This window comes from Bacillus sp. MD-5, assembly GCF_002201875.1.
Lineage (GTDB): Bacteria > Bacillota > Bacilli > Bacillales > Bacillaceae > Bacillus > Bacillus stercoris.
Map to the genome: position 1 here is coordinate 173,014 of NZ_CP021911.1, position 57,671 is coordinate 230,684.

Here is a 57,671-nt window from a genome sequence, read left to right on the forward strand (position 1 = left end):
GCGGAGGATTAACCATTGCCGCCGCAGCTCTGTCAGACATTCCAAAAGCCGCCGTTGCCGATTATCCTTATTTAAGCAATTTCGAACGGGCCATTGATGTGGCGCTTGAACAGCCGTACCTTGAAATCAATTCCTTCTTTAGAAGAAATGGCAGCCCGGAAACAGAACTGCAGGCGATGAAGACACTTTCATATTTCGATATTATGAATCTTGCTGACCGAGTGAAAGTGCCTGTCCTGATGTCGATCGGTCTGATTGACAAGGTTACGCCGCCCTCCACCGTATTTGCCGCCTACAATCATTTGGAAACAGAGAAAGAGCTGAAGGTGTACCGTTACTTCGGACATGAGTATATCCCTGCTTTTCAAACGGAAAAACTCGCTTTCTTTAAGCAGCATCTTAAAGGCTGATAAATGTGAAAAGCCGCCAAATATTTTCCGGCGGTTTTTTTCTGCAAACTGCCGGAATGAGAACAGACTGGAGACGAATAGATATGAAACAAAGAATCATTGATGAATTAAAACGAATCGAGCAGTCATACGGGGTCAAAATCGTGTATGCCGTCGAGTCAGGAAGCCGCGCATGGGGATTCCCGTCGCAGGATAGTGATTACGATGTCCGCTTTATTTATGTGCCGAAAAAGGAGTGGTATTTTTCAATTGAGCAGGAGCGCGATGTCATTGAAGAACCGATTCACGATTTGCTGGATATCAGCGGCTGGGAGCTGAGAAAGACGCTTCGGCTTTTCAAAAAGTCAAACCCTCCGCTCCTCGAATGGCTGTCCTCAGACATTGTGTATTACGAAGCGTTTACGACCGCAGAGCAGTTAAGAAAACTGCGAACGGAGGCATTTAAGCCTGAAGCAAGCGTGTATCACTATATCAATATGGCGAGAAGGAACGTCAAGGATTACCTTCAAGGACAAGAGGTCAAAATCAAAAAGTATTTCTACGTGCTTCGGCCTATCTTGGCCTGCCAATGGATTGAAAAGCACGGAACCATTCCGCCAATGGACTTTACTGTTTTGATGGAGGAACTTGTTGCTGAACCTGAGCTGAAGGCTGAAATGGAGACCTTGCTTGAACGGAAAAAAAGAGGTGAAGAGCTTGACCTCGAAGCAAGAATCGATGTTATTCACCAATTCATTGAAACGGAAATCGAAAGAATCATGGAAGCGGCAAAAGAACTGAAGGCAGAGAAAAAAGATATGACACCTGAATTGAACCGTTTGCTTTTGAATACGGTTGAAGAAGTGTGGAAGGATGGAGGAAGCTGATGTTTTTTGTCGCTTCCTTTTCTCCTTTATTCGACAGAATTCCCCGACTTTCTAACTATCTGATTGTGGAAAAACCACAAAAATAATCAGAATCTTTGTATTTTGAGAATATTGTGAACGTCGGTTTTGTCCATTTACAATAAACTCATACAAATACTTCTTAGATTGCGGGGTGTTGAGGTTGGAAGTGATCACAAGAGATTTTTTCTTATTTTTATCCAAAAGCGGCTTTCTCAATAAAATGGCAAAGAACTGGGGAAGCAGAGTAGCAGCGGGTAAAATTATCGGCGGGAATGACTTTAACAGTTCAATCCCGACCATTCGACAGCTTAACAGCCAAGGTTTGTCAGTTACTGTCGATCATTTAGGAGAGTTTGTGAACAGCGCCGAGGTCGCACGGGAGCGTACGGAAGAGTGCATTCAAACCATTGCGACCATTGCGGATCAGGAGCTGAACTCACACGTTTCTTTAAAAATGACGTCTTTAGGTCTGGATATAGATATGGATCTGGTGTATGAAAATATGACGAAAATCCTTCAGACGGCTGAGAAGCATAAAATCATGGTCACCATCGACATGGAAGATGAAGTCAGATGCCAGAAAACGCTTGATATTTTCAAAGATTTCAGAAGGAAATACGAGTATGTAAGCACAGTGCTGCAAGCCTATCTGTACCGGACGGAAAAAGACATTGACGATTTAGATTCTTTAAACCCGTTCCTTCGCCTTGTAAAAGGAGCTTATAAAGAATCAGAAAAAGTAGCTTACCCGGAGAAAAGCGACGTCGATGAAAATTACAAAAAAATCATCCGAAAGCAGCTCTTAAACGGTCACTATACAGCGATTGCCACACATGACGACAAAATGATCGACTTTACAAAGCAGCTTGCCAAGGAACATGGCATTGCCAATGACAAGTTTGAATTTCAGATGCTGTACGGCATGCGGTCGCAAACCCAGCTCAGCCTCGTAAAAGAAGGTTATAACATGAGAGTCTACCTGCCATACGGCGAGGATTGGTACGGCTACTTTATGAGACGCCTTGCAGAACGTCCGTCAAACATTGCCTTCGCTTTCAAAGGAATGACAAAGAAGTAAAAAAGGAGAGATTATCATGACAACACCTTATAAACACGAGCCATTCACAAATTTCCAAGACCAAAACAACGTGGAAGCGTTTAAAAAAGCGCTTGCGACAGTAAGCGAATATTTAGGAAAAGACTATCCGCTTGTCATTAACGGCGAGAGGGTAGAAACAGAAGCGAAAATCGTTTCAATCAACCCGGCTGATAAAGAAGAAGTCGTCGGCCGAGTGTCAAAAGCTTCTCAAGAGCACGCTGAGCAAGCGATTCAAGCGGCTGCGACAGCATTCGAAGAGTGGAGATACACATCTCCTGAAGAGAGAGCGGCTGTCCTGTTCCGCGCTGCTGCCAAAGTCCGCAGAAGAAAACATGAATTTTCCGCTTTGCTTGTAAAAGAAGCAGGAAAGCCTTGGAATGAGGCGGATGCAGATACGGCTGAAGCTATTGACTTCATGGAGTATTATGCACGCCAAATGATCGAACTGGCAAAAGGAAAACCGGTCAACAGCCGTGAAGGCGAGAAAAACCAATATGTATACACGCCGACTGGAGTGACAGTTGTTATTCCGCCGTGGAACTTCTTGTTTGCGATCATGGCAGGAACAACAGTGGCGCCGATCGTTACTGGGAACACAGTGGTTCTAAAACCTGCGAGTGCTACACCTGTTATTGCAGCAAAATTTGTTGAGGTGCTTGAAGAGTCCGGATTGCCAAAAGGCGTAGTCAACTTTGTTCCTGGAAGCGGAGCAGAAGTAGGCGATTATCTTGTTGACCATCCGAAAACAAGCCTTATCACATTTACGGGATCAAGAGAAGTTGGCACGAGAATTTTCGAACGCGCGGCGAAGGTTCAGCCGGGCCAGCAGCATTTAAAACGTGTCATCGCTGAAATGGGCGGTAAAGATACGGTTGTTGTCGACGAGGATGCGGACATTGAATTAGCGGCTCAATCGATCTTCACATCTGCATTCGGCTTTGCCGGACAAAAATGTTCTGCAGGTTCACGTGCAGTTGTCCATGAAAAAGTGTATGATCAAGTATTAGAGCGTGTCATTGAAATTACGGAATCAAAAGTAACTGCTAAACCTGACAGTGCAGATGTTTATATGGGACCTGTCATTGACCAAGGTTCTTATGATAAAATTATGAGCTATATTGAGATCGGAAAACAGGAAGGGCGTTTAGTAAGCGGCGGCACTGGTGATGATTCGAAAGGATACTTCATCAAACCGACGATCTTCGCTGACCTTGATCCGAAAGCAAGACTCATGCAGGAAGAAATTTTCGGACCTGTCGTTGCATTTTGTAAAGTGTCAGACTTTGATGAAGCTTTAGAAGTGGCAAACAATACTGAATATGGTTTGACAGGCGCGGTGATTACAAACAACCGCAAGCACATCGAGCGTGCGAAACAGGAATTCCATGTTGGAAACCTATACTTCAACCGCAACTGTACAGGTGCTATCGTCGGCTACCATCCGTTTGGCGGCTTCAAAATGTCCGGAACGGATTCAAAAGCAGGCGGTCCGGATTACTTGGCACTGCATATGCAAGCAAAAACAATCAGTGAAATGTTCTAAAGCGGGACTAAATGGGCATCCTCCCTGCGGGGATGTCCATTTCATCCATATACCATAAAAAAGAGGAGGAAGTGCCATAGAAAACATACAGCTGATTATTTCGATTTGTATTTATATGGCGGGGATGATGCTGATCGGCTACTTTGCTTACAAGCGCACGTCGAATCTGACGGATTACATGCTTGGAGGACGCTCTTTGGGTCCGGCCGTAACCGCTCTCAGTGCCGGTGCTGCCGATATGAGCGGCTGGCTGCTGATGGGTCTCCCGGGCGCCATGTTTTCAACAGGTCTGAGCGGTATTTGGATTGTGTTCGGACTTTGCCTTGGGGCATGGGCGAACTGGCTCTATGTTGCGCCTCGGCTGAGAACCTATACTGAACAAGCGGGGAATTCCATCACAATTCCCGGGTTCCTTGAAAATCGCTTCGGAGACCATTCGAAGCTGCTGAGACTATTTTCAGGGATTGTGATTTTAGTTTTCTTCACATTTTATGTTTCGTCTGGAATGGTATCCGGCGGCGTTTTATTCAACAGTATTTTGGGGATGGATTATCACACCGGCCTGTGGGTTGTGACTGGTGTTGTTGTGGCGTATACCCTGTTTGGCGGCTTTTTGGCAGTCAGCTGGACAGATTTTGTTCAGGGGATCATTATGTTTGCCGCACTCATCCTTGTTCCGATCGTTACGTTTTTCCATACGGGAGGAGCAAGTGAAACAGTTACTGAAATCCGCTCTGTTGATCCAGATATGTTTAATATTTTCAAAGGAACAAGCGTCCTTGGCATTATTTCTTTGTTTGCCTGGGGTTTGGGCTACTTTGGCCAGCCGCATATCATTGTGCGTTTTATGGCGATAACGTCCGTAAAAGAGATCAAAAGAGCGCGCAGAATCGGAATGGGCTGGATGATTTTGTCGGCAGTCGGCGCTGTGCTGACCGGTTTGGGCGGAATCGCTTATTACCATCAGAATGGCATGACACTGAAGGATCCTGAGACGATTTTTATTCAATTAGGGAATATTTTGTTCCATCCGATTATCACAGGTTTTCTGATTTCAGCTATTTTGGCCGCAATTATGAGCACAATTTCTTCCCAGCTGCTTGTGACATCAAGCTCTCTGGTAGAAGATTTGTATAAGTCGATGTTCAGACGCTCAGCTTCTGATAAAGAGCTGGTGTTTTTGGGCCGTATGGCTGTGCTTGTGATTTCTGTCATCGCATTATTCCTGGCTTGGGAGAAAAATAATACAATCCTTGGATTGGTAAGCTATGCGTGGGCGGGCTTCGGTGCATCATTCGGGCCGGTTGTGCTGCTCAGTCTGTTTTGGAAACGAATGACCAAATGGGGGGCACTCGCCGGCATGATTGTGGGAGCAGCAACTGTAATCATTTGGGCGAATGCCGGTCTTTCGGACTTTCTGTATGAAATCATACCTGGTTTTGCTGCGAGTCTATTAACTGTCTTTATCGTCAGTGTATTGACGCAGGCTCCGTCACAAGCTGTCGAAGACCAGTTTAAAGACTACCAAGATACAATGTCACAATAAAGATCGAAAGGAGGAGGAAGGGGCTATCCCTTTTTCCTCTTTTCTCCTTTTAAGCGGCCATTTTTTCTTTTGGAAACAAACGTATTTTTTTCTATACAAAAAGCCCCCGTATGGATATGATTAAAGTAAAAAAAGTATAGGAGAAAAAGGTATGGAAGAGCTTTTAGAGAGAGTTTTTTCATTTTCAGATGTTGATAAGCTGATTGATTTTATCAGTTATGAACTGCAAAAACCAGTCATCCTGGAAAGCGCGGATTTCTTTTTGTTAGCCTATAATTCTTACTATATTAACCATTTTGACTCTGCCAACCAGCAGACTATTTTCTCAAAAAAATGTCCGGTTCAGATTTTTGAGAGGTTTTTGAAGGACGGAATCATTGAAAAACTGAAAACAGAACCTGAGCCTTTTCGCGTCAATAAAATTGAAAGCATTGGGTTAAACCAGAGGGTGGTCGTGAGTGCAAAGCACAAAGGGGAAGTCATGGGCTACATCTGGGTTCAGGAGCTGGACCAAAATCTGACGGAAGAAGAGCTCGATTTTTTGTATGAGACCTCTTTTCATGTCGGGAAAATCATTTATAAAACGAACAAATTGAAACAGGAAAAGGAAGAAAAAGCAGAGGATCTCATCAAACGGGCGATCTATCAGCAATTCACCTCTGAGAAGGACCTCAGACGAGAAGCTGAAAAGATCAACACCGTGCTGCCTTCCATGTTTTCAGTTGTTATCCTGCACGCCGCGAATGGGGATGGGGAAGCGGTTGAGGATTTAAAGGAAAATATCAGGTCGTACCTGAATTTACGGGATAAAGTCAGTCATGTCTTAACGATCGAATCAAATATTGTCATCGTCGTAGCGAGTTTTTCCCAAAAAAGCTCCGTCTCCTCAGCAGCTTCTGAATTTATTAACAAGCTGTTAACACATTTTCACTTTCAAAAAATACCTACCCCTATTTATATCGGTATCGGAAACGAATATAATCACCTTCTCAAGCTTGGCAAGAGCTACACAGAAGCACTCGAAGTCATCAAAGCCGCAGAAATCACCGGCAATCAGGAAAACATTCCATATGAATATGCCAAACTCGGCATTTATCGCTATTTAGAAAGCATTGAACAGAAAAACGAACTTTTAGAATACGAGAATAAGGATTTGGCTTTATTAAAAGCGAAAGACGAAGAAAGCAGCACTGAGCTGCTCAAAACCTTGGAAATCTATCTCCTCAACAACTGCAAAACAAAACCAGCGGCTGAACAGCTGTTCATTCACCAAAATACATTGAATTACCGCATCAAACAGATTACTGAGATGACATCAATCGATTTAAGCGATTTCAGAACGCGATGCCAGCTCTATCTTGATTTGATGCTGATGAAAAAGAAATAAAAAAGAAACCAGTACTTGTACTGGTTTCGTCTTCATTTAAAATCCTCTGTAAACGTACGGATCATCAGGCTTTTTAATGGTGTTCCAGTCGGTTACTTTCACAACAGGGAGAGTTGATTTGAATGGCTGATAATATTCTGAGGCCAGAGTGCCTTTAATCTGAATCCATTCATCATCCTTGATGTTCATGTCCTTCGGAAACTCCACAAGCATCCCGTACACGCCGGAATCAGCGATACAGTGAATGACGCCAAACCTCAACACGAACAGCTGATTTTTGTTAATCGCGTTTCCTTTGTACGCAAATCCATGAAATTCAATCGTCCGTCCGAGAAATTCACCCGGATAGTTATAGATGGTTTCCATTCCTTTTAGGAAATCATCATCGGTCAGAGAAATCTCTTTTTTGCCGGAATACTTATTAAACAGCTGTTTCATCTGTTTGTCATAGCTGTCTTGCGCGTAATAAAGGCTGGCATCAGGCCGCAAATACTGTGTTTGGGAGTAATGATCTCCGCTCTCCATCGCCTTAAACGAGAACCCTTTTGTTTTGACAATCGATGAGTCAAGCGTTGCAATCGGGAAGAAAATGCCTGACACCAAAGGAAAAAGAAAAACAACATAAATCAAATAACGCTGATAAAATGGCTTGTTTTGCTCATGATCATGCTCGTGATCATGGCCGCACCCGCAATCATGGTCATGGTGATGCCCGCCTTTTTCAGGCGACTTGATAAATAGATATGCTTGGACGGCGGTCAGAATGGCCAGCAGGAAGATCGCAATAAAGGAAAGATAGGCATATTTCATATTGATATATTTTGTTAGATTTCCTGAGGCATGCAGATGATAAAAGAAAAACGTAAATCCCATCAGCACCAATAGACGAAACACCCAATCACCCCTTTACCAGTAGTGATCCCGCTAAAACAATCACGACAATGTATGTAATCAGCAGGAAAACAAATCGTTTTTTGAAGGCCGCAAGCATCATCAATAGATTCTTAATATCCACCATTGCCCCAAAGACGAGAAAGGCGATTAACGATCCTAATGAAAATGTGCTGCTGAAGGAAGACGCGATGAATGCATCAACTTCTGAACAAAGCGACAAGACAAATGCCAGACCCATCATCACGAGGGAAGAGGATACATCATTCTGCCCTATCGCAAGCAGAGTGGATGTTTTGACATACGTCTGCATGGCGGCTGCGATAAAGGCGCCGATGATTAAATATTTCCCCACGGAGAAAAATTCATCAATGGCATGACGCAAGGTCCCGCCCAGCTTTTGGAGCAAGGTGCCGTGATGATGATGGTGCCCGGGTTCGTCAGGCTTTAAAAGCTGGTTATCCTTAAATTGATAGGATAAGATGACCCCGATGATCAGCGAAACGGCGAGAGCCAGTCCGCCTCTGTAAAAGACAACGCTCCATCTATTCCCGAACGCAATATAAGTAGAAAATAAAACGATAGGATTAATGATAGGCGCGGTCAGCATGAAAGCTACGCCCGCATGCAGAGGAACTCCCTTTAACAGAAGCCGCCTCGTAATCGGGATGATGCCGCATTCGCAGGCGGGAAATAAAACGCCGGCCAGCGCACCGAATAAAACGGCGAGAAAACGGTTTTTCGGCATGATTCTTGCAATCATTTCTTCAGAAACAAACATTTGAATGATTCCGGAAAGTATGACGCCAATCAGAATAAACGGAATGGCTTCTATTAAAATGCTGATAAAAATAGAATTCAGCTGAAGAAAAGATGATGGTGCTGTCACAATAAAACCTCCGCTCATGGTAAGCTGCCTCTCTTATGATACCAGAAAAAAAGGCACTGCTTGTTTGACGGAGGAGGGGAAAGGATCGTTTCACTTTGGTGGGGATTCTAAAAAGCCGAGTAGGATACTGTCTGTTTCAGCAGCTTCTTTTCCGAGCCAAATCAGGTGCCCCCATGAGTGAAGCAAACAGAGGGTGGCGTCACGAATGTGCTCTTTTGCATGATGTGCATGTGACAAGTCAACCAATCCATCATAAACACTTTGCATAATCAGCACAGGACATGAGATAGCCTGCAGTTCTTTCGAAGAGACAGCGGTTGTTTGTGACAAGTCAAGAAGAAATCCTTCACCCGAGCGCTGGCGGCTGTTCATTTTTCGAAAAGCTTCTATGTCGCTTTCATCCATCAAGGACTTGATTCGCTGAAACGGAAGCGTGCTGAATTGCGGGCTCATAGCACGAAATATCCAACGTGGAAAGGCGTTATTCAAAGAAGAAATCAGCTTCCATATCCACTTTTCCAGCGGTGGACGGAAGAGAATCCTCCCCAATTTATATTCAGTATCTTTTGGGGTGAGCCATTCTTTGGTGACCGCGGATTGCAAGGTCAATGTATTTACTCTTTCCGGATAATGTGAGGCAAAGCATATGCCGCTCGGCCCTCCTGCTGAGATGGCGATCACATGGACGCGTTCGAGTTGTAAATGATCTAATATATTCACATAAAAACGGCAGGCATCAGCAAGGATTTTTCCAATCTCTTTTGACGTTCGTCCGTAGCCGGGCCTTGAAGGCGTAATGATGGAATACCCCTGCTCAATCAGTGCTGTGTACCCGAATTCCTCGTAACAATTTGAATGGCCGCCATGCATGACAAGGATTGGGGTGCCCTTGCCTGTCACAGAATATTCTAGTGTACGGCCTTCGATAGTGATTGTTTCGACTCGTCTTTTCATTTGTTTCACCCAATTGTTTTTTGCCTATTATAGAGTTTTCAGCAATTGACCACAAGGAGAAGAAATGAATAAACAAAGGACCTTGAAATATGATATACTTTGTATTGATATTCATTCTCAATTAAAGTTGTTGATATAGATGTGAACGGGAGGCAGGACGGATGGCTGAGAATCAAGAGGTATATGACGTTACGATTATAGGCGGGGGGCCGATTGGGCTGTTTACTGCTTTTTACTGCGGGATGCGGGAGCTGAAAACAAAGGTAATCGAATTTTTGCCGAAGCTCGGAGGGAAAGTGTCTTTATTTTTTCCTGAGAAAATCATTCGCGATATCGGCGGCATACCGGGGATTGCGGGAAAGCAGCTGATCGAGCAGCTGAAGGAGCAGGCGGCGACGTTTGATCCTGATATCGTGCTGAATCAGCGTGTGACCGGGTTAGAACGCCTGAATGACGGCACCATTGTATTGACAGGTTCTGAAGGGGAAAAGCACTATACAAGAACTGTGATTTTGGCTTGCGGCATGGGCACGCTTGAGGTCAATGAGTTTGACAGCGAGGATGCAACTCGGTACGCGGGCAAAAATCTTCATTATGGAGTGGAGAAGCTTGATGCGTTTAAAGGGAAGCGCGTGGTGATATCAGGCGGCGGAGATACTGCCGTCGATTGGGCCAATGAGCTGGAACCGATTGCGGCGTCTGTGACTGTCGTTCATCGCCGCGAGGCATTCGGAGGAATGGAAAGCAGTGTGACGAAAATGAAGCAATCATCGGTGCGAGTGCTGACGCCTTATCGTCTGGAGCAGCTGAGCGGCAATGAGGAGCGCATCCAAAAAGTGACGATTTGCCATACGGAGTCTGGCCAGAGGGAAGAGATAGAGGTTGATGAACTGATCATTAATCATGGCTTCAAAATTGATCTCGGGCCGATGAAGGAGTGGGGGCTGGAGATTGAAGAAGGCAGGGTGAAAGCAGACAGACATATGCGGACGAATCTTCCGGGCGTGTTTGTGGCAGGGGACGCGGCTTTTTATGAAAGCAAGCTGAGATTGATTGCCGGAGGCTTTACCGAAGGCCCGACAGCGGTCAACAGCGCTAAGGCTTATTTGGACCCTAAGGCTGAGAATATGGCGATGTATTCAACCCATCATAAAAAATTGGTGCATAAATAAAACAGCCCTTGAGGAAAAGGGCTGCTTGCCATCAGCTGTGAAGGAGTTTTTTTTCCGCTTGTTGATTGTGGATGAAAGCAAACAATTCATCCTGTGCTTGGACGGCTGCGAATCCATAAGCGCCGGCAGCCGAATCATCGCCTATGCAGACGATAGGGGGGCGGCTTGCTGATGGTTCCGGTGAAATGCCAATTTGTTGTCCATTACTGATCAATTGCTGAACGGACAGCTTGTTCGGGCAAATGACCATGTGCAACGGGGATTCACTGATGGTGCGCTGAATCATGTGGGTGAACCGGTCGTCTATGACATTTTCATGAGTGATATAAAACGAACTGGACTCATGCGTCTGGACATTTTCCACTGCAGGGCGGCTCCCGACAACAAGGCGTTTTTCTGAATCAGGCTGAATGGCGGTGACAAGAAAACCCCGTTTTTCAAGCTCCGCCTTTGCTTGCTCAGTTGCTGCACTCAGTCGGGCTGTCAACTGGCGGATGTCGATTTTCTTAGAAGCCAGTGCTTTGAAAAATTCACAAACCGCACGGCGCGATGTGAAAAGTATGTCTTCAAAGCTGCCGATCTTTCGAAGAATGTCTTCATTGACGGGCATATTTTCAGTCCGCCACTTGGGCCATTCGATGACATCGGCGCCGGAATCACGCAGCCTGTCTGCAAGCGGGTCTTCATCCTCGCCATGAGTGACTATCATCATATGCCGGCCGATAAGTGGTTTGCTTTCAAACCAGCTGTGTGTTTGAAAGTTAACGATATCTCCGATGACGATAATCGCAGGGTTTGTTATCTGGTGCTCATGAACTTTTTGCTGAATGTTCTCAAGCGTTCCTTTCACACTTCGCTGGCGGCCCCACGTTCCCCATTGGATGACAATGACAGGGACAGAAGGCGATTTTCCGTATGAAATGAGCTGCTGGCAAATATAAGACAAGTTCTTGACACCCATGTAAAAAACAAGGGTTTGAACGCTTCGGGCAAGCCCTTCCCAGTCAAGGTTCGGCGTGCCTTTTAATGATTTATCATGCGCTGTAATCATGGCAAAAGACGATGCGAAATCCCGATGCGTGACGGGGATGCCTGCATATAGCGGCGCTGCAATTCCAGAGGTGATTCCAGGCACCATTTCATAGCGAATGCCGTGCTCATGAAGAGCATCCGCTTCCTCGCCGACTCTGCCGAATACGCTCGGATCTCCGCCCTTCAAGCGAACGACGGTTGACCCATTTAATGCTTTTTCAACCAGCAGGGCGTTAATTTCTTTTTGTTTCATAAAATGGCGGTCTGGCAGTTTTCCGCAATAAATAAACTGGCAGTCCGGTGATGCAAATTCGAGCAGCCTCGGGTTGGCGAGCCGGTCATATAAAATCACATCTGCTTCCTCGAGCGCCTGTTTTCCTTTGATGGTGAGCAGCCCTGGGTCACCGGGTCCGGCTCCCACGAAATATACGATTCCGTTCTTCATGATCATGTCATCCTTCCGTCACTGTAAAAAATGAAGGACCACTAGAAAAGTGATCCGGTCTTTTGATCAATATACGAGATAAACATGTTCTCCTTCGATCAGTGTTTCGTATGTTTTGACGCATCCGTGGTCAGGTTCTTGAACGATCCCGTCTTCTAGGGAGATTTTCCAGTCGTGCATCGGGCAAAAAACATATTCGCCGCTGACGATGCCTTCTGCCAGAACGCCGCCCTTATGCGGACAGCGGTTTTCGATGGCGCGGATGCTTCCGTTTGAAAGCTTGAAGACTGCAAGCTCCTTATCTTCAATATACACTGTTTTGCCTAATTGTTCAGGCAATTCTCCAATTTTTCCGATACATACTTTTGTTACGTCTTTGTTTACCATGTCCATTCCTCCTTAATGTTTGTTTTTGTCATTATGATGTGGTGACGACATTTTCAAATAATTCTTTAGAAGTTTGTTTATCCTCTAAAAAGTCTTTCCACGGATCCTTGTGGACAGAGAGTGTTTCATTCATTCTGTCGTTCAGCTCCTGTCGCTTTTTAGGATCGTTTAACACGGACTGGACATGGGATAAACCGACGCGCTCAAGCCATGCGGATGTACGCTCCAGATAGTTTGCAGTTTCCCGGTAATATTGCAGGTAAGCGCCTGCGTATTCTAACACTTCTTCATTTGTTTTTACCTTCATCAGCAAATCGCCGGCACGCAAATGGGTTCCGCCGTTTCCGCCGACATAAAGCTCCCAGCCTCCGTCGATGCCGACTACGCCAAGGTCCTTAATGCCGGATTCCGCACAGTTTCGCGGGCAGGCAGACACGGCCATTTTGACTTTATGAGGCGTGTGCAGCCCTTCGAATTTTTTCTCAAGTGCAATGCCCAGTGCCATGGAGTCTTGTGTGCCGAAGCGGCAGAATTGCTCGCCTACGCATGTTTTGACTGTCCGAAGTGTCTTTCCGTACGCGTAGCCTGATGGCATATCAAGATCTTCCCATACCTTCGGAAGGTCTTCTTTTTTCACACCGATAAGATCAATTCGCTGGCCGCCTGTCATTTTCACGAGCGGGATCTCATATTTGTCGACGACATCAGCGATTTTGCGCAAATCTGTAGAGTTGGTCACGCCGCCGTACATCCGAGGAACGACTGAGTATGTTCCGTCTTTTTGAATATTGGCGTGCATTCGTTCATTAACAAAGCGGGATGTCCGTTCATCCTCGTATTTGGTTGGATTGATCATGCCTAAGTAGTAGTTCAGAGCCGGACGGCATTTGGAACAGCCTTCTGGCGTTTTCCAGCCGAGCACATTCATGACTTCTCTTGTATGTGACAGCCCTTTGGCTTTGATTTCTTCTACGACCTCATCTCTCGACAATGTGGTGCAGCTGCAAATGGCTTCTTTTTGCGCTGACGCATCAAAGTCTGATCCGAGCGTATGCTGGAGGATTTCTTCTACGAGCGGCTTACAGCCTCCGCATGAACGGGATGCACCGGTGCATGCTTTGATCTCGTCCGTTGACGAGCAGCCCTTTTCCTGTATGGCTTGAATAATCGCACCTTTTGACACGCCGTTGCAGCCGCAGATGATTTCATCGTCGCTCATCGCTGCGGTAATGCTTGTGCCTGCTTCTTGGTCGAGAGGCTGTAAGATTGATATTTTTGAGGTTTCAGAGATATCGGCTTCTTTTTGAATCATAGAAAACAGGCGGTTGCCCTCGCTGCTGTCGCCGAATAAAACAGCACCGACAATTTGGTTGCCTCTCAGGACGATTTTTTTATAGATGCCGTCCTGCTCATCAAAGACTTTAATCGCTTTTTTCTCCTCTGATTCGTTAAAGTCACCGGCAGAGAAGACTTCGACGCCTGATACCTTTAACTGTGTAGAGAGAACAGAACCTTCATACGGTTTTGTGTCGATGCCGCAAATATGCTTCGCCAGCACTTTTGCTTGTTCATAGAGCGGCGCCACAAGCCCGTAGGCGATTCCGCGGTGCTCAGCACATTCGCCAACCGCGTAAATGTGCGGGATTTCCGTCTGCATATAATCGTTGACGATGATACCGCGGTTAACCGGAATGCCGCTCTCGGCCCCGAGCGTTGTATTTGGGCGGATGCCGACAGCCATGACGACCAAATCAGCTTCAATGCTTGTGCCATCCTTGAAGCGGAGGCCTTCGACACGATCGTCACCAACAATTTCTTCGGTTTGCTTTTCAAGTAAAAAGGTCATCCCTTGTTTTTCTAACTCGTTTTGCAGCAGGCGTCCTGCCGTTGCATCAAGCTGGCGCTCCATCAGGAATGGGGCGAGGTGGATGACGGATACTTCCATGCCGAGATTCAGCAGTCCGCGAGCGGCTTCCAAACCAAGAAGTCCTCCGCCGATGACGGCTGCTTTTTTATATTGTTTTGACGCGGCGAGCATTGTGTCTGTATCTTTTATATCCCGGAAAGCTGTGACGCCTTTTTTGTCTGCTCCCGGAATCGGAAGGATAAAAGGGACAGAGCCTGTCGCCAGGATTAATTCGTCGTAAGGCTGGATTCTGTCTGAGTCTGTGATGACTGTTTTGTTTTCCGTATCTACTTTGATGACCGTTTCATTTGTATACAATTGAATGTTGTTTTCTTCGTACCAGTCCCAATCGTTTAACGTAATATCTTTAATATCTGTATCGCCTTGAAGCACTTTTGACAAAAGGATTCGATTATAGTTGGGATGCGGTTCGGCACCAAAAATTGTGATCTGAAACTCGTCTTTAGCAACACTCAGTATCTCTTCAATGGCCCTTACCCCGGCCATTCCATTACCAACAAGAACTAGCTGTTTTTTTCCCATCAGATGATCCGCTCCTTATCAATGTTTTTTCCAGCGTAGCACAGCAAAAAGGAATATTTAAGATACATGTTATAAAATGTAACAAAATATACGAAAAGTTCTAAAAATTTTATGAAAAATTTAAATAGGTCTGATTCGGACGGCGCATACCTTAAAACCGGGCATTTTACAGGCTGGATCTAAGGCCTCCCCGATTAAATCATTCACATTTTGAGCGTCTGCCCAATGAATGGGAACAAAAACGGTATCCTTTCTGATTTGTTCTGATAATTTGCTGCGGACGGTGATGCTTCCCCGCGGAGATTCTATTTTTACCAGTACACGGTCCTCGATATTGTAGGTCGCTGCTGTTTGCGGATGGATTTCCATAAACGATTCAAAATGTCTCGCGGCCAGGGCGGCGCTTTTTCTTGTTTGAACGCCTGTTAAGTAGTGAGACATGACGCGGCCTGTCGTTAAATAAAGCGGATAATCGGCTGTCGGCTTCTCTTTTGGCACAGGCGGTTCATTTGGAATTACACTTAATGCCGCTTTTTGATCCGGATGAGCAAATGATTCTGTAAACAAGCGCCCGGTTCCGGGATGATCAGGTTCCGGACATGGCCAGTGAATGCCGCCTTCACGTCTTAGCCTCTCATATGTGATGCCTGAATAATCGGCGATCCCTCCTCGGCTCGCTTCTCTTAATTCATTAAAAATATCCTCCGCTGACGTGTAAGAAAAGTAGCGGCCTTTGCCGAGAACGGATGCGAGATCACAAATGATCTGCCAATCATGCTTTGCTTCGCCGGGACATGGCCGGCTTGCTTCTCTTAATGTCACGCGTCCTTCTACATTTGTCATGGTGCCCTCATCTTCTAAATAAGAGGAGGCTGGCAAAATCACATCTGCGTATTCCGCAGTCTCTGAAATAAACAAATCGATTGCGACAAAGAATGTTAGTTTTCTTAGGGCTTTTTTCACGAGATTCGCATTTGGGCTGGAGACAGCAGGATTGGAGCACGTGAGGAACAGTCCTTTAATGTCGCCGTCATGGATTTTTTCCATCATTTCATAGGCTGAGACACCTTTTCGCGGCAGATCATCCTGATGAATTCCCCACACTTTCGCAATATGTGCCCGGTGTTGCTCATTTTCGATAGATCGGTAGCCCGGAAGCTGATCGGCTTTCTGGCCATGCTCTCTTGCACCTTGCCCGTTGCCTTGTCCGGTGATCGCTCCGTAACCTGAGTAAGGCTTGCCGATTTTTCCTGTGATCAGCACCATGTTTAAGAAGCCTTTCACAGCCGCTGTTCCATCGGTTTGCTGTTCAATCCCGCGGGCTGTAAACAGCATGCCGGACGTTTCCTTTGCAAACTTTACAGCAGCTTTTCTTATATGCGCCAGCGGGACACTCGTCTGTTCAGCGATGTTATTCAGGTTCAACGAGTCAGTATGCTGCTTCAGCTCCTTGAATCCATTTGTTCGTGATTGAATGAAATCCTCGTTTATGAGCTGCTCGTCAATGATGATTTTGACGAGACCGTTGGCAAGGGCGGCGTCTGTGCCGGGTTTTATTTTCAGATGAAGATCGGCGATTTTTGTTGTCGCTGTTTCACGCGGATCAATGGCAATGATGTAAGCTCCGTTTTCTTTCGCTTTTTCAAAATACGGCATCATTGTAGGCTGGCATTCCGCAATATTGGTGCCGGCCAGAATGATCACACGGGTGTGGGGAATGTCTGATAAGGGATTCGTTAGGCCTCTGTCCGCGCCGAATGTTTGGTTGGCTGCGGTTGCGGCGGCGGACATACAAAGCCGCCCGTTGTAGTCAATGTATTTGGTCTGTAAGCCCACTCGTGCGAATTTCCCCAACAAATACGCCTCTTCATTTGTTATCGAGGCGCTTCCGTATACAGCCATGGCGTCATGGCCGTGTTCTGTTTGGATCGTTGTCACTTGTTCTTTGATGTAATTCAGTGCTTCTTCCCAAGAAACAGGCATAAACTCGCCGTTTTTTTTTAGCAGCGGGTGGGTGATGCGAGAGGAGTTCAACGCATGCTGGTGAGCATTCATGCCCTTCATGCAGAGACGGCCCTTTGTCGTAGGATTGTCAATCCCAATCGCTGTGTACTTTTTCCGTGTGACGATGGTTTGTTCCACGAGCTGCATTTTGCACTGCATGCTGCAAAACGGGCATTGGGTGTCATACGTTTTTTCTGATTGGATGTCTTGCTGTTTATCGCGGAAATATCTAAGCAGTCGTTCGGTCAAAATGCCTCATCCTTTCTTATGTGCGCCAGCCTCTATAGGCGGATTTTGAATCAGTGACAGGTCTGTATGAAGGCTTTCCAGCAGCTGTGTCCTTAGGTCTTCTTCAAATAGCACTTCTCTGATATGAACGATTCCGAGACGGTCCATCCACTGATGAACGGCTTCTAAGTAATGAGCTGTTTCACGATAATACTGGATCATTCCTTTGATCATGCCGACAGTTTTTTCTGCGTTGTCTGTCACGCAAAACAGGGCTCCGGAACGGGCATGAGTTCCGCGGATGCCGCCGATGTATATGTCCCAGCCAGCTTGTGTCCGAACCGCGCCGACATCCTGCAGGGCGGCATCGGTGCAGTCTGTTTCACATGATAAGCTGATAGAAATGGGAGCGGGGAAGGAAAGCGTCTCAAGGTGTCTTTCGATTTGGGCTGCCAGCTGCTGAATGAATCGATTTTGCCCGCATGTACATGCTTTGATGCTTTGCAGCGTGTGCCGGAATTCATTGGTGGAAACGGGCATCTTCAGGTCTTTTTTTATGTTCGGGAGATCCGCAGATTTGATCCCCGAAAGCTTCAGTCTTTGGCTGTGAGTGATGGATACGTCAGGGATGCTGTATGCCTCAATGATGTTGGCGATGTTTCTTAACTGCTCCGCGTTTGTCCGCCCGCCGTACATTTGCGGAATCAGAATGCATGTGTCCTCAGCGGCTGGCTCAGGCTGAACAAAACCTGGGTACAGCATTTCCAGGTAGTATTGAATCGCAGGAACACAAGTACTGCATCCGTTTTTCGTTTTCCACCCAAGCTTGTTCATTGCTTCTGCCGGATCAGTGAATGGCCTGCGTTGAAGCTCAGCGATGATGTCGTCTTCCGTAAAATCGGTGCAGCCGCAAAATGAAGGTGTGCCTGCGGGCTCCGTATAATATTCGCTGCTTGCCATATATCTCAAGAGTTCTTCAACAAGCGGTTTGCACCCTCCGCAGGAGCCTGATGCTTTGGTACAGTGCTTGATTTCCTCAAGAGTTGTTAAGTTTTTCGTGTGCACCGCTCCTTCAATCGCGCCTTTTGTCACTGAGTTGCATTGGCAAATCGTTTCACTGGAAGGCATGGATTCAAATAAAGTGCCGCTTTTCTGCGGTTCGATGATCTGCTTTTTGACAATGGAGATGTCTCGTTGTTTCAGTAAGCTGTCGAGAAGCCGCTGCTTATCACGGGTGTCTCCGAATAAAATAACGCCGGCCAGCTTGTCATCCTCAAAAAGTGCTTTTTTGTAAATGCCAGCTTGTTCGTCGTAAATATTGATGCTCGTCGTGTGTTCATCCTCTTGAATTTTTCCTGCTGACCACACATCGATTCCAGCTATTTTTAATGCCGCAGCTGAGGCTGAGCCTTGATATCCCTCACATGGAACGCCGCAAATATGTTTGGCGAGAACGTTTCCCTGCTCATAAAGCGGTGCCACCAATCCGTACACCGTTCCGTTATGCTCGGCGCATTCGCCAACGGCGTAGACATTCGGTTCGCTTGTCTGCATGCAGTCATTCACGATGATCCCGCGGTTCACTTCGATTCCAGCGGATACAGCCAATTCAATATTCGGTCTAACGCCAGCCGCCATCACAATCAGGTCTGCTTTTAGTGAAGCGCCATCTTTAAAATGGATTCCGTCTGCCCGCGTGGTGCCGGAAATGGAGACGGTGTCTTTCTCCAAAAGAAAGGTTAAGCCTTTTTGTTCCAGCTTCGTTTGCAGCAGCCGCGCTGCAGTTTGATCGAGCTGTTTTTGCATAATGCCGGCGGAGTGGTGAATGACGCTGACATCCATGCCGAGCCGCTGTAAACCGATTGCAGCTTCCAGTCCTAATAAGCCGGCTCCGATCACCGCCGCCTTTTGATAGCGCTCGGCCATCTCCATCAGCGCTTGGCAGTCTTCTATTGTCCGAAATCCATAGACGCCTTCTTTGTCTGCCCCGGGGATAGGGAGAATATAAGGGGAGGAGCCTGTTGCAACAATGAGTTTGTCATACGACAGGATGCGCTTGCGATCCGTTATGATGCGCTGCTGATCTTTATCAATTTGAATAACCGTTTCGCCTGTGTAAAGCGTAATCCCGTGCTTGTCATACCAAGCCTTGCTGTTCAGTGTAATGTCATCGAGTGACGCTTCACCCTGCAATACAGAGGATAAGAGAATGCGATTGTAGTTGGGATGCGTTTCGCTTCCGAAAATGACAATCTCAAACATGTGGCGATTCAGCTTTACTATTTCTTCAATACAGCGAATACCGGCCATGCCGTTTCCTGCTAACACCAACCTTTGTTTCTTCATGTATCAGACCTCCTTTGACGCGGCTCGTAAGTTTTCTCCTATTAAAAATTATGTCACAATGCATTGTTAACGCATTAAACGTGTCATAAAAACTAACACATGTCTTTTCCAGAAAATAATGGTCCTATATCCTTGATTCAGAAAATGTAAAATAATGAGGGTCAAGAAAGGGGAATCTTATGAAGCTGTCGGAACTGAAAACTAGCGGTCATCCACTCACTTTGCTCTGTTCCTTTTTATATTTTGATGTCAGTTTTATGATATGGGTGATGCTTGGGGCGCTGGGTGTTTATATTTCTCAGGATTTTGGCCTGTCTCCTTTTGAGAAAGGGCTTGTCGTGGCTGTGCCGATTTTATCTGGATCTGTGTTTCGTATCATTCTGGGTATTTTAACGGACAGAATCGGACCGAAAAAAACGGCAGTGATCGGGATGCTGGTGACAATGATTCCGCTGCTGTGGGGGACATTTGGCGGCCGTTCACTTACTGAGCTGTATGCCATCGGGATTCTGCTTGGCGTAGCTGGGGCAAGCTTTGCCGTTGCGCTGCCAATGGCAAGCCGCTGGTATCCGCCTCATTTGCAGGGGCTTGCGATGGGGATTGCCGGCGCGGGAAACAGCGGCACGTTGTTTGCAACCCTGTTTGGCCCTCGTCTGGCAGAGCAGTTCGGCTGGCACATTGTTATGGGAATTGCGCTTATTCCATTATTGATCGTCTTTATTCTTTTTGTCTCCTTGGCTAAAGATTCTCCTGCACAGCCGGCTCCGCAGCCGCTCAAAAGCTATCTTCATGTGTTCGGGCAAAAGGAAACATGGTTTTTCTGCCTGCTGTATAGCGTCACATTTGGCGGATTTGTCGGGCTCTCAAGCTTTTTATCCATTTTCTTTGTTGATCAATACCAGCTGTCAAAAATTCACGCAGGGGACTTCGTTACATTATGTGTGGCGGCAGGGAGCTTTTTCAGGCCTGTCGGGGGTTTGATTTCGGATCGCGTCGGCGGCACGAAAGTTCTTTCTGTATTGTTTGTCATCGTGGCACTGTGTATGGCCGGAGTCAGCAGCCTGCCGTCCCTCTCAATGGTCATTGTTCTATTGTTTGTCGGAATGATGGGGCTCGGAATGGGCAACGGCGCAGTATTCCAGCTCGTGCCGCAGTGTTTTCGCAAAGAAATTGGCATGGTGACGGGAATCGTCGGTGCGGCCGGAGGTATCGGAGGTTTTTTCCTGCCGAACATCCTAGGATCTCTCAAACAGATGACAGGCACATATGCTATCGGTTTTATCACGTTTTCCTGTATCGCGCTGCTGGCGTTTGCACTCGTGCTTGCCGCAGGCTATTACTGGCGGAAAAGCTGGAGCGCGGAAAGCAGCCCGGCGGATGTGTAGGTTTTTGACGGACACGCGTTTGTGCGTGTCTTTTTTATTTTCTCTTGATTTTCATCAGTGAACCGATCAGAATAAATAGTAATTATTACGATTTGTTAGCGAGAGGAGTTTTCTGAATGAATCAACACATGCTGCTCCCGAAAAAAACGGAGCGTCTTCAATACTTTGGGTCGGTCAGTCCGGCCAAGGGTGAGAAACCAGTGGAAAAAGAGAAAATGAAGGACCTGCAAAATATCAGGAAGGATTATTTTTTTGACATTCAGCATGTAGGTGTCGCGAATGTGTCCCATCCAGTCACAATCACTTCTGCCATGGCGCCTGCCGAGCAAACAACGGCCGCGAACTTTATTATGACTTGTGATTTGCCGAGAAATCAAAAGGGGATAAACATGAGCCGGTTAACAGAGCTGCTCCAAGTCTATCATCAAAACGGCTGGATTCTCTCATTTTCCTCCCTTCAGCAATTTACGAAAGAGCTTGCAGAAAACATGGACGCATCCTCTGCTTCAGTTGAAGTGAGGTTTCCATGGTTTTTCGAACGAGAAAGTCCGAAGCTTGAGAAAACGGGTCTGATGCATGCTGACATATTCATGTCTGTTACGTATCGTGAAGATCAGCCGTTTAAACAGCGTGCCGGCATCTCAGCTAAAGTAACGACTCTGTGCCCTTGTTCCAAGGAAATCAGTGAATACAGTGCCCATAATCAGCGGGGAACGGTCAATATTTGGACTGATATTCACCCGGCTGCATCGCTGCCAAGTGATGTTAAAGCTGATTTGCTTCACGCCGCAGAATCAAATGCCTCTGCGAGACTGCATCCGGTATTGAAGCGCCCTGATGAAAAAGCGGTGACGGAAACGGCCTATGAGAATCCGAGGTTTGTTGAGGATCTCGCCCGGCTGATTGCTGCGGATTTGTTTGAGCTTGAATGGGTGTCAGCCTTTGAGATTGAATGCCGGAATGAAGAATCAATCCATCTCCACGACGCCTATGCGAAGCTGTGTTTTTCGAAGGAAGTGGATAGAATATGAAACTCTCATTATTCATTGTTGCCGTTTTTATGCCAGCATGCCTGCTGTCTGCCTGCTCCGATCATGCGGAAGAACACGCAAGTGCCGATAAAAAGAAAACGGAAGAACATGCAAGCGCTGATACAAAGAAAACGGCAGAGCACGTAACATCCGACCAAAAGACAGAAAAAACTAGCATCGATTGGACAAAACCATCGGGCGGTAAATACCCGGATATCAAGCAGAAACATGTCTGGATTGATGTGGACGTGAAAGAACAGAAGACTTACATCAAAGAAGGAAGTAAAACTTTATATACAATGATTGTCTCGTCAGGACTGGATCAAACAAAAGATGATGCTACGCCAAAGGGCACCTTTCATATAGAGCCTGAACGGGGAGAATGGTTTTTCTCCGAAGGATATCAGGAAGGCGCGGAATACTGGGTCTCATGGAAAAACCATGGCGAGTTTCTATTTCACAGTGTGCCGATGACAAAGGATCAAAAAGTCATCAAAGCTGAAGCAGCAAAACTAGAAACGAAAGCATCTCACGGGTGCATCAGGCTGACCATCCCGGATGCGAAATGGATATATGAAAATATCCCTGAACATACAAAAGTGGTGATCAACTGAATTGAAAGCTGTTGACAAAAAGGAAAAAAGACCATACAATTCAAATCGTAACAATTACGTTTTGTGATAAATGGGTTATCATTGGCTGATGCATCCGTGAGAAACAGAAAGACATTGATTAAGGATCTTGCTGTCATTCTCCCCACGAAGGGCCACTTGAAAGCTGGAAATGAAATACGAGCCTCAGATGAAATTGCGTGCTCCATCGGTTCATCATGTGGACACAGAGCCGTTTAGCAGCGCAAATCAAGCAATTGTTCTATGCAAACTGCGGCTTTTACAGTGGTGAAAAGGATGATATGTGATGGGAGCCTTTGCTGAATGAGAAATCGGGCCGATAGCGAAATACTTCTTACACCACTGCGCATACAGCGAAGCATATAATTTAAATCGTAATCGTTCTATTTTAAGAGGAGGATATCATGATGAAAAAAATTCCGGTTACCGTACTGAGCGGTTATCTCGGTGCGGGAAAAACAACATTGTTGAACAGCATTCTGCAGAATCGCGAAGGCTTAAAAATAGCGGTAATTGTAAACGATATGAGCGAGGTGAACATTGACGCGGGCTTGGTTAAGCAGGAAGGGGGCCTTTCCAGAACAGATGAAAAGCTTGTGGAAATGTCAAACGGCTGCATTTGCTGCACGCTTCGCGAAGACTTATTAATAGAGGTTGAGAAGCTGGCAAAGGACGGACGGTTTGATTATATCGTCATCGAATCAACAGGAATCAGCGAACCGATCCCGGTGGCCCAGACTTTCTCTTATATCGATGAAGAGATGGGAATCGACCTGACAAAATTCTGTCAGCTGGATACGATGGTGACAGTGGTGGATGCCAACCGTTTTTGGCATGATTATCAGTCAGGCGAAAGCCTTCTGGACCGCAAAGAGGCATTGGGGGAAGAGGATGAAAGAGAAATCGCCGACCTCTTGATCGATCAAATTGAGTTTTGTGATGTACTGATCTTAAATAAATGTGATTTGGTCAGCGAGCAAGAGCTCGAACAGCTTGAAAACGTTCTACGCAAACTGCAGCCTAGGGCCAAATTCATCCGTTCTGTCAAAGGAAATGTAAAACCGCAGGAGATTTTACATACAGGGCTATTTAACTTCGAGGAAGCGAGCGGATCGGCCGGCTGGATTCAAGAGCTGACGGCAGGCCATGCGGAACATACCCCGGAAACAGAAGAATACGGTATCTCTTCATTTGTGTATAAGAGACGTTTGCCGTTTCATTCTACACGATTTTACCGTTGGCTGGATCAAATGCCAAAGAACGTGGTACGTGCCAAAGGAATCGTCTGGTGCGCATCTCATAACAACCTTGCTTTACTGATGTCGCAAGCAGGTCCGTCGGTTACGATTGAGCCTGTATCATATTGGGTGGCGGCGCTGCCGAAGCTTGAGCAGGAGCAAGTCAAACAGCAAGAGCCGGAAATGTTGGCGGAGTGGGACCCTGAATTTGGCGACCGCCTAACGCAGTTAGTGTTTATTGGAACTGATCTGGATGAAGAAGCGATCACGAAAGAGCTTGATCAATGCCTGCTGACTGAGTATGAATTTGATTCCGACTGGTCGCTGTTTGAAGACCCATTTAAATGGAAACTGAATCAATAGAAAAAAAGCCGTCCCCTGGGGGAGCGGCTTTTTTAATGAAACGTTTGTTTAAACATAATGAGCGTATTTTTTCTCAAGGATATTCTGAAAGGTTGCGGCAATTGAGCAGATGGCCCAATAAATGAGAGCGGTCAGAATATACATGGTCATGTAATCAAATTCTCTGCCTCCGATGATTTTCGCATGCTGGAGCAATTCCGGCACTGTAATCATTGCAGCGAGAGATGACGCTTTGATTAAGTCGAGCAATACATTGGCAAGCGGAGGCAGCGCAATACGTATCGATTGCGGCAAAATGATGCCCCTCATCGTCTGCCAATAGGAAAGGCCCAGCGAGGATGCCGCTTCCCATTGTCCTTTATCAACGGATGAAATGGCTGAACGGTTAATTTCGGCAATGTAGGCGGCACTGTTAAGGCTAAAGCCGATTAAAGCAGCCGTGACAGCAGAAAATTCAATGCCGATGTATGGGAACCCAAAATAAAGGATAAACAAAATCACCAAAATCGGAACGCCCCGCATAAATGAGATATAGAGCTTCGCCGGCCATCTTAACAAAGCAAGCGTAGACATTCTGGCGAGTGATATGAACAGGCCGATCACAGTTCCCGCAAACATGCTTACAAAAGAGATGAGCAGTGTATACCCAATGCCTTTTATGACATAAGGAAACGATTCAATGGCCAGCTTCGTGTTGAAAATATATTCCCACTGAATGCTATTGATCATGGCGTCCGATTACAAATCAACGTCCTGAACGTCGACATTCAGTTTCTTTGATACATCTGCTTTATTGAAGAATTGCTTCGACAGCTTAGTCAAAGTGCCATCCTTGCTCATTTCCTTCAATGTTTCGTTCATCTTTTTCTGAAGTGCCGCATTGCTTTTTTTCATGACAAGCGCCTGTTTGTTCGGCATGTACTTGATGTCAGGATGGATCGTAATGTTGAGATCCGGGAATGCTGCGAGCGCGAGTGTCTGCAGGTAATAGTCGTTTAAAATGACATCAGTGCGTCCGTTGGCGACATCTTTTAAATATTGCTCATTCGTCGCATTATCATAAATCACTTCTTTGGCGCCGTATTTTCTCGCGACATCCATGTAGACGGTGGTAGCAGCGCCAGCCGCTTTCTTCCCTTTCAAATCCTTAAGCGTTTTAATCCCTGATAAATCGTCTTTACGGACGATTGCCGTGCCGTATGAATATTTATATGGAGTAGAAAATGCGAACTTCTTCTCGCGGTCCTTCGTCACATCGATGTCATTCGCGGCTGCGTCAACCTGTCCGCTGTTCACCGCTGTCAGCATCCCGTCAATACCCATCTCCTTGAACTCAACCTTCAGCCCCAATCGTTTTGCAGCTTCGCGAACGACTTCAACCTCGTAGCCCGTCAGCTTATCGGAGCCAGAGTCGGTATCGTGATAAGAAGTAGGATAGAGCGTACCTGATGTAGCGACTACGATTTTCCCTTTATCCTTAATCTGCTCCCAGCCTGTATCCTTGGAATCGGCTTCATTTTTGCCGGAACAGGCTGCCAATATAAGAAAGAAAGCCATTGTGAAACTGAATATAACGGCTTTGGATTGCTTGAATGATTTCACCTATAGTTCCCCCAATCTGTTAATCAACTAAAAAGATAGCATTGAACATAAGGGGTTGCAATATGTTGATGACGTTTTCAAAAAGTTCGAATTGTGTATACAAAAGGCATGGGTGGGTGTTTAAAAGCGGCTATGAAGGGAAGAGGTGATGAAAAAAGGAGTTGTTCAAGGATGAATGCCAGACGTATCAAGGAAACGCATGTTAAAGGAAGGATGCAGCAGATCCGTCATTCATCTATGCCAATACCGTAAGAAATGGTCAAGAGGCATGAAAGCGATCTTCAGAATAAATTAAGTCTTGCTGATGCCCCTAAGACATATGACATATTCGATAAGAAAAAAGATGGAAACATTTAAACCATAATGGGGGGCAAATGAATATTTACAAACCAGCCGGATTTTGGATCAGACTGGGAGCTGCATTGTTAGATTACATTATAGTCTCGGTACCTCTTTTGTTGATCTATTGGCTGATTACAGGAAAAGACCCGAACGACAGCCTGTTCATCAGCTTGGTTGTTCTGCTGTACTCTATGCTGCTGCCGGTGTTTTGGCGCGGCTACCTTATCGGAAAAAGAATCTGCGGAATCAGAATCGTAAAAAAAGACGGATCACAAGTCAGCCTGTTAACAATGTTTTTACGAGTTATTGTTGGAGGCCTTGTTTACGGTATAACCTTCGGACTTGGCTTGATCGCTAGCCTGATTCTGATTGCCGTACGAGAAGACAAACGAACCCTGCATGATTTAATCGCGGGAACGTATGTCACGTACGCGTCACCCGGTGAAGAAGAACTTTATACTGACGAAGAGATTAGAAAGAGCGAATAATGTTCGCTCTTTTTATTTTTATGCATAAAAAATACAATGCAGCAAAACATATGAAAAATAGGATTGGAGGAATAAACTGGATGAAACGAATAACCATCAACGTGATCACAATGTTCATTGCCGCGGCTGTCATTTCTCTGACCGGTATAGCTGAAGCCGCTGAAAAACAGCAGCAGCCTCCCGCAAATGTCACACTGACAGATCAGCAAAAGAAAGAGATTGAAAAAATGGAAGCAGAGATTCTAAAAAAACGCAAAGACGTGATCTCAAAGTATGTACAATACGGCGTACTGCCTAAAGAAAGAGGAGAATATATTAAAAATCACATGGACAAACACTTTGAAATGATGAAACAAAACGGTTTTGTTCCAAAGCCCCATCCCCATCCGCATAAATTTGAAAAAAGACATTAAGACGGTAAGCATCCAATGGGAATTGGGTGCTTTTGTGTTATTTACAAGTAGGCAATATTAGCTGAACTGTTCCGCGACTAAGATCGAGTTGATCTGAAACGCGTTTCATAGCCTATGATAGATTTATCAAATCATTCAGGAGTGATAAACACTATGATTCACCAGCATCCAGAAGCTTTTCCGAAACATTTTTTGTGGGGCTCTGCTTCTGCAGCGTACCAGATTGAAGGCGCTTGGAATGAAGATGGCAAAGGCCCCTCTGTTTGGGATATGTTTACGAAAATACCGGGCAAAACGTTTAAAGGAACCAATGGAGATATTGCGGTTGACCATTATCACCGATATAAAGAAGATGTCGCCCTGATGGCTGAGATGGGATTAAAAGCGTATCGATTTTCCGTCAGCTGGCCGCGGATTTTTCCAAAAGGAAGAGGGGAGATCAATGAAGCAGGTCTAGCGTTTTACGACAACCTGATTGATGAATTGCTTTCTCATCACATCGAGCCGGTTTTGACTTTATATCACTGGGATTTGCCTCAAGCGCTTATGGACGAGTACGGCGGTTTTGAGTCAAGAAAAATCATAGAGGATTTTAATCATTACTGTATTACTCTTTATAAACGTTTTGGAGATAGAGTGAAATATTGGGTTACGTTAAACGAACAGAACTACAATTTTAATCACGGCTTTATTACAGCCATGCATCCGCCTGGAGTGAAAGACAGAAAACGATTTTATGAAGCAAACCATATTGCATTTCTGGCTAATGCAAAAGCCATTGAATCCTTTAGAGATTATGTGCCTGAAGGCAAAATCGGTCCAAGCTTTGCTTATTCTCCGGCTTATCCTTTATCAAGCCATCCAGAGGATATCCTGGCATTTGAAAACGCAGAAGAATTTATGAACAATTGGTGGCTTGACATGTATTGCTGGGGAACCTACCCGCAAATCCCTTTCCGTTACTTGGAAAAACAGGGATGGGCGCCGACTATCGAAGCGGGAGATATGGAGCTCCTTGCCAAAGGGAAGCCTGATTTTGTAGGTGTCAATTATTATCAGACGATCACCTACGAACGAAATCCGCTTGATGGTGTATCGGAAGGGAAAATGAATACGACAGGTCAAAAGGGAACCAATCAAGAGACGGGGATACCGGGAGTGTTCAAAACGAAAAAAAATCCTCACCTGACAACGAGCAACTGGGATTGGACAATTGACCCAACTGGGCTGCGTATCGGCCTTCGCCGAATTACAAGCCGCTATCAGCTTCCAGTGTTTATAACAGAGAACGGTTTAGGTGAATTTGATAAAGTTGAGGACGGCACTGTACAGGATGATTATCGAATTGATTATTTGCGTTCGCATCTTGAGCAATGCAGACAAGCCATCAGTGACGGTGTCGATTTAATCGGCTATTGCAGCTGGTCGTTTACTGATCTGTTAAGCTGGCTGAACGGCTACCAAAAAAGATACGGATTTGTATATGTCAATCGTGATGAAGAAAGCACATACGATTTAAAACGCTTGAAGAAAAAAAGCTTTTATTGGTATCAAGATGTCATCAAGACGAACGGAGAAAGTTTATAAAGAGTCCCTGAGAGTTATTCTCTCAGGGGTTTTTCATTACACAGAAACAGCATCAATAATATAAGTGTCAGCGTGCAAATCTGACATTTCAGCCGGCACAGTCCAGCATGTCAATTGATAGTCTCCTTTGGGGAGATCAAAGGACAGTCTTTTAGACATGATGCTTTCAATTTGAATTCCGTTTTCTGTGAGATGAAAAGGAACAGTCACTTTTTTCTCGTAGGAGTTTACTGTTTCTGAACTGTTCAGGCGCAAAAGAATAAAGGCCTTTGTATTTCGCTGCGCCTCAAAGGAAATGGCCCCGTCTGCCGCAGTATAACCTTTTTCAATCGCTTCGTCAGTCCAATCCATTACAGGAGGTGCAGAATCCTTTTGAAATACAGTAAATTGATGATATGAAATCGAAAGTTCTTGCGGCTTCCATGATTTGATCAATGTGCTGTTCCTCCTCTATGTATTGTTTACTGAATTGTGAATAAAACCTTTGTGCCGTCTGGATAATCGGTAAGCTGATGCCCGACCCAAGAGCCTGCTCCGCGATTGTCAGCGGGAGAAATGTATTCTACAGAAGCTCCCTCACCGCCTTCTTTGCACATGGCCATTGGCCATTCATCTCTGTCATACCCCGTTTTGGAAGGTACGTCCTTTAATGATTGCTCGCGGCGTTCCTCAGCTCCGTCTCTGTCGATGGTGCACACATCTGAGTGCCCCTCATTTATCGCATCCTTAATATGTTTGGCCGTTTCGGGATAACGGTCAGAAGGGAGGGCGATTGTTTCATCATATTCTTTCGTTTGAGACGTTTTTTGATCAGCTGAGAAAAAGTCTCCTTTTATCAGGCCGACAGCTGCAGCTGCTATGATGACGATGACGAGAAGTATCGTTTTTATGATGTCCGTCGTGATGTTCACCTCCCGCTTTTAAAACTGACACAAGAGTAATCCAGAAAGCATGTGGTGTAAAGGTTTAAATTTTAGATTTTCTGCTCAGTTTATTGCAGAAATCGTAATTTTAGCAGGTCGAAATATTAGCTTTCAGCAAAATACGATTGCCAATTTACAATAATGATAGTAAGTCATCAGCCGTTTTCAGCTTGATTAATCATTTTAAATTGGCTTATGATACCGGTAAGCTCCTCAGCTAATTGAGACAGCGTTTCAGAAGCTGCGGTAATCTCCTCCATTGCAGCAAATTGCTCCTCTGTTAATGCAGCCGCTTGCCGGGTATTTTGAGTAGATTCTTTAATGTCGGCCGTATTGGCTGCAAAGGAATCATTTATTTGATGTGCACTGGCTGAAATGTTTGTTACAGATGCTGATAAATCACTAATCTCGGCGCTGATTTCACCTGTTGCAGCTGCAATTTCCTTAAATGCATCTCTGGTGCGCTGGATCATGGTGACTCCTTCTGCAGCTTCTGTTTTCACATGCTCAACAGATCTTGCAGACCGGTTCATATCCTTTTGTATTTCTATGATCAGTTTTGAAATCTGCCCCGCAGACTGTTGAGACTCTTCTGCTAATTTCCGTACTTCATCAGCAACAACAGCAAAACCTTTTCCTTGTTCACCGGCTCTGGCAGCTTCAATCGCTGCATTCAGCGCAAGCAGGTTTGTCTGATCGGCAATTTGGGTGATGACCGATAAAATTTGCTCAATTTGTTTAGAGCGGCCGTCTAACTGGTGTATGATTTCTCCGCTTTTATGAATTGACTGGTGAATCGCATCCATTTGCGCCTGTACATTTGCAATTTCCTTTTGTCCAATGTCTGCTTTTGATTGAGCGAGCTGCCCTTTGTCAGCGATAGCGGCAGTATTTGCAGAAATATCCCGGATGTCTGCTGAAGCTTGTTTTAATGAGCTTTCACTGTTTTCAATTCGGGTGATCTGATCTTCGGCTCCATTTGCAATCTGCTGTACAGCTTCTGTAATCTTTTCTGAAGCTTGATTCGTTTCTTCTGCTCCGGCTGAGAGCTGCTGAGAGGCTGATGCAAGCTGAAGGGCTGATTGTTGTACAGTTTGGATGGTATCGTTCAGCTTCATTCTCATCTTATTATAATAGGCGCTTAGTTCTGAGAGCTCGTCACCGGTTTTATCTGACACCTCTATTGTCATGTCTCCGTTTCCGGCACTTTCAAAGGCGCTTTTTAAAGCGTTCAGCCGCTTGTTGATTTTTTTTGTGAAAACCAGGACAAGGATGACTGATACCATAATGACGATAACAAGAACGATAGCGAATTGAGTGAAAAGCGAATGTGTAAGTGATGCTAATATGCTTTGATTTGCTCCGGTATAAAGCATGCCGATGATGTTCCCGTTTTGATCTTTTAACGGCATGTATGCCGTCTGATAAGAAGAGCCTGCAACATCTGCTTGTCCGTAGAACCGTTTTCCGTTCTTTAATACAGTGTCAGTAACTTCAGAAGAAGCCTGGGTGCCGACAGCTCTTTCGCCATTCTTCATGACATTGGTTGCAACACGGGTATCGCCTTGGAAAATGGTAATGGTATCACCCGTTTTTTCGCCAAGCAGATCAACGATATCTTCATTTCCATTGATTTGTGTTTGCCCTTTATAGAGCTTATTGTTTTTCACCTGCCAGTCCCCTGAAATGACATCATCAATATAAGCATTGCTTAAAGCGAGATCCCCTTTCGCTTTTTCAGTTGCCATTTGTTTCATGTTTTCTGTAATTTCCTTAAGCATCACCGTGCCGACTGATGCGGAAAATAAAAGAATCACCACAAAAACCAGGAAAAGAATTTTAGTTCCTAGCTTTAACTTAAGTCGTTTTATCAACATAATTCCTCCTTTTGTGATTCGTAAGTCATATTACTTATCGGATTTTGGGGCTTAAAGTTTTATTTTAGAAAAAATAAAACCGGCCTGATCTTCAGGCCGGTTGTGTGAGGCTATTCAAGGTTTGCGTGGTGGGTGAACATGGTTTCAGAATCGAGCTTCTTTTTCTCCATGAGTTTTAAAATTACTGCGTCGTAGAATAGCAGCAATGTTTGTTCAAATAATGATCCCATTGGCTGGATGGTTTTATAGCTTCCGTTTGACTGGTCTTTAGGAGAACCAGGCATTCTAATGATCAGGTCTGCTTGTTTTCCGATACTTGATTGCGGATTGATGGTTAAAGCTGCAACATTTCCGTGTAAGCTTTTCGCTTTTGCTGCGGTATGAATCAAGCTCTTTGTCTCGCCTGAGCCTGAGCCGATAATAACTAGATCTCCTTCGGCGAGCGGCGGAGTGAGAATTTCACCGACTATATGGGCGTTGAAGCCCATGTGCATCAATCTCATCGCGAAGGATTTTGCCATCAGGCCAGACCGCCCCGCACCCGCAGTAAAAATTTGATTAGACGAAAGAATGTGATCGGCAAGCTGGTCAGCTTCTTCATCAGAAATATAAGCTGCTGAACGGTGTAACTCATTGAGAATTTCCGTTACGTATTCAGTCGTTTTCATCTGATTTATCCTTGGGCAATCAGCTGTTTCATTTTTGAAGCTGTTTCGGCTTTGTCTGCCGCGCTTGTAATTCCGCCCCCTACAATGACAAGATCAGGCTTTTGTTTGATTACTTCTGGCAGTGTATCAAGTTTGATGCCGCCCGCGATTGCGGTTTTTGCGTTTTTTACGGTATTTTTGATTGTCGTTAATTCTTCGAAAGAGTTTTTGCCCTCTGCTTGAAGATCATAACCAGTGTGGACGCAGATGTAGTCAACACCGAGTGCGTCGATTTCTTTCGCGCGGGATTCGATGTCTTTCACGTTAATCATGTCCACTAGGATTTTCTTCTTTTGTTTTTTGGCTTCTTCTACTGCGCCTTTAATCGTTGCATCGTCTGTAGCCCCTAAAACGGTGATGATGTCAGCGCCCGCTTCCGACGCTTTCATGATTTCGTAGCCCCCGGCATCCATGATTTTCAGGTCTGCGAGAACTTTCAATTGCGGAAATGTGTCTTTTATCTCTTTAACGGCTTTTAGGCCTTCATTAATGACGACCGGTGTTCCGATTTCAACCACGTCGATATATTGTTCCACTTCTTTGACAAGCTCAATGGCTTCGGGGATGTTGACGAGGTCTAATGCAAGCTGTAATTCCATTGTTGATCCACTCCCTTTTTCGAATTATTTTTCATTCTATAGGTTCCTTCTTTTGATGAGAAGTAGGCACTTTGAAGTCAACAAGTTACTTGGAGGATACTGTGTGGAGCGGCAATCAGATTTCTTTCTCTTAGTATTATGAGTGAGTATAATGAAAAAAGAGTCTGCAAAAAAGTAAGTAAGTGACGATACGTATCTAACATATAAAAAGGTTACTGAGGGGGGATTTCTTTTGAGCCGGATGGACGGAAAAAGGTTTAATTGTGAGAAGGAATTAACGCTTGCAGTGATTGGCGGTAAGTGGAAAATGCTCATTTTGTGGCATTTAGGAAAAGAAGGCACAAAACGGTTCAATGAATTAAAAACATTGATTCCTGATATTACGCAGAAGATCCTCGCGAATCAGCTGAGAGAGCTTGAGCAGGATATGATTGTTCACAGGGAAGTGTATCCGGTTGTCCCGCCGAGGGTTGAATATTCCCTGACCTCCCAAGGAGAGAGCCTCATGCCTATTCTTGATGCCATGTATGAGTGGGGGAAAGGCTATATGGAATTGTTTGATATCGACAAAAATGTCATGAAAGAATCGTTGTAAGGCGCTCTTCGCAAGGGTGTCTTTTTTTTGCCTGTTTTTCGGTTTTTGCGCGGTAAACATATATCATGTAAAGACTGTAAATCGCAGTCAACAATAAATAAGATTGAACGCAGCAATTTGTTTTAAAAATTTTTATTTTTCTGTAAATAATGTTTAGTGGAAATAATTGCGGCATCCCGCAAAAATATCCCTGTAAATAAACTGGAATCTTTCGGCATCCCGCATGAAACTTTTCACCCATTTTTCGGTGATAAAAACATTTTTTTCATTTAAAGTGAACGGTAGCAAGATAAAAAATATTGAAAACAATGAATAAATAGCCAAAATTGTTTCCTATTAGGGTGGGGGGTCTTGCGGTCTTTATTCGCTTGTGTTAAACCCCGCAATGCTGACTGACGGCAGCCTGTTTTAATAGCGGTAGATTGGAAGCACTGCTTTTTAAGTGTAGTACTTTGGGCTATTTCGGTTGTTAGTTCATAAGAATTAAAAGCTGGTATGGATAAAAAAGAGAAAATGCGCTGCACATGTTCACTGCTTATGAAGACTAGGGGAGGTATGACAATATGGAAATAACTTTTTATCCTTTAACGGATGCACAAAAACGAATTTGGTATACAGAAAAATTTTATCCTCACACGAGTATTTCAAACCTTGCGGGGATTGGTAAGCTGGTTTCAGCCGATGCGATTGATTATGTGCTTGTTGGGCAGGCGATTCAAGAGTTTATTCGCAGAAATGAGTCCATGCGCCTTCGGCTGCGGCTCGATGAAAACGGTGAGCCAGTTCAATATATTAGCGAGTATCGGCCTGTTGATATAAAACATACTGACACTACTGGAGATCCGAATGCGATAGAGTCTATTTCACAATGGAGCCGGGAGGAAACGAAAAAACCTTTGCCGCTGTACGATTGTGATTTGTTCCGTTTTTCCTTGTTCACCATAAAGGAAAATGAAGTGTGGTTTTACGCAAATGTTCATCACGTAATTTCTGATGGCATCTCCATGAATATTCTCGGGAATGCGATCATGCACATTTATTTAGAATTAGCTAGCGGCTCAGAGACAAAAGAAGGAATCTCGCATTCATTTATCGATCATGTTTTATCTGAACAGGACTATGCTCAATCGAAGCGGTTTGAAAAGGACAAGGCGTTTTGGAACAAGCAATTTGAATCGGTGCCTGAACTTGTTTCCCTGAAACGGAATGCTTCCGCAGGAGGGAGTTTGGATGCTAAGAGGTACTCTAAAGATGTGCCTGAAGCGCTTCATCAACAGATTCTATCGTTTTGTGAGGCAAACAAAGTCAGTGTTCTTTCGGTGTTTCAATCGTTGCTTGCCGCCTATTTGTACAGGGTCAGCGGCCAGAATGATGTTGTGACGGGAACCTTTATGGGCAACCGGACGAATGCGAAAGAGAAGCAAATGCTAGGCATGTTTGTTTCTACGGTTCCGCTTCGGACAAACATTGACGGCGGGCAAGCGTTTTTAGAATTTGTCAAAGATCGGATGAAGGATCTCATGAAGACACTTCGCCACCAAAAGTATCCGTATAATCTCCTGATCAATGATTTGCGTGAAACAAAGAGCTCTCTGACCAGGCTGTTTACAGTTTCTCTTGAATATCAAGTGATGCAGTGGCAGAAAGAAGAGGATCTTGCCTTTTTGACAGAGCCGATTTTCAGCGGCAGCGGATTAAATGATGTCTCGATTCATGTAAAGGATCGATGGGATACTGGGAAACTCACCATAGATTTTGATTACCGCACTGATTTATTTTCACGTGGAGAAATCAACATGATTTGTGAGCGCATGATGACCATGCTGGAGAACGCGTTAACGCATCCAGAACATACAATTGATGAATTAACACTGATTTCTGAAGGGGAGAAAGAGAAGCTGCTTGCGATGGCCGGCGGTAAATCTGTGAACTACCGTAAGGACATGACGATCCCAGAGCTGTTCCAAGAAAAGGCTGAGCTGCTTTCAGATCACCCAGCAGTTGTATTTGAAGATCGCACATTGTCCTATCGAGCGTTACATGAGCAATCTGCACGTATTGCCAATGTGCTGAAACAAAAAGGGGTTGGCCCGGACAGTCCTGTCGCCGTACTGATTGAACGCTCTGAACGGATGATTACATCTATCATGGGGATTTTAAATGCCGGCGGAGCCTATGTGCCGATTGATCCCGGTTTTCCTGCTGAGCGGATTCAATATATTTTGGAGGATTGCGGGGCGGACTTCATCCTGACTGAATCGCAGATTGAAGCTCCTGCGTCCGATGCTGAATTGATTGATTTTGATCAGGCGCTTGCGGAAGGCGCAGACGACATGCCGGAGGCTGATGTAAACGCGCGGAATCTTGCTTACATTATTTACACATCGGGAACAACCGGACGTCCGAAGGGCGTTATGATCGAGCATCGCCAGGTTCATCACTTGGTTGAATCTCTGCAGCAGACGATTTATCAAAGCGGCTGCCAAACCCTGCGGATGGCATTGCTTGCGCCTTTCCACTTTGATGCGTCAGTGAAGCAGATTTTCGCGTCGCTTCTTTTGGGACAAACCCTATATATCGTACCGAAGAAAACAGTGACGAACGGGGCCGCCCTTGCTGCGTATTATCGGAGAAATAGCATTGAGGCGACGGATGGTACACCTGCCCATCTGCAAATGCTGATAGCGGCGGGCGATCTTGTCGGACTTAAGCTGAGGCATATGCTGATTGGCGGAGAAGGCCTATCCTCTGTCGTTGCGGATAAGCTGATGAAGCTGTTTGAAGAAACAGGCTCGGCGCCGCGTTTGACCAATGTGTACGGGCCGACTGAAACGTGTGTTGACGCCTCTGTTCATCCGGTTATCTCGGAGAGTCCCGTTCAATCAGCGTATGTGCCGATCGGGAAAGCGCTGGGTAATAACCGCTTATATATTTTGGATCAAAAAGGCCGGCTGCAGCCTGAAGGCGTGGCGGGCGAGCTTTATATCGCGGGAGACGGTGTAGGCCGAGGCTATTTGCATTTGCCTGAATTGACGGATGAGAAGTTTTTGCAAGATCCGTTCATGCCGGGCGAGCGCATGTACCGAACCGGGGATGTGGTGCGCTGGCTTCCGGATGGAACAATTGAATATTTAGGCAGAGAGGATGACCAGGTCAAAGTCCGCGGATACCGGATTGAGCTTGGGGAAATTGAAGCTGTGATTCAGCAGGCGCCCGACGTTGCAAAAGCCGTTGTTTTGGCACGTCCTGACGAACAGGGAAATCTTGAGGTTTGCGCATATGTTGTGCAGAAGCCTGGAAGCGAATTTGCGCCAGCCGGCTTGAGGGAGCAGGCGGCCAGACAGCTTCCTGACTATATGGTGCCGGCTTACTTTACAGACGTGACAGAAATTCCGCTTACGCCAAGCGGCAAAGTCGATCGCCGCAAGCTGTTTGCGCTAGAGGTGAAGGCTGTCAGCGGCAGGGCCTATACAGCGCCGCGAAATGAGACTGAAAAAGCAATCGCAGCCATTTGGCAGGATGTGCTGAACGTTGAGAAGGCGGGGATCTTTGACAATTTCTTTGAAACGGGCGGACATTCATTGAAGGCCATGACCCTTTTAACGAAGATTCATAAGGAAACAGGCGTCGAGATTCCGCTTCAATATTTGTTTGAGCATCCGACGATTGCGGCTCTTGCACAGGAAGCCGATCACAGAGAAAGCCGGGCATTTTCGGTGATTGAACCTGCTGAAAAACAGGAGCATTATCCGCTTTCTCTGGCACAGCAGCGAACATATATCGTCAGCCAGTTCGAGGATGCGGGAGTCGGCTACAACATGCCGGCGGCAGCAATTCTGGAAGGGCCTTTAGATATTCAGAAACTGGAGCGCGCATTTCAGGGGTTAATTCGACGCCACGAGTCTTTGAGAACGTCATTTGTTCTTGAAAACAGCACGCCGAGACAGAACATTCACGACAGCGTTGAATTCAACATTGAGATGATTGAAAGAGGCGGCCGCTCAGATGAGGCAATTATGGCATCATTCGTTCGGAAATTTGATTTGGCGAAAGCTCCGCTGTTCAGAATCGGTTTGCTGAAGCTTGAAGAGAACCGTCATATGCTGCTGTTTGACATGCACCACTTGATTTCTGACGGTGTATCCATTGGCATTATATTGGAGGAATTAGCACGCATTTATAAAGGCGAACAGCTTCCTGAGCTTCGTCTCCAGTATAAGGACTACGCCGTATGGCAAAGCAGGCAGGCTGCTGAAGGGTACAAGAAGGACCGATCTTATTGGAAGGAAGTCTTTGCAGGCGAGCTCCCGGTGCTTCAGCTTCTGTCCGATTACCCGAGACCGCCTGTTCAAAGCTTTGAAGGGGATCGGGTGTCAATCAAGCTGGATGCGGGGGTAAAGGATCGCCTCAATCGTTTGGCTGAACAAAACGGCGCCACTTTGTATATGGTGATGCTTTCCGCTTACTATACGCTTTTGTCAAAGTATACGGGACAGGATGACATTATTGTCGGGACGCCGTCAGCCGGCAGAAACCACTCCGATACAGAGGGCATTGTCGGGATGTTCGTCAATACGCTTGCGATTCGCAGTGAGGTCAAGCAGGATGAGACGTTTACTCAATTGATCTCGCGTGTCCGCAAACGGGTGCTGGATGCCTTTTCTCATCAGGACTATCCGTTTGAGTGGCTTGTTGAAGAGTTGAACATCCCGCGTGATGTAAGCAGGCATCCGCTGTTTGACACGATGTTCAGCCTTCAAAACGCGACAGAGGGCATTCCGGCTGTCGGCGATCTGTCCTTGTCTGTTCATGAGACCAATTTCAAGATAGCCAAATTTGATTTGACAGTGCAGGCGAGAGAAACCGATGAAGGCATTGAGCTTGATTTGGATTACAGCACGAAGCTCTTTAAACAAAGCACGGCAAACAGGCTGCTTACGCATTTTGCGCGTTTGCTTGAAGATGCTGCGGCTGATCCGGAGAAGCCGATTTCTGAGTATAAGCTTCTTTCTGAAGAGGAGGCTGCTTCGCAAATTCAACAGTTTAACCCTGGCAGAACACCTTATCCGAAAGACAAAACAATTGTTCAGCTGTTTGAGGAGCAAGCGGCGAATACGCCAGACCATCCGGCGCTTCAATATGAAGGTGAAACACTCACTTATCGTGAGCTGAATGAACGGGCCAATCGTTTAGCCCGCGGCATTCTTTCTCTTGGAGCTGGCGAAGGCAGAACTGCGGCTGTCTTATGTGAGCGGTCCATGGAGATGATTGTGTCGATCTTGGCAGTATTAAAATCAGGTTCGGCTTATGTTCCGATCGATCCCGAACACCCGATTCAGCGAATCCAGCATTTCTTCCGTGACAGCGGCGCAAAGGTGCTTCTCACACAGAGAAAATTAAAGGCTTTAGCAGAAGATGCGGAATTTAGCGGCGTTATCGTGCTCGCAGATGAGGAAGAAAGCTATCATGCCGAAGCGCGAAATCTCGCACTGCCTCTTGATTCTGCGGCAATGGCCAACCTGACGTATACTTCCGGAACGACAGGAACGCCAAAGGGGAATATCGTGACACATGCCAATATTCTCCGTACGGTGAAGAAAACGAATTATCTCAGCATTACAGAACAGGATACGATTCTCGGACTTTCTAATTACGTGTTTGACGCGTTTATGTTCGATATGTTCGGCTCTTTGTTAAACGGAGCCAAGCTGGTGCTGATACCGAAGGAAACCGTCTTGGATATGGCTCGCCTGTCTCGCGTCATTGAACGGGAGAACATCAGCATTCTCATGATTACAACCGCTTTGTTCCACTTGCTTGTGGACTTGAATCCAGCGTGCTTGTCAACGCTGCGCAAGATTATGTTTGGCGGGGAACGGGCTTCCGTTGAGCATGTCAGAAAAGCTTTGCAAACGGTTGGAAAGGGCAAGCTCCTTCACATGTATGGGCCGTCCGAAAGCACGGTTTTCGCGACATATCATCCGGTTGATGAGTTAGAGGAGCACACGCTGTCTGTTCCGATTGGAAAACCGGTCAGCAATACGGAAGTATATATTCTTGACCGTACGGGACACGTGCAGCCTGCCGGGATTGCCGGAGAGCTTTGCGTCAGCGGCGAAGGACTCGTGCAAGGCTATTACAACCGTCCAGAACTGACTGAGGAGAAATTTGTTCCCCATCCGTTTGAATCCGGCGAACGCATGTATAAAACGGGAGACCTTGCGAGATGGCTGCCGAATGGCGACATCGAATTTATCGGGCGAATCGACCATCAGTTGAAGATTCGCGGACAGCGCATCGAGCTTGGAGAAATCGAACATCAGCTGCAAACCCATGATCGTGTTCAGGAGAGTGTTGTGCTTGCTGTTGAACAAGGAGCAGGAGATCAACTGCTTTGCGCTTACTATGTCGGAGAGGGAGACATCTCATCACAGGAGCTGAGAGAGCATGCTGCGAAGGACTTGCCGGCATATATGGTTCCTGCGGTGTTTATCCAAATGGACGAGCTGCCGCTGACTGGGAACGGAAAAATTGATCGGAGAGCGCTGCCGATTCCTGATGCCAACGTTTCAAGAGGTGTTTCATATGTTGCGCCACGCAATGAAACGGAACAAAAAGTCGCAGACATTTGGGCGCAGGTGCTTCAGGCTGAACGAATCGGCGTCTATGACCACTTCTTTGACATTGGCGGACACTCATTAGCAGGCATGAAGATGCTTGCCTTGGTTCATCAGGAACTGGGCGTTGAGCTGTCACTCAAAAATCTCTTCCAGTCACCGACGGTTGAGGGCTTGGCACAAGTGATTGCTTCTGCTGAAAAAGGGACAGCCGCAAGCATCAGCCCGGCAGAGAAACAAGATACGTATCCTGTTTCTTCACCGCAAAAACGGATGTACGTGCTCCAGCAGCTTGAAGGAGCGCAAACGAGCTATAACATGCCGGCGGTTCTACGCCTGACAGGTGAGCTTGATGTTGAAAGGCTTAACAGCGTCATGCAGCAGTTAATGCAGCGTCATGAAGCCTTGAGAACCACGTTTGAAATAAAAGATGGAGAAACGGTGCAGCGGATCTGGAAAGAGGCTGAGTGTGAGATGGCCTATTTCGAAGCCCCGGAAGAAGAGACAGAGCGGATCGTTTCTGAGTTTATTAAGCCTTTCAAAATCGACCAACTTCCACTGTTCAGAATAGGGCTGATCAAGCATTCAGATACTGAGCATGTGCTGCTGTTCGATATGCATCACATTATTTCTGACGGTGCGTCTGTCGGTGTGCTGATTGAGGAGCTTTCAAAGCTGTATGACGGAGAAGACCTTGAGCCGCTCCGTATTCAATATAAGGATTATGCCGTGTGGCAGCAGCAGTTCATTCAGTCTGAGCTTTACAAGAAGCAAGAGGAACATTGGCTGAAGGAGCTGGATGGAGAGCTGCCGGTATTGACGCTTCCGACTGATTACAGCCGGCCTGCCGTTCAAACATTTGAGGGAGACCGCATTGCATTTTCATTAGAAGCAGGCAAAGCCGATGCTCTGCGCAGGCTTGCGAAAGAAACGGATTCCACGCTTTACATGGTGCTTCTGGCTTCATACAGTGCGTTTTTATCAAAATTGAGCGGACAAGACGATATCATCGTCGGTTCACCTGTGGCCGGACGATCTCAAGCGGACGTCAGCCGTGTCATCGGAATGTTCGTCAATACATTGGCGCTGCGCACGTATCCGAAGGGTGAAAAGACCTTTGCTGACTATCTTAATGAAGTGAAAGAAACGGCACTCAGCGCTTTTGATGCGCAGGATTACCCGCTTGAGGACTTGATCGGAAATGTTCAGGTTCAGCGTGACACAAGCAGAAATCCGTTATTCGATGCAGTTTTTTCAATGCAAAATGCGAATATAAAGGATTTAACAATGAAAGGGATTCAGCTTGAGCCGCATCCGTTTGAACGGAAAACAGCCAAGTTTGATCTCACACTGACAGCTGACGAAACCGACGGAGGGCTTACATTCGTACTCGAATACAATACAGCTCTGTTTAAGCAGGAAACGATTGAACGATGGAAGCAATACTGGATGCAGCTTTTAGATGCTGTTACCGGCAACCCGAACCAGCCGCTTTCCAGCCTGTCACTCGTCACTGAAACAGAAAAACAAGCGCTTCTCGAGGCGTGGAAAGGCAAATCGCTGCCTGTGCCGACAGACAAAACGGTTCATCAGCTATTTGAAGAAACGGCTCAGCGCCACAAAGACTGTCCGGCTGTCACATACAACGACCAGTCTTGGACGTACGGCGAGCTGAATGCGAAGGCAAACCGTCTCGCGCGAATTCTGATCGACTGCGGCATCAGCCCGGATGACCGCGTCGGCGTCCTCACGAAGCCGTCGCTTGAAATGTCCGCCGCGGTGCTTGGCGTCTTAAAGGCGGGAGCGGCATTTGTGCCGATTGATCCTGACTACCCGGATCAGCGGATTGAGTATATTTTACAGGACAGCGGCGCGAAGCTTCTCTTGAAGCAAGAGGGCATTTCAGTGCCGGACAGCTATACGGGAGAGGTCATTCTTCTCGACGGAAGCCGCACGATTCTAAGCCTGCCGCTTGATGAAAATGACGAGGAGAATCCAGAGACCGCTGTAACCGCTGAGAACTTGGCGTACATGATTTACACATCTGGAACGACCGGACAGCCGAAGGGTGTCATGGTCGAGCACCATGCGCTTGTGAACCTGTGCTTCTGGCACCACGACGCGTTCAGTATGACAGCGGAGGACCGCAGTGCGAAGTACGCGGGCTTTGGGTTTGACGCCTCCATTTGGGAGATGTTCCCGACCTGGACGATTGGCGCTGAGCTTCACGTCATAGATGAAGCGATCCGCCTCGATATTGTCCGCCTAAACGATTATTTTGAAACGAACGGCGTAACGATTACGTTCCTGCCGACACAGCTGGCGGAACAGTTCATGGAGCTTGAGAACACATCACTCCGTGTCCTCTTGACTGGAGGAGACAAGCTGAAGCGTGCCGTGAAAAAGCCGTACAAGCTCGTCAACAACTACGGGCCGACAGAAAACACGGTCGTTGCCACAAGCACGGAAATCCATCCGGAGGAAGGCTCGCTTTCCATCGGACAGGCGATCGCCAATACGAGAGTGTACATTCTTGGCGAGGGCAATCAGGTGCAGCCGGAAGGCGTAGCCGGAGAGCTTTGCGTGGCGGGACGCGGATTGGCGCGAGGCTATCTGAATCGAGAAGACGAAACCGCGAAGCGGTTTGTCGCTGATCCGTTTATGCTGGGTGAACGCATGTACCGCACTGGTGATTTGGTGAAGTGGGTGAACGGCGGCATCGAATACATCGGCCGGATCGACCAGCAGGTCAAGGTCCGCGGCTACCGGATCGAGCTTTCAGAAATTGAAGTCCAGCTCGCGCAGCTTTCTGACGTACAGGATGCGGCAGTGACAGCCGTGAAGGATAAAGGCGGCAATACAGCGATCGCGGCGTATGTCACACCGGAATCAGCTGATATAGAAGCACTAAAGTCTTCGCTTAAAGAAACCCTGCCGGATTACATGATCCCGGCGTTCTGGGTGACGCTGAGCGAGCTTCCGGTTACGGCAAACGGCAAAGTCGACCGCAAAGCCTTGCCTGAGCCGGACATCGAAGCGGGAAGCGGAGAATACAAAGCGCCGACGACCGACATGGAAGAGCTGCTTGCCGGCATCTGGCAGGACGTGCTTGGAATGGCTGAAGTCGGTGTCACCGACAATTTCTTCTCGCTTGGCGGAGATTCTATCAAAGGAATTCAGATGGCGAGCCGCTTGAACCAGCACGGCTGGAAGCTGGAAATGAAAGATCTCTTCCAGCACCCGACGATCGAGGAGCTGACCCAATACGTAGAGCGTGCCGAAGGCAAACAGGCAGACCAAGGCCCGGTGGAGGGCGAGGTCATCCTGACGCCGATCCAGCGCTGGTTCTTTGAAAAGAACTTCACGAATCAGCACCACTGGAACCAATCGGTGATGCTTCACGCCAAGAAGGGCTTTGATCCTGAACGTGTGGAGAAAACATTGCAGGCGCTGATCGAGCATCATGACGCGCTCCGCATGGTTTACCGTGAGGGACAGGAAGATGTCGTTCAATACAACAGAGGACTTGAAGCCTCTTCCGCTCAATTGGAGGTCATCCAGATTGAGGGCCAAGCGAAAGATCACGAAGACCGTATAGAGAGAGAAGCGGAGCGTTTGCAAAGCAGCATCGACTTGCAGGAAGGCGGATTGTTAAAAGCGGGATTGTTCCAAGCGGAAGACGGAGACCACTTGCTGCTTGCCATTCACCACTTAGTGGTTGACGGTGTGTCGTGGCGGATTTTACTGGAGGATTTCGCAGCGGTATATACACAGCTTGAGCAAGGTAATGAACCGGTTCTCCCGCAGAAAACACATTCATTTGCAGAGTATGCAGAGAGATTGCAAGACTTCGCGAACTCCAAAGCCTTTTTGAAAGAAAAAGAGTATTGGAGCCAGCTTGAAGAACAAGCAGTCGCTGCAAAGCTTCCGAAGGATCGCGAATCTGGTGATCAGCGAATGAAACATACAAAGACAATTGAATTCTCGCTGACTGCTGAAGAGACAGAACAGCTCACCACAAAGGTGCATGAGGCATATCACACAGAAATGAATGATATTTTGCTGACGGCATTCGGATTGGCGATGAGGGAGTGGACAGGCCAAGATCAAGTAAGTGTTCATTTAGAGGGGCATGGACGTGAAGAAATGATAGAAGACCTGACCATTTCCCGCACAGTCGGCTGGTTTACAAGTATGTTCCCAATGGTGCTCGATATGAAGCATGCGGATGATCTGGGCTACCAGCTGAAGCAAATGAAAGAAGATATCAGACATGTGCCGAATAAGGGAGTCGGATACGGCATTCTGCGCTATCTGACGGCACCGGAGCATAAAGAAGATGTGGCATTCTCAATTCAGCCGGATGTCAGCTTCAACTATTTAGGTCAGTTTGACGAAATGTCGGATGCAGGTTTGTTCACGAGATCAGAGCTGCCGTCAGGACAGTCATTAAGCCCTGAAACAGAAAAACCGAATGCGCTGGATGTTGTCGGATATATCGAAAACGGAAAACTGACGATGTCACTGGCCTATCATTCTCTTGAATTTCATGAAAAAACGATAAAGTCATTCAGCGATAGTTTTAAAGCGCATCTACTCAGAATCATTGAACATTGCCTATCTCAAGATGGTACGGAACTGACCCCGAGTGACCTTGGTGACGACGATTTGACGCTGGATGAGCTTGATAAATTAATGGAAATTTTCTAATAGAGGTGGCATATGAGCAAAAAATCGATTCAAAAGGTGTACGCACTGACACCAATGCAGGAAGGAATGCTGTATCATGCGATGCTTGATCCGCATTCTTCCTCATACTTCACACAATTAGAGCTTGGGATTCACGGCGCTTTTGATCTTGAAATCTTTGAGAAAAGCGTCAATGAACTGATTCGGTCATACGATATTCTCCGTACGGTATTTGTGCATCAGCAGCTGCAAAAACCGCGTCAGGTCGTGTTAGCGGAACGCAAAACAAAGGTGCATTATGAGGATATCAGTCATGCAGACGCGAGCCGCCAGAAAGAGCACATTGAGCGTTACAAACAAGACGTTCAGCGCCAAGGCTTTAACCTGGCAAAAGACATTTTGTTCAAGGTGGCAGTTTTCCGCCTTGATGAAGATCAGCTGTACCTCGTCTGGAGCAATCATCATATTATGATGGACGGCTGGAGCATGGGCGTCCTCATGAAAAGCCTGTTCCAAAACTATGAAGCGCTCAGAGCTGGCAGGACACCGGCAAACGGTCAGGGCAAGCCTTATTCCGATTACATCAAGTGGCTTGGAAAACAGGACAATGAAGAAGCGGAGAGCTACTGGAGCGAGCGCTTGGCGGGTTTTGAACAGCCAAGTGTGCTCCCGGGCCGCCTGCCTGTGAAAAAGGACGAATACGTTAATAAAGAATATTCATTTACATGGGACGAAACACTGGTTGCCCGTATTCAGCAAACCGCAAATCTCCATCAAGTGACAGGGCCTAACCTATTTCAGGCCGTTTGGGGCATTGTTCTCAGCAAATACAACTTTACGGATGATGTGGTCTTCGGAACGGTCGTCTCAGGAAGGCCGTCTGAAATCAACGGAATTGAAACGATGGCGGGGCTGTTTATCAACACCATTCCGGTGCGGGTGAAAGTTGAACGAGATGCTGCATTCGCTGATATTTTCACAGCTGTTCAGCAGCATGCAGTAGAGGCGGAGCGTTACGATTACGTGCCGCTCTATGAGATTCAAAAACGCTCAGCCCTTGATGGCAATCTCTTAAACCATCTGGTCGCGTTTGAAAATTATCCGCTTGATCAGGAGCTTGAAAATGGCAGCATGGAAGACCGCCTCGGGTTCTCGATCAAGGTAGAAAGCGCATTTGAACAAACGAGCTTCGATTTCAACCTGATTGTGTATCCGGGCAAAACGTGGACCGTCAAAATCAAATATAACGGCGCCGCCTTTGATTCCGCTTTTATCGAACGGACAGCGGAGCACCTTACCCGCATGATGGAAGCAGCTGTCGATCAGCCGGCCGCGTTTGTGCGTGAGTACGGGCTTGTGGGAGCCGAAGAGCAGCGGCAAATTGTCGAGGTGTTTAACAGCACGAAAGCCGAACTCCCGGAAGGAATGGCTGTTCATCAAGTGTTTGAAGAGCAAGCGAAACGGACGCCGGCGAGCACTGCCGTTGTATATGAAGGAACCGAGCTGACATATCGCGAGCTGAATGCAGCGGCCAATCGTCTGGCGAGAAAGCTGATTGACCAAGGCCTTCAAAAAGGGGAAACAGTCGCGATTATGAACGACCGCTCAATAGAAACCGTTGTCGGCATGCTGGCTGTGTTAAAAGCAGGCGCTGCATATGTTCCGCTTGATCCAGCGCTTCCTGGGGACCGTCTTCGGTTCATGGCAGAGGACAGCTCCGTTCGAATGGTCTTGACCGGAATTTCTTATACAGAGCAGGCGCATCAGCTGCAGGTGCCGGTCCTTACACTGGACATAGGCTTGGATGAGAGCGAAGCGGCTGACAATCTCAACCTGCCATCCGCCCCGTCCGACTTGGCATACATCATGTACACATCCGGTTCAACGGGCAAACCAAAAGGCGTCATGATCGAACATAAAAGCATTCTGCGTCTCGTCAAAAATGCCGGGTACGTTCCTGTTACGGAAGAGGACCGCATGGCGCAAACGGGAGCGGTCAGCTTTGATGCCGGAACGTTTGAGGTATTCGGCGCACTGCTAAATGGCGCAGCGCTTTATCCGGTCAAAAAAGAGACGCTGCTTGATGCGAAACAATTTGCTGCATTCCTGCGCGAGCAAAGAATCTCGACGATGTGGCTGACATCACCTTTATTCAACCAGCTTGCCGCAAAGGATGCGGGTATGTTCGGCACACTGCGACATTTAATCATTGGGGGAGACGCACTCGTTCCGCATATTGTCAGCAAAGTCAAACAGGCATCGCCGTCGCTTTCATTGTGGAACGGATACGGCCCGACAGAAAACACGACGTTTTCAACAAGTTTTCTGATCGACCGCGAGTATGGCGGCTCTATCCCAATCGGGAAGCCGATCGGAAATTCCACTGCCTACATCATGGATGAGCAGGCACGCCTGCAGCCGATCGGCTCACCCGGCGAGCTTTGCGTCGGCGGAATTGGTGTGGCGCGAGGCTATGTCAATCTCCCTGAGCTGACGGACAAGCAATTTCTCGAAGATCCGTTCAGACCGGGTGAAAGGATTTATCGCACTGGCGACTTGGCAAGATGGCTGCCGGACGGCAATATCGAATTTTTAGGCAGAATCGACAACCAAGTGAAGGTGCGCGGCTTCCGAATTGAGCTTGGCGAAATTGAAACAAAACTGAACATGGCTGAGCATGTGACAGAGGCTGCGGTGATCATCCGCAAAAACAAAGCGGATGAAAATGAAATTTGCGCGTACTTTACGGCAGACCGTGAAGTTGCTGTGAGCGAGCTGAGAAAAACGCTATCTCAGTCTTTGCCTGACTATATGGTCCCTGCCCACCTGATTCAAATGGACAGTCTGCCGCTCACGCCGAACGGGAAAATCAACAAAAAAGAACTGCCCGCGCCGCAATCAGAAGCCGTGCAGCCGGAATACGCAGCACCAGAAACAGAGAGTGAAAAGAAATTAGCGGAGATCTGGGAAGGAATACTCGGTGTCAAAGCAGGCGTTACCGATAACTTCTTTATGATCGGCGGCCATTCTTTGAAAGCGATGATGATGACGGCAAAAATCCAAGAGCATTTCCATAAGGAAGTATCGATTAAAGTGCTTTTTGAAAAGCCGACCATTCAAGAATTGGCGTTGTATTTGGACGAGAACGAAAGCAAGGAGGAGCAGACGTTTGAACCGATCAGGCAAGCACCTTATCAGCAGCATTATCCTGTATCCCCGGCCCAGCGGAGAATGTATATCCTCAATCAGCTTGGACAAGCAAACACAAGCTACAACGTCCCCGCTGTACTTTTGCTGGAGGGAGAAGTAGATAAAGACCGGCTTGAAAACGCGATGCAGCAATTAATCAACCGGCACGAAATCCTTCGTACATCGTTTGACATGATCGACGGAGAGGTTGTACAAACCGTTCATAAAAACATATCGTTCCAGCTGGAGGCTGCCAAGGGACGGGAAGAAGACGCGGAGGAAATGATCAGAGCGTTCGTTCAGCCGTTTGAATTACATCGTGCGCCGCTCGTCCGTTCGAAGCTTGTCCAGCTGGAAGAAAATCGCCACCTGCTGCTCATTGATATGCATCATATTATCACTGACGGCAGTTCAACAGGCATACTGATCGGTGATCTTGCCAAAATGTATCAAGGCGCGGATCTGGAGCTGCCGCAAATTCACTATAAAGATTACGCAGTTTGGCACAAAGAACACGCTGATTATCAAAAAGATGAGGCATACTGGCTCGATGTCTTTAAAGGCGAGCTGCCAATACTGGATCTTCCCGCGGATTTCGAGCGGCCTGCTGAGCGGAGCTTTGCGGGAGAGCGCGTGATGTTCGGGCTTGATCAACAGATGACTGCTCAAATCAAGTCATTCTTAGCAGAAACGGATACGACAATGTACATGTTTTTGCTGGCGGCATTCAATGTACTCCTTTCTAAGTACGCGTCGCAGGATGATATCATTGTCGGCTCGCCGACAGCTGGCAGAACACATCCTGATCTGCAAGGTGTGCCGGGGATGTTTGTCAACACGGTAGCACTCAGAACGGCACCAGCGGGGGATAAAACCTTCGCGCAATTCCTTGAGGAGGTCAAAACAGCCAGCCTTCAAGCCTTCGAGCACCAGAGCTATCCGCTTGAGGAGCTGATTGAAAAGCTTCCTCTTACAAGGGATACAAGCAGAAGTCCGCTGTTCAGCGTGATGTTCAATATGCAGAATATGGAGATTCCTTCTTTAAGATTAGGAGATTTGAAGATTTCCTCGTATTCCATGCATCATCATGTGGCGAAATTTGACCTCTCCTTGGAAGCGGTCGAGCGTGAAGACGATATCGGCCTAAGCTTTGACTATGCGACTGCTCTGTTTAAGGACGAGACGATCCGCCGCTGGAGCAGCCACTTTGTCAATATCATCAAAGCGGCCGCGGCTAATCCGAACGTTCGGCTGTCTGAAGTAGATATGCTTTCATCTGCAGAAACGGCTGCTTTGCTGGAAGAAAGACATATGACTCAAATAACGGAAGCCACCTTTGCAGCTCTTTTTGAAAATCAGGCCCAGCAAACACCTGACCATCCTGCGGTGAAGGCTGGCGGAAATCTGCTGACCTATCGCGAGCTTGATGAACAGGCGAACCAGCTGGCGCACCATCTTCGTGCCCAAGGGGCAGGAAGTGAAGAGATCGTTGCGATTGTTATGGACCGGTCAGCTGAGGTGATGGTATCCATTCTCGGTGTCATGAAGGCGGGGGCAGCTTTCCTTCCGATTGATCCTGATACACCCGAAGAACGAATCCGTTATTCATTAGAAGACAGCGGAGCAAAAATTGCGATCGTCAATGAAAGAAACATGACGGCTATTGGGCAATATGAAGGGGCAATCGTCAACCTTGATGAAGGTAAATGGAGAAATGAAAGCAAGGAGCGCCCAGCATCCATTTCAGGGTCGCGCAATCTTGCATATGTCATTTATACGTCCGGTACGACCGGAAAGCCTAAGGGTGTGCAGATCGAGCATCGCAATTTGACAAACTATGTCTCTTGGTTTAGTGAAGAGGCGAGCCTGACGGAAAAGGATAAGACTGTATTGCTATCCTCTTACGCATTTGACCTAGGCTATACGAGCGTGTTCCCCGTGCTTCTGGGCGGGGGCGAGCTCCATATCGTACAGAAGGAAACCTATACGGCGCCGGATGAAATAGCGCACTATATCAAGGAGCATGGGATCACATATATCAAACTGACACCGTCTCTCTTCCATACAATGGTGAACACATCCAGTTTTGCAAAAGATGCGAACTTTAAATCCCTGCGCTTAATTGTGTTGGGAGGAGAAAAAATCATCCCGGCTGATGTTCTTGCCTTTCGCAGGATGTATGGACATACCGAATTTATCAATCACTACGGCCCGACAGAAGCAACGATCGGCGCCATCGCCGGACGGATTGGTCTGTCTGAGCCGGATGCATTTGCGAAACGCCCGACAATCGGAAAACCGATTGCGAATGCCGGCGCGCTTGTCTTAAATGAAGCATTGAAGCTTGTGCCGCCGGGAGCGAGCGGACAGCTCTATATTACGGGACAGGGGCTTGCGAGAGGATATCTCAACAGGCCTCAGCTGACAGCCGAGAGATTTGTGGAGAATCCATATTCACCGGGCAGCCTCATGTACAAAACCGGAGATGTCGTACGGAGACTTTCTGACGGTACGTTTGAATTTATCGGCCGGGCTGATGATCAGGTGAAAATCCGCGGCTACCGCATTGAGCCGAAAGAAATTGAAACGGTCATGCTCAGCCTCAGTGAAATTCAAGAAGCGGTTGTGCTAGCGGTTTCCGAGGGCGGCCTTCAAGAGCTTTGCGCGTATTATACGTCGGATCAGGCCATCGAAAAAGCAGAGCTCCGGAACCAGCTTTCACAAACACTGCCGTCTCATATGATTCCTGCTTTCTTTGTGCAGGTTGACGCAATTCCGCTGACGGCAAACGGGAAAACCGACAGAAACGCTTTGCCGAAGCCGAATGCGGCACAATCTTCTGGCAAGACCTTGGCGGCACCGGAAACAGCGCTTGAAGAAAGCTTATGCCGCATATGGCGGAAAACGCTTGGCATAGAAGCCATCGGCATTGACGACAATTTTTTCGATTTAGGCGGCCATTCATTAAAAGGAATGATGCTGATTGCCAACATTCAGGCAGAATTGGAGAAAAGCATACCGCTTAAAGCACTGTTCGAGCAGCCGACTATTCGCCAGCTGGCGGCTTATATGGAGGCGTCTGCTGTTTCAGGCGGCCATCAAGTCCTCAAGCCGGCTGACAAGCAGGCTATGTATCCATTGTCATCCGCGCAGAAACGGATGTATGTGCTCAATCAGCTTGACCGCCAGACGATAAGCTACAACATGCCATCTGTTCTTCTAATGGAAGGTGAGCTTGATGTTTCTCGCCTGCGCGACTCGCTCAATCAGCTTGTGAACCGTCACGAATCATTGCGGACGTCATTTATGGAAGCTAATGGTGAGCCTGTTCAGCGCATTATTGAGGAGGCGGAAGTTGATCTTCATCTGTTTGAAGCGGAAGAAGACGAAGCGGACCAAAAGATTAAGGAATTTATCCAGCCATTCGATTTAACCGACGCACCGCTCATTCGCGCCGCTTTGCTTCGAATAGAAGCGAAGAAACATTTGCTGCTTTTAGATATGCATCACATCATCGCAGACGGCGTCTCAAGAGGCATCTTTGTAAAAGAATTGGCGCTGCTTTACAAAGGAGAGCAGCTTCCGGAGCCGTCGCTTCATTATAAAGATTTCGCCGTTTGGCAACATGAAGCTGAGCAAAAAGAACGGATGAAGGAGCATGAGGCGTACTGGCTGTCGGTTCTTTCAGGCGAGCTGCCAGAGCTTGATCTCCCGCTCGATTACGCCCGTCCGCCGGTGCAAAGCTTTAAAGGAGATACGATTCGTTTCCGTACGGGAAGTGAGACGGCAAAGGCGGTCGAAAAGCTGCTCGCGGAAACCGGAGCGACCTTGCACATGGTGCTCCATGCTGTTTTCCACGTCTTTTTAAGCAAAATTTCCGGACAGCGGGATATCGTCATCGGCTCTGTTACTGCGGGCCGGACGAATGCCGATGTCCAAGACATGCCGGGAATGTTCGTCAATACACTTGCCCTGAGAATGGAAGCGAAAGAACAGCAGACATTTGCGGAGCTTCTGGAGCAAGCGAAGCAGACGAACCTGTCAGCGCTGGAGCATCAGGAGTATCCATTTGAAGATCTGGTTAATCAGCTTGATCTCCCTCGGGATATGAGCCGAAATCCAGTATTTAATGTGATGGTGACGACAGAAAACCCCGATAAAGAACAGCTTACATTGCCAAATCTGAGCATTTCACCTTATGAGGCTCATCAGGGAACCTCTAAGTTTGATCTGACATTGGGCGGGTTTACTGATGAAAACGGCATTGGCTTGCAGCTCGAATATGCGACAGATCTGTTCACAAAAGAAACGGCTGAAAAATGGAGCGAATACGTTCTGAGGTTACTAAAGGCTGTTGCGGAAAACCCGAACCAGCCGCTTTCCAGCCTGTCACTCGTCACTGAAACAGAAAAACAAGCGCTTCTTGAGGCATGGAAGGGCAAAACGCTGCCTGTGCCGACAGACAAAACGGTTCATCAGCTATTCGAAGAGACTGTTCAGCGCCACAAAGATCGCCCGGCTGTCACATACAACGGCCGATCTTGGACGTACGGCGAGCTGAATGCGAAGGCAAACCGTCTCGCGCGAATTCTGATCGACTGCGGCATCAGCCCGGATGACCGCGTCGGCGTCCTCACGAAGCCGTCGCTTGAAATGTCCGCCGCGGTGCTTGGCGTCTTAAAGGCGGGAGCGGCATTTGTGCCGATTGATCCTGACTACCCGGATCAGCGGATTGAGTATATTTTACAGGACAGCGGCGCGAAGCTTCTCTTGAAGCAAGAGGGCATTTCAGTGCCGGACAGCTATACGGGAGAGGTCATTCTTCTCGACGGAAGCCGCACGATTCTAAGCCTGCCGCTTGATGAAAATGACGAGGAGAATCCAGAGACCGCTGTAACCGCTGAGAACTTGGCGTACATGATTTACACATCTGGAACGACCGGACAGCCGAAGGGTGTCATGGTCGAGCACCATGCGCTTGTGAACCTGTGCTTCTGGCACCACGACGCGTTCAGTATGACAGCGGAGGACCGCAGTGCGAAGTACGCGGGCTTTGGGTTTGACGCCTCCATTTGGGAGATGTTCCCGACCTGGACGATCGGCGCCGAGCTTCACGTTATTGATGAAGCGATCCGCCTCGATATTGTCCGCCTAAACGATTATTTCGAAACGAACGGCGTGACGATCACGTTCCTGCCGACACAGCTGGCGGAACAGTTCATGGAGCTTGAGAACACATCACTGCGCGTATTGCTCACAGGCGGAGACAAGCTGAAGCGTGCCGTGAAAAAGCCGTACAAGCTCGTCAACAACTACGGGCCGACAGAAAATACGGTCGTTGCCACAAGCACGGAAATCCATCCGGAGGAAGGCTCGCTTTCCATCGGACAGGCAATCGCCAATACGAGAGTGTACATTCTTGGTGAGGGCAATCAGGTGCAGCCGGAAGGCGTAGCCGGAGAGCTTTGTGTGGCGGGACGCGGACTGGCACGCGGCTATCTGAACCGAGAAGACGAAACCGCGAAGCGGTTTGTCGCTGATCCGTTTGTGCCGGGTGAACGCATGTACCGCACCGGCGATTTGGTGAAGTGGGTGAACGGCGGCATCGAATACATTGGCCGGATCGACCAGCAGGTCAAGGTCCGCGGCTACCGGATCGAGCTTTCAGAAATCGAAGTCCAGCTCGCACAGCTTTCTGACGTACAGGATGCGGCAGTGACAGCTGTCAAAGATAAAGGCGGCAATACAGCGATCGCGGCGTATGTCACACCTGAATCAGCTGACATAGAAGCACTGAAATCAGCACTGAAGGAAACCCTGCCGGATTACATGATCCCGGCGTTCTGGGTGACGCTGAGCGAGCTTCCGGTTACGGCAAACGGCAAAGTGGACCGCAAAGCCTTGCCTGAGCCGGACATCGAAGCGGGAAGCGGAGAATACAAAGCGCCGACGACCGACATGGAAGAGCTGCTTGCCGACATCTGGCAGGACGTGCTTGGAATGGCTGAAGTCGGTGTCACCGACAATTTCTTCTCGCTTGGCGGAGATTCTATCAAAGGAATTCAGATGGCGAGCCGCTTGAACCAGCACGGCTGGAAGCTGGAAATGAAAGATCTCTTCCAGCACCCGACGATCGAGGAGCTGACCCAATACGTAGAGCGTGCCGAAGGCAAACAGGCAGACCAAGGCCCGGTGGAGGGCGAAGTCATCCTGACGCCGATCCAGCGCTGGTTCTTTGAAAAGAACTTCACGAACAAGCACCACTGGAACCAATCGGTGATGCTTCACGCCAAGAAGGGCTTTGATCCTAAACGTGTGGAGAAAACATTGCAGGCGCTGATCGAGCATCATGACGCGCTCCGCATGGTTTACCGTGAGGAAAACGGGGACATCATTCAGGCGTATCAACCGATCGGTGAGAGCAAGGTAAGTTTCGAAATCGTGGATCTGTACGGCTCTGATGAAGAGATGCTGAAAAAACAGATTAAGATTCTGGCGAACAGGCTGCAAAGCAGTATTGATCTGCAAAACGGGCCCCTTCTAAAGGCGGAGCAATACCGCACGGAAGCTGGGGATCACCTGCTCATCGCTGTACACCATCTCGTGGTCGACGGTGTGTCATGGCGGATTTTGCTTGAAGATTTTGCTTCAGGCTACATGCAGGCTGAGAAAGAAGAGAGCCTTGTCTTCCCGCAAAAAACAAACTCCTTCAAGGACTGGGCGGAAGAACTGGCGGCATTCAGCCAATCAGCGCATCTTTTACAGCAGGCTGAATACTGGTCGCAAATTGCCGCTGAGCAGGTTTCTCCTTTACCGAAGGATTGTAAAACAGAGCAGCGGATCGTCAAGGATACATCATCCGTCCTATGTGAATTAACGGAAGAAGACACGAAGCATCTTTTAACAGATGTTCATCAGCCATATGGAACTGAAATCAACGATATACTTCTCAGCGCGCTTGGTTTGACAATGAAAGAATGGACAGCCAGTGCCAAAATCGGCATTAACCTTGAGGGACACGGCCGGGAGGACATCATCCCGAATGTGAATATCTCCAGAACGGTCGGCTGGTTTACGGCACAATACCCAGTTGTGCTCGACATGTCTGAAGCAGATGTCTCAGCTGTGATCAAAACAGTCAAAGAAAACCTGCGCCGCATTCCGGATAAAGGTGTTGGCTACGGCATTCTTCGTTATTTCACAGAAACATCGGAAACAAAGGGCTTCACACCGGAGATCAGCTTCAACTATTTGGGCCAATTCGACAGTGAAGTCAAAACCGATTTCTTTGAACCGTCCGCTTTCGATATGGGGCGCCAAGTAAGCGGAGAATCAGAGGCGCTGTACGCTTTAAGCTTCAGCGGCATGATCAGAAACGGCCGGTTTGTGCTTTCCTGCTCCTACAATGAGAAGGAGTTTGAGAGAGCCACGATTGAAGAGCGAATGGAACGGTTTAAAGAAAATCTTCTGATGCTGATCCGCCATTGCACGGAAAAAGAAGACAAGGAATTCACGCCAAGTGACTTCAGCGCCGAAGACCTTGAAATGGATGAGATGGGAGATATCTTTGACATGCTTGAGGAGAATTTAAAATAAAACGCAAGGGAATTACAGAAGGCGGGAGCGAAACATATGAGTCAATTTAGCAAGGATCAGGTTCAAGATATGTATTACCTATCGCCGATGCAGGAAGGGATGCTGTTTCATACCATCCTGAATCCCGGCCAAAGCTTTTACCTTGAACAGATCACGATGAAAGTAAAAGGCAGCTTGAATATCAAATGCCTAGAAGAAAGCATGAATGTGATCATGGACCGGTACGATGTATTTCGTACCGTGTTCATTCACGAAAAAGTAAAAAGGCCTGTCCAAGTCGTATTGAAAAAACGGCAGTTTCATATAGAAGAAATCGATCTGACATATGCAACAGACAGCGAGCAAGCAGCCAAAATCAATGAATACAAGGAACAGGATAAGATCAGAGGCTTTGATTTGACGCGGGATATTCCGATGCGGGCAGCTGTTTTCAAAAAAACTGAAGAAAGCTTTGAATGGGTGTGGAGCTACCACCACATTATTTTGGACGGCTGGTGCTTCGGCATCGTCGTACAGGATCTATTTAAAGTATACAATGCTCTGCGCGAACAAAAGCCGTACAGCCTGCCGCCAGTCAAACCGTATAAAGACTATATCAAGTGGCTTGAAAAGCAGGATAAACACGCATCGCTGCATTACTGGCGCGAGTACTTAAAGGATGTTGAGGGACAAACGACGTTTGCGGAGCAAAGAAAGAAACAAAAGGACGGCTATGAGCCGAAAGAGCTGCTCTTTTCATTGCCGAAGGCGGAAACAAAGGCCTTTACCGAGCTTGCAAAATCGCAGCATACCACTTTAAGCACGGCGCTGCAGGCAGTCTGGAGCGTATTGATCAGCCGCTATCAGCAGTCTGGCGATTTAACGTTCGGTACAGTCGTTTCCGGGCGTCCCGCGGAAATCAAAGGCGTTGAACATATGGTTGGACTGTTTATCAACGTTGTCCCGAGACGTGTAAAGCTGTCTAAGGATATCACATTTACCGGCTTGCTCAAGCAGCTGCAGGAGCAATCGCTGCAGTCCGAGCCGCATCAATATGTGCCGCTTTATGACATCCAAAGCCAGGCCGATCAGCCGAAACTGATTGACCACATCATTGTTTTTGAGAACTATCCGCTTCAGGATGCGAAAAATGAAGAAAGCAGTGAAAACGGTTTTGATATGGTGGATGTTCATGTTTTTGAGAAGTCGAATTATGATCTCAACCTAATGGCTTCTCCAGGTGAAGAGATGCTGATTAAGCTTGCTTATAATGAGAATGTGTTTGATGAGGCGTTTATCCTGCGCTTGAAATCTCAGCTTCTCACAGCAATTCAGCAGCTCATCCAGAATCCGGATCAGCCTGTCAGCACGATCAACCTCGTTGACGACAGGGAGAGAGAATTTTTGCTTACTGGCTTAAACCCGCCGGCTCAAACTCATGAGACAAAACCTCTGACCGATTGGTTTAAGGAAGCGGTGAATCTCAATCCAAATGCGCCGGCGCTTACGTATTCCGGCCAGACCCTGTCTTATCGCGAATTAAATCAGGAAACGAACCGCCTTGCGCACCGTTTGCAAAAACACGGTGCGGGCAAAGGCTCCGTTGTAGCGCTGTACACGAAGCGCTCACTTGAACTGGTGATCGGCATTCTCGGTGTATTAAAGGCGGGAGCGGCTTATCTGCCAGTTGACCCGAAGCTGCCAGAGGACCGAATCTCGTATATGCTGGCTGACAGTGATGCAGCCTGTCTGCTGACACATCAGGAGATGAAAGAACAGGCGGCTCAGCTGCCGTATACAGGCACAACGCTCGTCATCGATGATCAAACACGGTTTGAGGAAAAGGAAAGCGATCCTGCCACCGCGATTGATCCCGATGATCCGGCATATATCATGTACACGTCGGGCACAACCGGAAAGCCGAAGGGCAATATGACCACTCATGCCAATATTCAAGGGTTGGTCAAGCACGTAGACTACATGGCATTTTCTGAAAAAGATACGTTCTTATCTGTTTCGAATTACGCCTTCGACGCATTTACCTTTGATTTCTACGCTTCCATACTGAATGCGGCACGGCTCATTATCGCAGATGAACATACGCTGCTTGATACAGAGCGGCTCACTGATCTGATCAAGAAGGAAAATGT

Annotated in this window: 33 protein-coding genes and 1 pseudogene (2 of these 34 only partly in view); 19 read left to right on the forward strand and 15 right to left on the reverse strand. The window is 47.2% G+C overall.

Annotation, left to right across the window (positions count from 1 at the left end; genetic code table 11):
* The 6 genes from cah to putR form a co-directional block, all read left to right on the forward strand.
* Positions 1 to 410: the end of a cephalosporin C deacetylase gene (gene cah, locus CDO84_RS00850; protein WP_040084230.1), read on the forward strand. The gene continues 547 nt to the left of window position 1, outside the view; 410 of the gene's 957 nt are visible here — the last part of the coding sequence; the start codon falls outside the window, past its left edge; its stop codon occupies positions 408 to 410.
* 83 nt (positions 411 to 493) lie between these two features.
* The gene (locus CDO84_RS00855; protein ID WP_040084228.1) at positions 494 to 1,276 is read left to right on the forward strand and encodes a nucleotidyltransferase domain-containing protein; all 783 of its coding nucleotides are present in this window, start codon (positions 494 to 496) and stop codon (positions 1,274 to 1,276) included.
* A 187-nt stretch (positions 1,277 to 1,463) separates the two neighbouring features.
* A complete protein-coding gene (putB, locus tag CDO84_RS00860) occupies positions 1,464 to 2,375 on the forward strand; it encodes a proline dehydrogenase PutB (RefSeq protein WP_080478302.1) in 912 nt (303 codons plus the stop codon).
* 16 nt (positions 2,376 to 2,391) lie between these two features.
* Positions 2,392 to 3,939 (forward strand): L-glutamate gamma-semialdehyde dehydrogenase, encoded by a 1,548-nt coding sequence (pruA, locus tag CDO84_RS00865; RefSeq protein ID WP_040084225.1) that lies wholly within the window; start codon positions 2,392 to 2,394, stop codon positions 3,937 to 3,939.
* A 91-nt stretch (positions 3,940 to 4,030) separates the two neighbouring features.
* A complete protein-coding gene (gene putP, locus CDO84_RS00870) occupies positions 4,031 to 5,485 on the forward strand; it encodes a sodium/proline symporter PutP (protein WP_071581388.1) in 1,455 nt (484 codons plus the stop codon).
* A 151-nt stretch (positions 5,486 to 5,636) separates the two neighbouring features.
* The gene (putR, locus tag CDO84_RS00875) at positions 5,637 to 6,872 is read left to right on the forward strand and encodes a proline utilization transcriptional regulator PutR (RefSeq protein ID WP_014662710.1); all 1,236 of its coding nucleotides are present in this window, start codon (positions 5,637 to 5,639) and stop codon (positions 6,870 to 6,872) included.
* A gap of 36 nt (positions 6,873 to 6,908) precedes the next feature.
* Here putR and CDO84_RS00880 read toward each other — a convergent pair whose 3' ends face one another.
* From CDO84_RS00880 to CDO84_RS00890, 3 genes are all read right to left on the reverse strand, one after another.
* A complete protein-coding gene (locus tag CDO84_RS00880) occupies positions 6,909 to 7,766 on the reverse strand; it encodes a TIGR03943 family putative permease subunit (protein WP_040084224.1) in 858 nt (285 codons plus the stop codon).
* Between the two features lie 4 nt (positions 7,767 to 7,770).
* Complete coding sequence (locus CDO84_RS00885; RefSeq protein ID WP_080478303.1) at positions 7,771 to 8,652, reverse strand: permease; 882 nt, start codon at positions 8,650 to 8,652, stop codon at positions 7,771 to 7,773.
* A 90-nt stretch (positions 8,653 to 8,742) separates the two neighbouring features.
* Positions 8,743 to 9,606, reverse strand: a complete 864-nt coding sequence (locus CDO84_RS00890; protein WP_014662713.1) for an alpha/beta fold hydrolase — start codon at positions 9,604 to 9,606, stop codon at positions 8,743 to 8,745.
* A gap of 161 nt (positions 9,607 to 9,767) precedes the next feature.
* Here CDO84_RS00890 and ffoR point away from each other — a divergent pair, with 161 nt between their 5' ends.
* Positions 9,768 to 10,778: a ferredoxin--NADP(+) reductase gene (gene ffoR / locus CDO84_RS00895; protein WP_014662714.1), complete on the forward strand. Its 1,011-nt coding sequence runs from the start codon at positions 9,768 to 9,770 to the stop codon at positions 10,776 to 10,778.
* 31 nt (positions 10,779 to 10,809) lie between these two features.
* On the opposite strand, the gene cobA is transcribed toward ffoR, so the two are convergent.
* The 5 genes from cobA to nirB all read right to left on the reverse strand — a co-directional run bounded on the left by cobA (position 10,810) and on the right by nirB (position 19,669).
* Positions 10,810 to 12,261 (reverse strand): uroporphyrinogen-III C-methyltransferase, encoded by a 1,452-nt coding sequence (cobA, locus tag CDO84_RS00900; RefSeq protein ID WP_082033071.1) that lies wholly within the window; start codon positions 12,259 to 12,261, stop codon positions 10,810 to 10,812.
* A gap of 60 nt (positions 12,262 to 12,321) precedes the next feature.
* Positions 12,322 to 12,642 (reverse strand): nitrite reductase small subunit NirD, encoded by a 321-nt coding sequence (gene nirD, locus CDO84_RS00905; RefSeq protein ID WP_014662717.1) that lies wholly within the window; start codon positions 12,640 to 12,642, stop codon positions 12,322 to 12,324.
* Between the two features lie 31 nt (positions 12,643 to 12,673).
* Positions 12,674 to 15,091 carry an NADPH-nitrite reductase gene (gene nasD, locus CDO84_RS00910; RefSeq protein WP_014662718.1) on the reverse strand — a complete coding sequence of 806 codons (2,418 nt, stop codon included), beginning with the start codon at positions 15,089 to 15,091 and terminating at the stop codon, positions 12,674 to 12,676.
* A gap of 120 nt (positions 15,092 to 15,211) precedes the next feature.
* The gene (nasC, locus tag CDO84_RS00915) at positions 15,212 to 17,344 is read right to left on the reverse strand and encodes an assimilatory nitrate reductase catalytic subunit NasC (protein ID WP_040084218.1); all 2,133 of its coding nucleotides are present in this window, start codon (positions 17,342 to 17,344) and stop codon (positions 15,212 to 15,214) included.
* Between the two features lie 6 nt (positions 17,345 to 17,350).
* The gene (gene nirB / locus CDO84_RS00920; RefSeq protein ID WP_014662720.1) at positions 17,351 to 19,669 is read right to left on the reverse strand and encodes a nitrite reductase large subunit NirB; all 2,319 of its coding nucleotides are present in this window, start codon (positions 19,667 to 19,669) and stop codon (positions 17,351 to 17,353) included.
* Positions 19,670 to 19,848: 179 nt separating this feature from the next.
* Here nirB and CDO84_RS00925 point away from each other — a divergent pair, with 179 nt between their 5' ends.
* From CDO84_RS00925 to zinU, 4 genes are all read left to right on the forward strand, one after another.
* Positions 19,849 to 21,054, forward strand: coding sequence for an MFS transporter (locus tag CDO84_RS00925; protein ID WP_040084216.1), 1,206 nt, complete (start codon positions 19,849 to 19,851; stop codon positions 21,052 to 21,054).
* 116 nt (positions 21,055 to 21,170) lie between these two features.
* A complete protein-coding gene (folE2, locus tag CDO84_RS00930) occupies positions 21,171 to 22,085 on the forward strand; it encodes a GTP cyclohydrolase FolE2 (protein WP_040084215.1) in 915 nt (304 codons plus the stop codon).
* Complete coding sequence (locus CDO84_RS00935) at positions 22,082 to 22,699, forward strand: L,D-transpeptidase (protein ID WP_040084213.1); 618 nt, start codon at positions 22,082 to 22,084, stop codon at positions 22,697 to 22,699. The genes folE2 and CDO84_RS00935 overlap by 4 nt, the downstream gene beginning before the upstream one ends.
* A gap of 425 nt (positions 22,700 to 23,124) precedes the next feature.
* A complete protein-coding gene (gene zinU / locus CDO84_RS00940) occupies positions 23,125 to 24,318 on the forward strand; it encodes a zinc metallochaperone ZinU (protein WP_040084212.1) in 1,194 nt (397 codons plus the stop codon).
* 48 nt (positions 24,319 to 24,366) lie between these two features.
* Here zinU and CDO84_RS00945 read toward each other — a convergent pair whose 3' ends face one another.
* Together CDO84_RS00945 and CDO84_RS00950 are read right to left on the reverse strand one after the other, a co-directional pair.
* Complete coding sequence (locus tag CDO84_RS00945; RefSeq protein ID WP_040084211.1) at positions 24,367 to 25,047, reverse strand: amino acid ABC transporter permease; 681 nt, start codon at positions 25,045 to 25,047, stop codon at positions 24,367 to 24,369.
* Positions 25,048 to 25,056: 9 nt separating this feature from the next.
* Positions 25,057 to 25,920, reverse strand: a complete 864-nt coding sequence (locus CDO84_RS00950; RefSeq protein ID WP_040084210.1) for a transporter substrate-binding domain-containing protein — start codon at positions 25,918 to 25,920, stop codon at positions 25,057 to 25,059.
* 161 nt (positions 25,921 to 26,081) lie between these two features.
* Between CDO84_RS00950 and CDO84_RS21310 the strand changes: the two are divergent.
* From CDO84_RS21310 to bglC, 4 genes and pseudogenes are all read left to right on the forward strand, one after another.
* A pseudogene (locus tag CDO84_RS21310) lies at positions 26,082 to 26,277 on the forward strand (hypothetical protein).
* Positions 26,278 to 26,294: 17 nt separating this feature from the next.
* Positions 26,295 to 26,750 (forward strand): RDD family protein, encoded by a 456-nt coding sequence (locus CDO84_RS00955; RefSeq protein ID WP_040084209.1) that lies wholly within the window; start codon positions 26,295 to 26,297, stop codon positions 26,748 to 26,750.
* A gap of 80 nt (positions 26,751 to 26,830) precedes the next feature.
* Positions 26,831 to 27,163 (forward strand): YckD family protein, encoded by a 333-nt coding sequence (locus tag CDO84_RS00960; RefSeq protein WP_040084394.1) that lies wholly within the window; start codon positions 26,831 to 26,833, stop codon positions 27,161 to 27,163.
* Positions 27,164 to 27,316: 153 nt separating this feature from the next.
* The gene (gene bglC / locus CDO84_RS00965; RefSeq protein ID WP_040084208.1) at positions 27,317 to 28,750 is read left to right on the forward strand and encodes a 6-phospho-beta-glucosidase; all 1,434 of its coding nucleotides are present in this window, start codon (positions 27,317 to 27,319) and stop codon (positions 28,748 to 28,750) included.
* Positions 28,751 to 28,786: 36 nt separating this feature from the next.
* Here bglC and nin read toward each other — a convergent pair whose 3' ends face one another.
* The 5 genes from nin to hxlA all read right to left on the reverse strand — a co-directional run bounded on the left by nin (position 28,787) and on the right by hxlA (position 32,856).
* The gene (gene nin, locus CDO84_RS00970; protein ID WP_014662735.1) at positions 28,787 to 29,185 is read right to left on the reverse strand and encodes a DNA-entry nuclease inhibitor; all 399 of its coding nucleotides are present in this window, start codon (positions 29,183 to 29,185) and stop codon (positions 28,787 to 28,789) included.
* A 26-nt stretch (positions 29,186 to 29,211) separates the two neighbouring features.
* Positions 29,212 to 29,661 (reverse strand): DNA-entry nuclease, encoded by a 450-nt coding sequence (nucA, locus tag CDO84_RS00975; protein ID WP_040084206.1) that lies wholly within the window; start codon positions 29,659 to 29,661, stop codon positions 29,212 to 29,214.
* A gap of 167 nt (positions 29,662 to 29,828) precedes the next feature.
* The gene (tlpC, locus tag CDO84_RS00980; RefSeq protein WP_040084205.1) at positions 29,829 to 31,550 is read right to left on the reverse strand and encodes a methyl-accepting chemotaxis protein TlpC; all 1,722 of its coding nucleotides are present in this window, start codon (positions 31,548 to 31,550) and stop codon (positions 29,829 to 29,831) included.
* A 110-nt stretch (positions 31,551 to 31,660) separates the two neighbouring features.
* Positions 31,661 to 32,218, reverse strand: a complete 558-nt coding sequence (gene hxlB / locus CDO84_RS00985) for a 6-phospho-3-hexuloisomerase (protein WP_040084203.1) — start codon at positions 32,216 to 32,218, stop codon at positions 31,661 to 31,663.
* 5 nt (positions 32,219 to 32,223) lie between these two features.
* Positions 32,224 to 32,856: a 3-hexulose-6-phosphate synthase gene (gene hxlA / locus CDO84_RS00990; protein WP_040084201.1), complete on the reverse strand. Its 633-nt coding sequence runs from the start codon at positions 32,854 to 32,856 to the stop codon at positions 32,224 to 32,226.
* Positions 32,857 to 33,088: 232 nt separating this feature from the next.
* Between hxlA and hxlR the strand changes: the two genes are divergently transcribed.
* The 4 genes from hxlR to srfAC all read left to right on the forward strand — a co-directional run.
* Entirely contained in the window at positions 33,089 to 33,451 is a 363-nt protein-coding gene (hxlR, locus tag CDO84_RS00995; RefSeq protein WP_014662740.1) for a transcriptional activator HxlR, read from the forward strand.
* Positions 33,452 to 34,014: 563 nt separating this feature from the next.
* Positions 34,015 to 44,778, forward strand: coding sequence for a surfactin non-ribosomal peptide synthetase SrfAA (srfAA, locus tag CDO84_RS01000; RefSeq protein WP_040084199.1), 10,764 nt, complete (start codon positions 34,015 to 34,017; stop codon positions 44,776 to 44,778).
* 12 nt (positions 44,779 to 44,790) lie between these two features.
* Positions 44,791 to 55,542, forward strand: a complete 10,752-nt coding sequence (gene srfAB / locus CDO84_RS21890) for a surfactin non-ribosomal peptide synthetase SrfAB (protein WP_040084198.1) — start codon at positions 44,791 to 44,793, stop codon at positions 55,540 to 55,542.
* Positions 55,543 to 55,578: 36 nt separating this feature from the next.
* Positions 55,579 to 57,671, forward strand: the 5' portion of a protein-coding gene (gene srfAC / locus CDO84_RS01010; RefSeq protein WP_040084197.1) for a surfactin non-ribosomal peptide synthetase SrfAC. It continues 1,735 nt past the right edge of the window; only the first 2,093 of its 3,828 coding nucleotides appear in the window; it begins with the start codon at positions 55,579 to 55,581; its stop codon lies off the right edge, out of view.

Coding starts and splice junctions, on each gene's coding strand:
- CDO84_RS00890 (WP_014662713.1), bottom strand. CDS start 9,606: ATGAAAAGACGAGTCGAAACAATCACTATCGAAGGCCGTACACTAGAA.
- folE2 (WP_040084215.1), top strand. CDS start 21,171: ATGAATCAACACATGCTGCTCCCGAAAAAAACGGAGCGTCTTCAATAC.
- bglC (WP_040084208.1), top strand. CDS start 27,317: ATGATTCACCAGCATCCAGAAGCTTTTCCGAAACATTTTTTGTGGGGC.
- cobA (WP_082033071.1), bottom strand. CDS start 12,261: ATGATCATGAAGAACGGAATCGTATATTTCGTGGGAGCCGGACCCGGT.
- nasD (WP_014662718.1), bottom strand. CDS start 15,091: ATGGGAAAAAAACAGCTAGTTCTTGTTGGTAATGGAATGGCCGGGGTA.
- ffoR (WP_014662714.1), top strand. CDS start 9,768: ATGGCTGAGAATCAAGAGGTATATGACGTTACGATTATAGGCGGGGGG.
- CDO84_RS00855 (WP_040084228.1), top strand. CDS start 494: ATGAAACAAAGAATCATTGATGAATTAAAACGAATCGAGCAGTCATAC.
- srfAB (WP_040084198.1), top strand. CDS start 44,791: ATGAGCAAAAAATCGATTCAAAAGGTGTACGCACTGACACCAATGCAG.
- nirD (WP_014662717.1), bottom strand. CDS start 12,642: ATGGTAAACAAAGACGTAACAAAAGTATGTATCGGAAAAATTGGAGAA.
- CDO84_RS00935 (WP_040084213.1), top strand. CDS start 22,082: ATGAAACTCTCATTATTCATTGTTGCCGTTTTTATGCCAGCATGCCTG.
- CDO84_RS00960 (WP_040084394.1), top strand. CDS start 26,831: ATGAAACGAATAACCATCAACGTGATCACAATGTTCATTGCCGCGGCT.
- tlpC (WP_040084205.1), bottom strand. CDS start 31,550: ATGTTGATAAAACGACTTAAGTTAAAGCTAGGAACTAAAATTCTTTTC.
- CDO84_RS00925 (WP_040084216.1), top strand. CDS start 19,849: ATGAAGCTGTCGGAACTGAAAACTAGCGGTCATCCACTCACTTTGCTC.
- putR (WP_014662710.1), top strand. CDS start 5,637: ATGGAAGAGCTTTTAGAGAGAGTTTTTTCATTTTCAGATGTTGATAAG.
- zinU (WP_040084212.1), top strand. CDS start 23,125: ATGAAAAAAATTCCGGTTACCGTACTGAGCGGTTATCTCGGTGCGGGA.
- CDO84_RS00955 (WP_040084209.1), top strand. CDS start 26,295: ATGAATATTTACAAACCAGCCGGATTTTGGATCAGACTGGGAGCTGCA.
- nirB (WP_014662720.1), bottom strand. CDS start 19,669: ATGAAGAAACAAAGGTTGGTGTTAGCAGGAAACGGCATGGCCGGTATT.
- hxlB (WP_040084203.1), bottom strand. CDS start 32,218: ATGAAAACGACTGAATACGTAACGGAAATTCTCAATGAGTTACACCGT.
- srfAA (WP_040084199.1), top strand. CDS start 34,015: ATGGAAATAACTTTTTATCCTTTAACGGATGCACAAAAACGAATTTGG.
- pruA (WP_040084225.1), top strand. CDS start 2,392: ATGACAACACCTTATAAACACGAGCCATTCACAAATTTCCAAGACCAA.
- CDO84_RS00945 (WP_040084211.1), bottom strand. CDS start 25,047: ATGATCAATAGCATTCAGTGGGAATATATTTTCAACACGAAGCTGGCC.
- hxlA (WP_040084201.1), bottom strand. CDS start 32,856: ATGGAATTACAGCTTGCATTAGACCTCGTCAACATCCCCGAAGCCATT.